Genomic DNA, 55,679 nt, shown 5'->3' with positions numbered 1-55,679 from the left:
ATCGCGCGCCGCCGGTACCACCACCGCCTCCTTCAGGCCGAAGGCGGTGACCAGCCCACGCTCAAGCCCCGCCTGCCGGGCCGAGCGCGCATCGATCCTGATCTTGACCAGCCCTTCGGAGCGCGCCGCCGCCAGCATGCGGATCACCTTGATCCGGCTGAGCCCCAGCGCCTCGGCGATCTGCTCCTGCGTCAGGCCCTCGACATAATAGAGCCAGGCGGCGCGGACCTTCGCCTCCGCCACCGGCATCTCGCCCTGGATCTGTCCTGCTCCGAATGCGTCTTCCACCACGACTCCCGACCGGATCGCCTCGCGGCGTCTGCCCAGCATCACCGCATCGCACCGTCCAAGGCAACCCGTTTGAACATCTGTGCGCTTGACAGGACGAATGACATGTTCTTTTGTTCTGAGATAAGAACATATGTCCTAGGGAGAGATATCGACGATGGCCGCGATCCAGCCGCAGCCGCCTTTGGGCGCGCCCGTCGCCGGCCTGTCCCTGGCCGAGGCGCTCGAATTGCGTGCCAGGGCCGGCAAACCGGTCCGCGTCGGCCTGATCGGCGCCGGCCAGATGGGCACCGATATCGTCGTCCAGATCTCCCAGATGACCGGCATCGAGATCGCCGCGGTTGCCGATATCGCGCCGGATCGCGTCGCCGAGGCTGCCGCGCTTGCCGGACGCAAGGGCGATGTCGACACTATCACCGACGAGGCCGGGCTCGATGCCAGCAGGCGCAAGGGCCGCATCGCCGCCACGACCTCGCTCGACCTGATCTGCCGCTCGCCCCATGTCGACGTCATCATCGACGCCACCGGCAACCCGGAAGCCGGTTCGCGCGTCGCGCTGACCGCCATCGCCGCGCGCAAGCATATCGTGATGATGAATGTCGAGGCCGACATCACCATCGGCTCCTATCTCGCGGTCGAGGCGGCCAAGGCCGGCGTGGTCTACACGCTCGGCGCGGGCGACGAGCCCGCCGCCGCGATGGAGCTGATCAATTTCGTCCGCGCCATGGGCTATCCGGTGGTCGCCGCCGGCAAGGGCAAGAACAACCCGTTCCGCATCGACGCCGTGCCGGCCGATTATGTCGAGGAAGCCACACGCCGGAACATGAACCCGCGCATGCTCGTCGAGTTCGTCGACGGCTCGAAGACGATGGTCGAGATGGTCGCCATCGCCAATGCCTGCGGCTTCGTGCCGGATATCCCCGGCATGCACGGCCCGGCCGCGCCGAAGGACGAGTTGCAGAACTATTTCTGCCCGAAGGAAGAGGGCGGCCTGCTTTCGCAGAAGGGCGTCGTCGATTTCTCGGTGGCCAAGGGTGTCGCGCCCGGCGTCTTCGCCGTCGCGGAGATGCGCCATCCCCGCGTCCGCGAGCGGATGAGCGACCTGCATCTGGGCCCCGGCCCGTACTACTCCTTCTTCCGGCCCTATCACCTGACGAGCCTCGAAGTGCCGCTTTCGGCCGCCGCCGCGACGATCTTCAACCAGAGCCATATGCGCCCGCTGCCGGTGCCGACCTCCGAGGTCGGCTGCGTCGCCAAGCGCGACCTCGCGGTGGGCGAGACGCTCGATGCCATCGGCGAATACGGCTATCGCGGCTTCGCTCTCTCCCGCGCCGATGCGCAGGCGCGCAAGGCCCTGCCGATCGGCCTCGCCCAGGGCGCGACCATGACGCGGCCCGTCCGCAAGGGCGAACTCATCACACTGGCCGACGCGACGCCCGACGAGCGCCTGAAGATCGTCGAGGTGCGCCGCGCCCAGGACGCGATGATCGCCGCGCTGACCTCCGGAGCCCAAGAATGAGCGCTGAACCCATGAGCGCTGACCTGAAGCCGAACCAGCGGCCCGAGCTCGCCGCGCTCGACGATGCGACGGTGGCGCAGGCACTGACCCGCATGCACCTGATCCGCAAGTTCGAGGAGGCGGCCGAGGCGAGCTATATGCGCGGCCTGATCCACGGCACAATGCATCTCTCGATCGGGCAGGAAGCCAGCGCCGTCGGCACGACGCTGCCGCTCGAAGCGCACGACTACATCCTCTCGACCCATCGCGGCCACGGTCACTGCATCGCCCGCGGCGCCGAGCCCAGGCTGATGTTCGCCGAGTTCTTCGGCAAGGAGACCGGCTACTGCAAGGGCCGCGGCGGCTCGATGCATATCGCCGATGTCGAGGGCGGCAATCTCGGCGCCAATGGCATCGTCGGCGGCGGCCTGCCGATCGCGGTCGGCGTCGGCATGAGCATCAAGGCGCAGAAGAACGGCCGGGTCTGCATGGTCTTCTTCGGCGACGGCGCCTCGAACGAGGGCGCCTTCCACGAGGCGCTCAACATGGCCTCGATCTGGAAGCTGCCGGTCGTCTTCGTCTGCGAGAACAACAAATACGGCATGTCGATGGATATCGGCCGCGCCATGGCAGTGGCGAACGTCGCCGACCGCGCGAGCGCCTACGGCATGCCCGGCCATTGCCTCGATGGTAACGACCTCGCCGGCGTCGCGGCCGTCGCCAAGGTCGCGATCGCGCGGGCCCGCTCCGGGGAAGGCCCCTCGCTGATCGAGTGCAAGACCTATCGCTGGCGCGGCCATTCCAAGAGCGACCGCAATCTCTACCGCTCCAAGGAAGAGATCGAGGAATGGCGCAACCAGGACCCGATCCGGCGGCTGGAGGACGAGCTCAAGGCGCATGACCGCTTCGACGCCGCCGCGCTGATGAAGCTCGAAGAAGACGCCCAGCGCGACATCGACGCCGCCGTTGAATTCGCCCGCGCCTGCCCGGACCCCGATCCGAAAGACCTGACCCGTGACGTCTATGCCCTCTGACACGCTCGAAGCCGTGAGCGAGATCCGCGAGCTCTCCTATGCCGAGGCCGTGCGCGAGGGGCTCGGTCAGGCGATGGAAGCCGACGAGCGCGTCTTCCTGTTCGGCGAGGATGTCGGCGTCTATGGCGGTGCCTTCGGCGTTTCCGGCGACCTCGTCCACCGCTTTGGCAAGGACCGCGTGATCGACACCCCGATCAGCGAGCTTGGCATCGCCGGCGCTGCGGTCGGCGCCGCGATCACAGGCATGCGCCCGGTGCTGGAAATCCAGTTCTCGGATTTCGTCACGCTCGCCATGGAGCAGCTCGTCAATCAGGCGGCCAAGATCCGCTTCATGTTCGGCGGCAAGGCGAGCGTGCCGATGGTGGTGCGCCTGCCCGGCGGCTCGGGCACGGGTGCGGCCGCCCAGCACAGCCAGAGTCTCGAAGCCTGGTTCGCCCATGTGCCGGGGCTGAAAGTCCTGCAGCCGAGCACGCCGCACGATGCCAAAGGCATGCTCCTCGCCGCGATCGACGATCCCAACCCCGTCCTGATCTTCGAGCACAAGCTGCTCTACAAGACCAAGGGCCACGTCCCGGCCGAGGCCTATCGCATCCCGATCGGCAAGGCCGCAATCCGCCGCGAGGGCACAGATGTGACCATCGTCGGCTCCTCGATCATGGCCCGCAAGGCGGAAGCCGCGGCCGAGCGGCTCGCCGCGGATGGCATCTCGGCCGAGGTCATCGACCTGCGCTCGATCCGCCCGATCGACTTCACCACGATCGCCGAGAGCGTACGCAAGACGCATCGCCTGCTGGTCGTCTACGAGGGCGTGAAGACCATGGGCATCGGCGCCGAGATCTCGGCGATGATCGCGGAGAGCGAGGTCTTCGACTTCTTGGATGCGCCGATCATCCGGCTCGGCGGCGCCGATGCGCCGATCCCCTACAATCCGGTCCTGGAGAAGGCGGCCGTCCCGCAGGAGGACGACATCGTCACCGCCGCCGCCAATCTCGTCCGCCGCGGGGAAGCCTGATGCCCATCGAGGTCATCCTTCCCAAGGTCGACATGGACATGGAGACGGGCACGATCGAGGCCTGGCATGTCAAGGAAGGCGATCTGGTCCGCCAGGGCGACACCATCTTCGAGATCGGCACCAACAAGGCCGTGATGGAGGTCGAGGCCCCCGCCACCGGCGCGATCCGGAACATCAAGGCCGAGACCGGCGTGCCGATCTCGGTCGGAACACCCGTTGCGTGGATCTACCTCGACGGTGAGGCCGCTACCACACCGTCCAAGCCGGCAGCCGCTACGGCTAGCGTGGCGGCTGCCACACCCGTTTCGAAGACCGAGGCCCCGGCCGCGCCGGTGACTGCGGTCGCACCGGCCTCGTCCGGCCTGCGCGCGACCCCGCTCGCCCGCCGCATCGCCCGCCAGAACGGCCTCGACCTCAAGATCGTGGCCGGCACCGGCCCGCGCGGGCGCATTGGCGAAGCCGACGTGAAGCGCCATCTGGAGCAGCGGCCGCGCTGCGCTCCGGCCCAGGAGACGCGTCCTGCGCCCGCTCCCTCGGCAAATGCCTCCGAAGGCCGCCTGCAGCCGTTCTCCGCCATCCGTCGCATCGTCGCGAATCGGCTCTCCGAGAGCATGCGCACCGCGCCGCATTTCTATCTGACATCCGAGATCGAGATGAGCGCCGCGCGAGACCTGCTCGGCCGCCTGGCCAAGCGGCACGAGCGCATCGGCGCGCCCAAGCCCAGCCTCACCGTGCTGATCGCCCGCGTCGCCGCCCACATCCTGCGCGATCATCCGGTCATCAATGCCTCCGCTGAGGGCGAGGCGACCCGCTTCCACGAGCGCATCGATATCGGCATCGCCATGGAGCGCGACGGCGACCTCGTCGTGCCCGTGCTGCGCAATGCCGGCGCCATGGACATGCCCGCCATGACCCGCGAATTCGCGAGGCTGCGAGACGGGATGGCCAAGCGCACGCTGACCCCGGCCGAGCTCGGCGGCGGCACCTTCACCATCTCCAATCTCGGCATGTACGGCGTCGACTCGTTCACGGCGATCATCAACCCGCCGCAGGGCGCGATCCTCGCGGTCGGCCGCACCGTCGACAAGCCGGTCGGGCGCGACGGAGAGATCGTGCTCCGGCCGATGGCGAACTTCACGCTGTCCTCGGACCATCGCATCGTCGATGGCGTCGCGGCGGCCCGTTTCATGGCCGATCTGCGCGAGGCCCTTGAAAACCCCGAGCTGCTTCTGTGAAGGAAGATGGTAGCCGGTCGCTGCATCGCGGATGACCGACCTGAGATGACAAACTGACACGAAGATCGACCGGCGCATCTGGCGTAAAGGTCGGCATCGCGACAACGGAGGAGATGAGAACATGACCCTGACACGACGCCGCTTCACGCGACACGGCCTGATGATGACCGCTGCCGCCGCCCTGCTTGCCGCCGCGCCCGCCTTCGCGCAGGCCCCCTCGGGCAAGCTCGTACTCTACACCTCGCAGCCGGAGAAGGACGCGACCCAGACCGTCGCCGCCTTCAAGAAGGCCTATCCCAATATCGAGGTCGATATCTTCCGCTCGGGCACGACCGAGGTGATGGGCAAGCTCGCCGCCGAGATCTCGGCCGGCCAGCCCGGCGCCGACGTCCTCCTGATCGCGGATGCCGCGAGCATGGAGATCCTGAAGTCCCAGAAGCAGCTCCTCGCCTATCCCGGCGCCAAGACCGACGGCTTCCAGCCCGGCTCCTTCGACGCCGAGAAGACCTATTTTGGCTCGAAGCTGATCACCACCGGCATCGCCTACAACACCGCCGCCAAGGAGAAGCCGACCTCCTGGACCGATCTCGACAAGCCCGCCTACAAGGGCCAGGTCGCGATGCCGAGCCCGCTCTATTCGGGCGCTGCCGCGATCATGCTCTCGACCATGACCGCCCGTCCCGATCTCGGCTGGAAACTGTTCGAGGGGCTGAAGGCCAACGAGGCCGTCGCGGTGCGCGGCAACGGCGCCGTGCTGAAATCCGTGGCCAGCGGCGAGAAATCCTACGGCGTCCTCGTCGACTTCATGGCCTATAACGCCAAGAAGCAGGGCTCGCCGATCGATTTCGTCTTCCCGACGGAGGGCGCGCCGGCCGTGACCGAGCCCGTCGCCATCATCAAGTCGACCAAGAACGAGGCCGCCGCCAAGGCCTTCGTCGATTTCATCCTCTCCGATGCCGGGCAGAAGCTCGCGCTCTGGATGGGCTATATCCCGGCCAAGCCCAGCATCGGCTCGCCGTCCTGGCTGCCGGAAGGCACCAAGATCAACGTCATGGCCTCCGACATCGCGGCCGTGGTGAAGGCGACCGAGGCCGACAAGGCCCGCTTCGCCACCATGTTCGGCAACTGAGCCCGGACGCGGTGCGCATGTCCCTCGCCGATCCCGCGACGCTGCGTACGCGCGTCGAGGAGACGGGCCTCCTCTGGGGGCTTGTCGGCCTCGTCGCGCTCCTGTCGCTATTGCCGATCGGGCGCCTGATCGTCGAGGGCCTCGCCCCCGGCGGCCAGCTCTCGGCGACGGCGCTCGGGAAGGTCATGGCGAGCCCGGCGACCTGGACGGCGACCTGGAACAGCCTCACCACCGCCATTGCCGGCACGATCCTCGCCACGCTGATTGGCGGCACGGTCGCGCTGCTGGCGACACTGACCGATATCCGCGCCCGCAACGCCTTCACCTTCTGCTTCGTCCTGCCATTGATGATCGCGCCGCAGGTCACGGCGCTGGCCTGGCTCCAGCTCTTCGGCCCGTCAAGCACGCTGCTGAAGCTCATCGGCATGGCGCCGCCGCTCGGCAGCCGCAATCCGCTCTATTCGCGCGAGGGCATCATCCTGCTGCTCGGGCTGCAATATGCGCCATTGGTCTTCCTGACATTGCGCGCGGGCCTGCGCGCCCTGCCAAAGGAGTTGATCGAGGCCGGCCTCGCCGCCGGCGCAAGCCCGCTGACCGTGCTGCGCACCGTCGTCCTGCCGCTGATGACGCCGCCGCTCGTCGCCGGCATCGCGCTCTGCTTCGTCTCCAGCCTCGGCAATTTCGGCATTCCTGCCTTCCTCGGCATTCCCGGCAACTTCCTCGTCCTGCCGACGCTGATCTACCAGCGTCTTTCGGGCCTCGGCCCCGGCGTGCTCTCCGAGGTCGCGATCCTCTCCCTGCTGATCGGCGTGATCGCGATGGCCGGCATCCTCCTGCAGGACCTGATGCTGCGTCGCCGCGACTTCCGGATCACCACGACCTCGAGCGCGGCGCGCCCCTTCGAGCTCGGCCGCTGGCGCCGCCCGGTCGAGATCGGGTTATGGGCCTTCGCGATCCTCGTGCTCGCCATGCCTTTCCTCGGCCTGCTCTCGACCTCGCTGATCCCCGCCTTCGGCGTTCCCCTCAATGCGAAGACCGCGACGCTCGCCAATTACGCCTATGTCCTGTTCGAGCACGCGGCCTCGAGGCGCGCCTTCGTCAATTCCTTCCTGATGTCGGCGGGCGCGGCGACCCTGATCGTGCTGATCTGCGTGCCGCTTGGCTATTTCATCGTCTGGAAGAAGTCCCGCGCCCTGCGCCTGCTCAATCTGGCGGCGGAGCTGCCCTATGCAATGCCCGGCGTCGTGCTCGCCATCGCCGCGATCCTGCTCTTCCTCAAGCCGCTGCCGGTGCTGAACGTCTCGCTCTACAACACGATCTGGATCATCGTCTTCGCCTATCTCGCCCGCTTCCTGGTGCTGGGCCTACGACCCGTCATCAGCGGCTATCTCCAGATCGACCGCACGCTGGAGGAGGCTGCGCAGATCGCCGGCGCCGGCCTGCCGCGCCGGCTCGTCACCATCATCTTCCCGCTGGTCGCGCCGGCCGCCGTCGCGGGCGCCCTGCTGGTCTTCCTCACCGCCTTCAACGAGCTCACCGTCTCGGCCCTGCTCTGGTCGTCCGGCGCGGAAACGCTCGGCGTCGTCGTCTTCTCCTTCGAGCAGGGCGGCGATTCAACCTATGCCTCGGCGCTCGCGGCCGTGACCGTCGTCGTCACGATCGGCCTGATGGCCTCCACCAGCCTCTTTGCCCAGAAACTGCCCCAGGGAGTCCTGCCGTGGCGCGACTGACCATCGACCGCGCGCAGAAGCGCTTCGGCTCCTATCTCGCGCTCGACGACGTCTCGATCGCGGTCGAGGATGGCGAGTTCCTGGCCGTGCTCGGCCCTTCCGGCTGCGGCAAGACCACGCTGCTGCGCCAGATCGCCGGTTTCGACAAGCTCGACGGCGGCCGGATCAGCATCGGCGACCGGCTCGTCTCCTCCGCCGAGACCCATATCCCGCCGGAGCATCGCAAGCTCGGCATCGTCTTCCAGTCCTACGCGCTCTGGCCGCATATGACGGTGGCGGAGAACGTCGCCTATGGCCTGACCGTCGCCGGCGTTCGCGACCCCGAACGGCCGAAGCGCGTCGCCGCCGCGCTCGATCTCGTCGGGTTGGACGGCTTTGCGGAACGCCGGCCGGGTCTGCTCTCCGGCGGTCAGCGCCAGCGCGTCGCGCTCGCCCGCTGCCTCGTCACCGAGCCCTCTCTGGTGCTGCTCGACGAGCCACTCGCCAATCTCGACGTCCATCTGCGCGCCTCGATGGAGGAGGAGTTCTCGCGCTTCCACGAGCGCACCGGCACGACCATGGTCTACATCACCCATGATCAGGCCGAGGCCATGGCGCTGGCCGACCGCATCGCCGTGATGGATCGCGGCCGCCTGCTCCAGCTCGCGACGCCCTCGCTGCTCTATCGCGAGCCCGCCAACGCGACTGTCGCTGGCTTCATCGGCGAAGGCATGGTGCTGCCTGCGACCATCCTTTCCACGCCGCAGGCAGGGCGCTGCAAGGCCAGCGTGCTCGGCGTCGAGGCCGTCGTGCGCTGCCGCCCCGATCAAGCCGTTACCGGGCAGGCAAAACTCTGCCTGCGCGCCCGCGATATCAGCATCGCGGCAACCGGGCAGGACGGCCTGCCGGCCACGGTCGAGCGCTTGTCCTATCAGGGCGGGTTCTTCCGCATGGAAGCGCGCCCCACTGGCAACCAGGACATCGTCCTGCATCTCGACGCGGCCGAACCCGCTCCCGCCCAACCCGGCGAGACGATCCGCATCGCCATCACCGACGGCTGGGTTATCCCGGAGAGCATCTCCCTGGACAAGGCTGCGTGAGACCAGCGGCATGAAACTGAGGATCCATGGCGGGATCGGCGAGAAGGGCCGGACCTGCATCGGTGTCGAGCACGGCGGGACGCGGCTCCTGCTCGATGTCGGCATCGATACCAGCGCGCGCGGAGCCGCCTATTACCCGGCGATCACGCGCGCCGAGCTCGAACGCATCGACGCGCTCATCGTCACCCACGCGCATGAGGACCATGTCGCGGCGCTGGGCTGGTGCCTCGCCAACGGCTTTTCCGGCCGCATCCTGATGACCGCCGAATCCGCGGCGGAGACGGACGCGACGCTGGCCGCGTACGCCACACCGCAAGAACGTTCGCTCGCCAAGGCGGCCACCGTCGAGATCGTCACCCACGGCGCGGATTTCGCCATCGGCCCGATCACGATCCGCACCGGCCGCAGCGGCCATGTCGTCGGCGGCATCTGGTGTCATTTGAGCGCGGGCGGGCGCAGCCTCGGCTATTGTGGCGATGTCGTACCGGCAAGCCCCGTCTTCGCCATGGACGCGCTGCCACCTTGCGATCTGCTGCTGGTCGATGCCTCCTATGGGGCCGACCGCATCCCCGCAGCCGAGCGCGGTACAGCCATCAAGCGTTGGCTCACAGCTCACCCGCAGGGCGCGGTTCTGCCGACACCGCTCTCCGGCCGCTCGGTCGAGCTGATCGGCCTGATCGACACGCCGATCGCGATCCACCCCTCGATGCGCGAGGCGCTGGCGCAGCAGATCGCCGCCTCCGCTTGGTTGAAGCCCGGTGCCGCCGATATTCTCTCGGCGCGCTTTGCCGAGGCCTTGCTCTGGGAGGAAGGCGAGCCACTCCCCGCTGCCGCCCTGCTCGTCGATGACGGCATGGGGCTCGCCGGCCCTTCCAAGGCCGCGCTGGCGCAAGCCCGCCGCGAACAGCATCCGGTCTTGCTGACCGGCGGCATCCCCAAGGGGAGTCCGGCCGATCTGATGCTGGCCGCGGGCGAGGCCGAGTGGCTGCGCTTCCCGACCCATCCGACATTGCCGGAGAACGTAGCAATCGCAGCGGCAAGTGGCGCGGGGCGCATCCTCGCCCATTCCTGCGATGCCGCGACCGCCGCCACGCTGGCGGCCGATATTCCCAAGCTGATGACGGGCCTCAAGCCCGGCGACACGATCGAGATCTGACCATGCGCATCCTCATCGCCAATGACGACGGCATCGACGCTCCCGGCATCGCCCTTCTGCGCAAGGCTGCTGCCCGCATTACGTCCGATATCTGGGTCGTCGCGCCCGAGCGGAAATGGACGGCGGCCAGCCATCACCTCTCCTTCGACAAGGAATTGACCCTCAGCCGGCGCGAAAGCCAGGTCTACGCGCTGAACGGCACCCCGGCCGATTGTGTCGTCGCTGCCATGACCGTGCTGTTCCGCGATGGCGGGCAGCCCGACCTCGTGCTCTCCGGCGTCAACGACGGGCGCAACGCCGCCGAGGACGCCGCCTATTCCGGCACGCTCTCGATCGCCCGCGAGGCGAGCTTCTGGAACCTGCCCGCCATCGGCTTTTCCCGGACCAAGGGCGGAACCTCCGAGGAGCACGATGTCGCGGCGCTTGCTGCCCTGATCGAGAATCTCTGGCGGGCACGCGCGCAATGGACCCGCGAAGGCACGTTCCTGAGCGTCAATCTGCCGAAGGAGTTGCCGGCGGAGGTGGCTCTCGCAGGCATCGGCCGCGACAAGATCGCAGGCGCGGCGGATATCGTCTCTGAAGAAGGCGAGAATATCGTCTGGCGCATCCGGCGCGGCCGTCCGCATACCAGCCGGCCGGGCGACGAGAACAGCCTGATCGATTCAGGCCGCATCGCCATCGTTCGCCATTGCTGGAGCGATGGTGCGCCGTTGGATGCGGGCTTCGCCGTCGAGCTCAACAACGCGCTGAAACAACCGGCTGACTGAGCAATCCACTCAGCCTTCCAGAAACTGCATCCGGTGCAAGCGAGCATAGGCGCCATCGCGCGCCAGTAATTCGTCATGGCTGCCGGTCTCGACGACCTTGCCCTCGTCCATGACCACGATCATGTCAGCCTCGCGGATCGTCGAGAGCCGATGCGCGATGACGATGGTCGTGCGCCCCTTCATCAGCGTCGCCAAAGCCTGCTGGACCAGTCGTTCGGATTCCGTGTCGAGCGCGCTGGTCGCCTCGTCGAGCAGCAGGATCGGCGCGTTCTTGAGGATGGCGCGCGCGATCGCGATGCGCTGGCGCTCGCCGCCCGAGAGCTTGTGGCCGCGCTCGCCAACCGGAGCATCGTAGCCGCCCGGCATCGCCATGATGAATTCATGCGCGGCCGCCGCCTTCGCCGCTGCGATAATCTCGTCTTGCGAGGCTTCCGGCCGACCGAAGGCGATATTCGCCCGCACGCTGTCGTCGAACAGCACGACATCCTGGCTGACGACGCCTACCTGCCGACGCAGGCTCCTCAGCGTGACGTTGCGCAGGTCCTGGCCGTCGATCTCGATACGGCCCTCGGTCGGGTCGTAGAGACGCGGCACCAGCGCGAGCAGCGTCGACTTGCCCGAACCTGAACGACCGACCAGCGCCATCGTCCTGCCGCCCTGCGCGACGAGGTCGATGCCCTCCAGCGCGCGCTGGTCCTCGCGATAGCGGAAACGGAGATGCCGGAAGGCGACCTCGCCGGCCCCGACCGCAAGCGGCTTCGCATCCGGCCGGTCGAGCACCTGCGGCTTCTCGTCCATCAGCGCGTAATAGCGCTTCAGTGACGCCCCGGCCTCCTGGACGATGGCATTGAGATTGCCGAGCGAGCGCATCGGCTGGGCCGCGAGCAGCAGCGCCGAGACATAGCCGGTGAAATCGCCGACCGTCGAATTGCCGGAGGTGATGCGCACGCCGATGGCGGCGAGCACGCCGGCAACGGCAAGGCCGCCACCGACCTCGAGCAGCGGGTCGAGCCGCCCGCGCGCATTGGCCGCTTTCATCTTGAGCGCCCGGATCGCCTCGAAGGCATTGGCGGCGCGGCCCTTCAGATAGGGTTCGAGCCGGTCGGTCTTGGCGACGCGCGCCCCCTGGAGGCTCTCGGTGACGAGATTGGCCATCAGGCCGGTCTGTTCCTGCTGGGAATTGGCCATCCGGCGTAGCTTGCGGCCGATCTTGCCGATCGGATGGGCGATCACCGGCGCGATCAGGAGCACGACCAGCGTCATCTGCCAGTCGATCCAGATCAGCGCGCCGACCAGCGCGATCGCGGTGACCACGTCGCGGATGGCGATATTGACGATGCGCGTCAGCGCTTCCTTGACGAAGGTGAAGTCCGTGGTGAAGCGCTGGGTGAGGGAGGCGGGATTCTCGCGCTGCAGTTGCGCGAGGTCGGCATCGATCAGATGGCCGTAGAGCGCCGTCTGCATGTTCGCCTCGATGCGGCTGACGACATTGTTGGTCATCACCGTCTGGGCGAGCAGCGAGAAGCCCTTGATCGCGGTCACGATCACCACGACGGTGGCGACCGCGTTGATGACGCCGATATCGTAGCCGATCGACTTCGAGACCAGCCGTTCCATGCGCCGGACGAAGCCCGTCGATTCGGCGGTGAGCGGGTCGGCAAAGGCGTCGAACGCCGCCTTGATCAGCAGCGGATAGAAGCTCGTCGTCACCGCGATGACCACGACGAGGCCGAGAATCATCAGCATCTGCGGGAGATAGGAGCTGATCTGCTCGCGCCAGACACGGGCAAAGAGCGCGAGGGTATCGTCGGTGACGCGGCCGATCTTCATGCCGGGGGCCTATCATGGCGGCCCGGCAAGCGCCACTGGCGCATGCCGGAACGCGAATGACGGGCCTTGCTACCGACACGAAGCTGTCTTCCCATGGCCACAACCGACTCAGGAGACTTCATGCCGCTTTCCCCGCCGGCCCAGCCCGGCCAGAGCTTCGCCGAGATCGAAACCCCCGCCCTCGTGCTCGATCTCGACGCGTTCGAGCGCAACCTCGTCGCCATGGCCGCTTTCACGCAGGCTCATGGCATCCGGCTCCGGCCCCACGCCAAGTCGCACAAGAGCCCGGAGATCGCGCTGCGCCAGATCGCCCATGGCGCGGTCGGGCAGTGCTGCCAGAAGGTCGGGGAAGCGGAGGTTCTGGTTGCCGGCGGCGTCGGCGACGTGCTGGTCACCAACGAGATCGTCGGCGCGGCCAAGCTCGATCGCCTTGCCCGGCTCGCCCGCAGCGCCAAGATCGGCCTCTGCGTCGATCATCCCGACGGCGTGCGCGAGGCGGCGGAGGCGGCGGCCCGCGACGACGTGACGCTCGATGTCTATGTCGAGATCGATGTCGGTGGCCGGCGCTGCGGCGCCGCCCCCGGCGAGGCCGCCGTCCGGTTGGCGGAAGCGATCGCGCGCTCCAACACCCTGCGTTTCGCCGGTATCCACGCCTATCACGGCTCCGCCCAGCACATGCGCTCGATCGACGAGCGCCGCGAGGCGATCGAGCGCGCCGGCCTCGCAGCCCGCAACACGGTCGAGCGGCTCAAGCATCACGGCCTGCCCTGCGAAATCGTCACCGGCGCCGGCACCGGCACGCATGAGCTGGAGACGCAATCCGGCATCTGGAACGAGATCCAGCCCGGCTCCTACATCTTCATGGACGCGGACTATGCCCGCAATCGGCAGGCCGACGGCACGCCCTTCCGCAGCTTCGAGCACGCGCTCTTCGTCCTCGCCGGCGTGATGAGCAAGCCGGTACCTGATCGCGCCGTCGTCGATGCGGGCCACAAGGCCGCGGCAGTCGATTCCGGCATGCCCGTGCCTTTCCGGCGCGACGGCGTGATCTACACCAAGCCCTCGGACGAGCACGGCGTGCTGACCGGCGACCCGGTCGCGGTGCCGCATCGCGGCGACCGCCTGCTGCTGATCCCCGGCCATTGCGACCCGACGGTCAACCTGCACGACTGGTATGTCTGCGTCCGCGGCCTGCACGGACCGGACGCCCATGTCGAAGCGCTCTGGCCGGTCGCGGCGCGCGGCGCCCTGACCTGAGCGGAGTATTCTTGCGGGGCTCGTCCTGAGGCCGGAACCTCAGGGCCGCCAGCCGGTCTCCTCGACCGGAGCGCTCTCGCGCTCCTCGGCCCGGCGGGCCTCCTCCACGATGGCGAAGAGCGCGCGCAGCGACGCATCGACGCCCTCGCCCGAAGCCGCCGAGAGAATGATCGGCATCCGCTTGGCCGCCCGTTTCAGGCGCGCGACCTGCTCCTTGAGCACCTCCGGCGTCAGTGCATCGACCTTGGAGAGCGCGACGATCTCCGGCTTCTCGGCCAGCCCCTCGCCATAGGCTTCCAGCTCCTCGCGCACGGTCTTGTAGGCCTTGCCGGCATGTTCGCTCGTGCCCTCGACCAGATGCAGCAGCACGCGGCAGCGCTCGATATGGCCGAGGAAGCGGTCGCCCAGGCCGTGGCCTTCATGCGCGCCCTCGATCAGGCCGGGGATATCGGCGAGCACCATCTCGCGCCCGTCGACGCGCACGACGCCGAGGCCGGGATGCAAGGTGGTGAAGGGATAATCGGCGATCTTGGGCTTCGCCGCCGTGACGGTAGCGAGGAAGGTCGACTTGCCGGCATTGGGCAATCCGACGAGGCCGGCATCGGCGATCAACTTCAGGCGCAGCCAGACCCAGCGCTCCTCGCCCGGCAGGCCGGGATTGGCATGGCGCGGCGCCTGGTTGGTCGCAGTCTTGAAATAGGCGTTGCCGAAGCCGCCATTGCCGCCCTTGCACAAAACGAAGCGCTGGCCGGGCTCGGTCAGGTCGGCAACCTTGGTCTCGCCGTCCTCGTCGAGGATCTCGGTGCCGGGCGGCACCTTGAGCACGATCGCCGGCGAATTCGCGCCATGACGGTCCTTGCCCATGCCGTGCTCGCCGGTCTTGGCCTTGAAGTGCTGCTGGAAGCGGAAATCGATCAGCGTGTTCAGGCCCTGCACGCATTCGACGACGATATCGCCGCCGCGCCCGCCGTCACCGCCATTCGGCCCGCCGAACTCGATGAACTTTTCGCGGCGGAAGGAGACGCAGCCGGCGCCGCCGTCACCCGCCTTCACATAGATCTTGGCTTGGTCGAGGAATTTCATGCTGTTTCACTAGTGATGAGCGAAGGAAAGGGCAATGGACCGGATCATGCCGCCTGCCGGAAAGCGCTCATCTCCTCGCGCAGCGCATCGGCGAAGCGCTGCGCCGCCAGCCCCGGGCGCGGCGCCATGATCAGCCCGACCGTCAGTTCGAACAGCGGCGGCAGTCCCTCGGCCGCGCCGAGGCGGCGCAGCGAGGGCGGCACGGCGCTTTCGGTGATCGCGGTGACGCAGAAGCCGCCTTCCACCGCCGAGAGCACGCCGGAGGTGTGCGAGCAGGAGAAGACGAGCCGATGCGCCTTCCCGGCGCTGTTCAGCGCCCCGAGGATGCGCGAGCGCGCCCGGCAGCCCTCAGAGAACAACGCGAGCGGCAGCGTCTCCTGCAGTTCCGGGCGATGGCCGCGTGCCGCGACCCAGATCATCGGCTCGCGCCGGAGCACCTCGCCCATCGGCCGGCTCGGATCCTGCGAGACCACCGCAAGGTCGAGCTCGCCGGCCTTGAGCGCCGGCTCGATCCGCTTCGAGAGATCGCAATGGACCTCGAGCTCGACCTTGGGGTGCTCGACCGCGAAGCGCGCGATCAACGGCCTGAGATAGGCGTCCATGTAATCGTCGGGCACGCCGATGCGCAGGCGCCCCGTCGGCGTCTCGCCTGCGAGATCGGCCAGCGCCTCGCGCTCGACCGCGAGCAGCCGCCGCGCATGGGCGATCAGCCGCTCGCCGGCATCGGTCGGCGTGACGCCACGGCGCGAGCGCTCCAGCAGCTTGTGGCCAAGCTGGCTTTCCAGATCCTGGATGCGCACCGAGATCGCCGACTGCGTCCGGCCGAGCCGGGCGCTCGCCGCGGTGAAGCCGCCGGTTTCCGCCACGGCCACCAGCATGCCGAGCGCGGCGAGGTCGAAATGAGCGGTCATGACGTGCCTCCTTGGGACGTGCGCGATCGATCGCTTTTAAGAATGGTTAAATCAGAATAATCCGTTTTTCCGATTGAAGGAAGCGGCCTATATCATTGGGCGAACGAAGCCGGGCAGACCGCGCCGTCGCGGCCTAAGCTGGCTTCCCCAATCGTCAGAAGACCCCATGTCCGCCCCTGCCATTCCCGTCCGGCCCGCATCGCCTGCGCTGGCCATGTTCATCGCGCTGCTCACCGGCGCCACCTGCATCGGCTTTTCCGGCATCTTCGTGCGCCTTGCCGATGTCGGCCCCGCCGCGGCCGGCTTCTGGCGCATGCTCTTCGCCGTTCCGGTCCTGATCGTCTGGACGGCGCTGGAGCAGCGCAAGCCCACGGGCGAAAAGATCGGGCGCGGCGCGTTCATCGTGATCGCGCTGGCCGGCCTGACGTTCGGCATCGACGTCACGCTCTATAACGCCGCGCTCGGCCATACGACGATCGCCAATGCCTCGCTGCTCGGCAATCTCTCGCCGGTCGGCGTCGTGCTCGGCGGCTGGCTTCTGCTCGGCGACAAGCCCTCACAGCGCATCCTCGGCGCGCTGATGCTCGCGGTCGCCGGCGCGATCCTGCTGGTGCTGCCGAAATTCACCGGCGCCGAGCAGGTCACCGGCAATCTCTTCGGCGACGGCCTCGCCGTCGGCGCAGCCCTGTCCTACGCCGCCTATATCCTGGCGGTGCGCCGTGCGCGTGACGGCGCCGGTGCCGGCTATGTCAGCCTCGTCTCCAGCGTCATCTGCGCCGTTTTCTGCCTCGTCGTGGCATTGATGCTGGGCGAGCAGGTCGTCCCGGCCAGCCTGCAGGGCTGGCTCGCGGTCGCAGCGCTCGGTCTCGTCTCGCATGCGCTCGGCCAGGGCCTGATCACGCTCTCGCTCGGCAGCTATGGCGCCGGCGCCGCCTCGCTGGTCATGGTCTGGCCGGCTCTGGTCAGCGTGCTCGCCGCCTGGGCGCTGTTCGGCGAGCAGCCGACCCCGGTTCAGGCCTTCGGCGGCGTCGCCATTCTCGCCGCCGTGCTGATGGTCCGGCGCGGCTGAGCCACCCCGTCAGGCCGCTGGCTTGACGCCATAGTGCAGGATCACGGTTCCGTTCTTGAGCGGGCGGGCCGCGATCAGCGCATAGTGGCGCTTCTCAGCGTTCGGCTTGAACAAGGGCGTCCCCCGCCCGATCGTGACCGGCGCGACCGCGATCATGACCTCGTCGACGAGCCCGGCCGCCAGCAGCGTCTCCGTCAGCTCGGCGCTGCCGAAGACATAGATGTCCTTGCCGGCCTTGGCTTTCCGGCGCGCGATCTCGCCGGTGATATCCGCTGTCACCGTGGTGTTGTTCCAGTCGGAGCCGGTCAGCTTGCCTGACGCCACGAGCTTCGGCAGGGCGTTCATGAAGCCCTTGACCTCGCCCTCCCCCTCGTCCGCATTCGTCGTCCAATAGGCCTTCATCCCTTCATAGGTGACGCGACCGAAGACGAGCAGCCCGGCCTTGTGGCCGAAATCGCTGCTCAGCTCGGAAAGCTCCTCGCCCCAGGCATCCTGGTGGAAGCCGAGATCCCACTTCTCCTTGCCCTCGAAGAAGCCTTCCAGCGTCATCAGATTCCAGACGATCACCTTGGCCATCGCATCCTCCTGATAGGTCCGGTCAAAACCAGTTTTGATTTGCAACTGGTTGATGAATAGCGAAACCGATCCTATATTGCAAGCGGTTTTGGAGACGAGCATGCGCGAGACCGGCCGTTCGGGCTGTCCGATCAATCTGACGCTGGAAATCCTGGGGGATCGCTGGAGCCTGATCGTGCTCCGCGACATCATGTTCGGCAACCGCCGGCATTTTCGCGAGATGCTGGCGAAATCGGACGAGGGCATCGCCTCGAACATCCTCGCCGACCGCCTGAAGCGCCTCGTCGAGAAGGGCCTGCTCTCGCGCCGCGACGATGCCAGCCACAAGCAGAAGGCGATCTACAGCCTGACCGAGATGGGCATCGCCCTCGTCCCGGTCTTCGCCGCGATGGGCGAATGGGGCCGACACTTCCTGCCGGCGACCGAGGAACTCTCGATCCGCGCCGAACTCCTCAGCGAAGGCGGCCCGGCGCTCTGGGAGCGCTTCATGCAGGAGCTGAGGCATCTCCATCTCGACGCCCCCAAGCCCGAGCAATCCGTGCTCGACGAGCTGACGCAGGCCTATCGAGGCGCGCTGGCGCGGCGGCAGGCTATGGCGGGGTGAAACCGGCCCCGACTTATCCCCGTATGCCGTAGCGGCATCACACTGAGGCTCCCGTCCAGGAGCCCCAGATGCCGATCCTCCATCGCCACAATGCCGATCGCGAGCTTCGCGTCGCCCGGCTTCGCCTGCTGCGATTACGCGACGAGCTTTGCCTGATCCGGCGCGATCATTGGCGCCGCAAGTACAACCCGGACCAGCCGCGCGTGCCCTCCGGCAATGCCGGTGGCGGGCAATGGACCAGCGGCGCGGGCGGAGGCGGCGGCTCCGCCGTAAACAACCCCGAGCTGCCGGGCTTTGGTTCAACCGACGCGGATACCGCCTGGTCCTTGCTCGGCGAAAGCTGGGGCGAGGACGGCTCGATCTTCGAGCAGACCGTCACGGACGGCGAGGGCACGACGATCCAGTCGGAATATGCCGCCTCGCGCGCCGCCGGTTTCGACGAACGCCAGACCGTCACCTTCGCCGATGGCAACGCGGTCAGTTTCGAAACGACCGGCAACGTCCAGTCGATCTATGACGGCGGCCGCGACGGCGACCTCATTGCCCGTACGACCTGGACCGCATCCGGGCCTGAGTCTGATGCGACAGTGCAGCCGGCCTTTGCGCCGCTGGTAGCCGCGCCAACTATTATCACCGGCGGCGCGATTCTGTTCGGCTGGATGTCGCCGCTCAATGGCATCGACGGCCAGCAAGCCGTCATGGGCTTCAATGCCCGCGACTATCAGCCGGGAGACGGCACGACCGGCAAGTTAGACCTCACCTATTCCGGGCGCATAACGGAAGAACAGGCTGAACTCGCTTGCCGACGTTTGCCCGATGTCAAGGAACTGGCCGATCGCGCCGCCAACGCCGCAGGCTCTCCTGACCTCTACCCGTCACGAACAGTTTATGGAACGGATGTCCACACGCGCTTCGCGCAATATGTCAAAGACCTGAACGACCTTAAATTCCAAGCTGAACGATCATTTCTCAAAGAACGCATGGAGGGCGTCAATAGCCAGCAGGTGCCCTATGGGTATCCGCGATCGATCCGTGTGGACGCCTATGAATACCGGGATGATGGCACACTTTGCGTCTACGATCTCAAAACCGGCAAGGCCGGTTTGTCCGACCGGCGCGCTGATATCCTGGCGAATGCCATAAAGTTGGGATTCGGTCCGGTTCGATGGATCATTGTCATGGAGGTAAGGCCGAGACAATGACGACCAAGAAGCAGATCAAGACGCTGTTCGACCAACTAATGGCTCGCAATGACGATCTAATCGTAAAAAATCATTACGTCTTCAAGGTGCCCTACCTCATGCTGAGGCCGATGTGCCATGTCTCCCGCTCCATCTCGATCGACCGCACGTCACGTGCCGATGATCCGAATTTTTTTTGGCATGTCGGGCATTGCTTCAGACCTTTCGGCTCGCTGGGAGGTCTCGCTGCCGAATGGTTCGTGCTGCCCCGCGGCAAGCCGAGCCGGTGGTCGGAAGCCGGTTTCATCGAAACGGCAGTCCAGGAGATCGAGACGAACATTCTGCCCATGCTGCGCCGTGTGCAGACCATCGAGGACATGTTTCGAATCGAGGGGGTGCCACGGTCTCATGAATATGACGGCTGGTTAAATCACCATGAGCCGTATCAGATTCAGATACTTGCAGCTTTGGGCCGCTTCGAGGAGGCCACGGCTATCTACGAGCGGATCAAGGATTGGCACCTGCGCATGACTTCATGGCCGCGCCCCGACTACGAGAAAGCTTCGGAACTTGGCGCGTTGATCGCCGATGGAGACCGTGCCGGAGTCGCCTCCCTTCTCCACGGGTGGGAAGACGACTTCGTCGCCCGCAACGGCCTCGAAGACATCTACGAACGCACACCCTTCCCGCTCGAACTCCAGCAGCAGCCCTGACGCCTCACTCCGCCGCCAGCCTTGGCGCGGCCGGCTTCGACATCGCTTCCGCCGTCGCGATCGCGGGGGCCGCGTGCTCGTCGATCGGCTCCCACTGGCTCTCGTCCTCGGCCTTGCCGAGGAAGCGGCCGAAGACCCAGCCGGTCGCCCGCGAGAGATCGTCCATCACCATGTAGAAGGACGGCACGAAGACCAGCGAGAGCACGGTCGAGACGATCAGGCCGCCGATCACCGCGATCGCCATCGGCGCGCGGAACTCGCCGCCGTCGCCGACGCCATAGGCCGAGGGCAGCATGCCCGCCGCCATCGCGATCGTGGTCATCAGGATCGGCCTTGCCCGCTTGCGGCCGGCCTCGATCAGCGCCGTGAAGCGGTCCTTGCCGCGCCCGACCTCCTCGACCGCGAAATCGACCAGCATGATCGCGTTCTTGGTCACGATGCCCATCAGCATCAGCAGGCCGATATAGACCGGCATCGAGACGGCATTGTTGGTCGCGAGCAGCGCGATCACCACGCCGCCGAAAGAAAGCGGCAGCGAGAGCAGGATCGTGATCGGCTGGAAGACCGAGCCGAACAGCAGGATCAGCACCGCCAGCACCAGCATCAGGCCGGTCGTCATCGCGGTGATGAAGCCCTGCACGACCTCGCCCTGGATCTCGGCATCGCCGGTCGCGGCGATCCAGACGCCATCCGGCAGGCCGACCTCCTTGACGATCTCCTGGAACTTGTCCTGGGCCGTGCCCAGCTCGAAGCCGCGCTTCAGGTCGGCGCCGATCTGGGCCCGGCGGACACGGTCATAACGGTCGATCGAGCTCGGCCCCTCGCCGAAGCCGATCTCGGCCACCGCCGTCAGCGGGATCGAGACGCCGGTCGCATTGGTCACGCGGAGCGCCGCGATATTGCGCATGTCGGTGCGGGCGGCCTCGTCGAGCTGGACGCGGATCGGCACCAGCCGGTCGCCCGCGTTGAACTTGGCGAGGTTCGGCCCGACATCGCCGATCGTGGCGACGCGCACCGCTTCCGAGATCGCCTCGGGCGTGACGCCGAGATTGGCGGCCTCCTCCAGCTTCGGCGTGACGCGCAGCTCCGGCCGGCTCAGCGAGCCCGCCGTCGCGACATTGAGATAGCCGTCGACCTGGCGCATCCGCGCCTCGATCTTCGCCACCGTCGCATCGAGCGCCTCGCCATCCTTGGACAGGATCGAGAAGGCCATCTCGCGCTCACCACGCTCGTTGACATACCAGGCGCGGACATCAGGCACGCTGGCGAGCTTCTCGGCGATCGTGACCTTCAGTTCCTTCTGGGCGATGTCGCGCTCGGCCTTGGGCTTGAGCAGGATGAAGACGGCGGCGCGGCGCACCTCGCGCTGGCCGGTTGGCGAGGCCCCGCCGAGCACGAAGACATCGCGCACCTCGGGGATCGTCTTCAGCACGTCGGCGAGCTTGTCGGTGGTGACGCGGGTGTCTTCCAGCGTCGAGCCCGGCGGCAATTCAACCGAAGCGACGACGCGCGAGGTGTCCTCGTCCGGGATGAAGCCGGTCGGCAGCATCTGCGTCGCCTGGATCGAGCCGACCAGGAACATGAAGCCGATGACCAGCGTCGCATAGGCCGTGTTGAACGGCATCGTCCGCCAGCGCCCGGTGCCGTCGAAGCGCGGGAAGAACGGCATGCGCCGCTTCTTCAGCGTGTTCTTGAGCAGACCGACATAGGCGCCCATGACCCAGCCGTCCTTGGGATCGGCATGGTCGACCGGCCGCATCAGATAGGCCGCCATCATCGGCGTGATCAGGCGTGCCACGAGCAGCGAGAACAGCACGGCGACCGCGACGGTCAGGCCGAACTGCCGGAAATACTGGCCTGCAACGCCGCCCATGAAGGAGACCGGCGCGAAGATCGCGACGATGGTCAGCGTGATCGCGATGACCGCGAGGCCGATCTCGTCGGCCGCCTCCATCGCAGCGCGATAGGGCGATTTGCCCATCTTCATGTGCCGGACGATGTTCTCGATCTCGACGATGGCGTCGTCGACGAGGATGCCGGTCACCAGCGTGATGCCGAGCAGGCTGACGAGGTTGAGCGAGAAGCCCATCAATTCCATCGCCCAGAAGGTGGGGATGGCCGAGAGCGGCAGCGCCACCGCCGTGATCAGCGTCGCCCGCCAGTTGCGCAGGAACAGGAAGACGACGACGACGGCGAGCGCCGCGCCTTCCAGCAGCGTCTCCATCGCCGCCTTGTAGTTGCCGTAGGTATAGGCGACGGCGTCGTCGATCGGCGTGATCTTGATGTCGGGGAAGCGCTTGTTCAGCTCCGCCACGCGCTGCGCCACGACATCCTTGACCGACAATTCGCTCGAGCCCTTCGAGCGGAACACCGCGAAGGTCACGACCGGGCTCTTGTTCAGGCGGCCGAAGGCGCGCGGCTCGGAATTGGAATCCTCGACGCGGCCGAGTTCCTTCAGGCGGACCTCGCGCCCGCCCGAGAGCGTGATCTTGGTCTCGGCCAGCTCGGCGACGGTGCGCGCGCCGGCGAGCGTCCGGATCGCCTGCTCCTGCCCGCCGACCTCACCGCGGCCACCGGCCAGATCGACATTGGTGGCGCGGATCTGGCGGTTGACCTCGCCCGCCGTGATGCCGAGCGCGAGCAGGCGGTCGGGATCGAGCGAGACACGGATCTCGCGGTCGACGCCGCCATAGCGCTCGACCCGGCCGACGCCCTTCAAACCCTGCAATTCGCGCGCGACGACATCGTCGACATGCCAGGAGAGCTGCTCCAGCGTCATGCCGGCCGAGGCCGCGCCATAGGTCAGGATCGACTGCCCCTCGACATCGATGCGTTGGATGATCGGCTCGTCGATGGTGCGCGGCAGGTCGGCGCGAATCTTGGCGATGGCGTCCTTGACGTCGTTGACCGCCCGGTCGGTGTTGGTCTCAAGCCGGAACTCGATCAGCGTCAGCGACTGGCCGTCGGTCAGCGTCGAGGTGACGTGCTTTACCCCGGTGATATTGGCGACCGTGTCCTCGACACGCTTGCTGACCTGGCTTTCGAGCTCGGCCGGCGCCGCGCCGGACTGCGTCACGGTGACCGAGACGAGCGGCACGTCGATATTCGGGAAGCGCGTGACCGGCAGCTTCGAGAAGGCGAGCAGCCCGAGCACGCAGAGCACGACGAAGAGCAGGATCGCCGGAACCGGCTTCCGGATCGACCAGGCGGAGAAATTGACGTTCATCGGGGCGTCCGTCAGTTCGTCGCGACAGGCGTGATGGTGTCGCCGTCGCGCACGAAAGTGCCCGCGCGCGCCACGACCGTCTCGCCCTCTGAAATGCCGGTCACGATCTCGGCGCGGCCATGGCCGACGAGCCCGAGCGTCACCGGCTTGGTCGTGACCTTGCCGTCCTTCACGGACTGAACGGTCGCGCCCGCGCGGTTATAGGTGATGGCCGAAAGCGGCAGAGTCACGGCACGCTTGCGGCCGGTCTCGATGACGCCACGCGCGAAGGAGCCGATCGCGACCGGGGGGTTGCCGTCGAGCGCGACGAGGACGCGGCCAAGCCGCGAGGCCTTGTCGACCTCCGGCATGATCAGGCGGATCGTGCCGGCGAGCGCGTCATTGGCGCCGGCCGGGGTCACGGCGACGCCCTGCCCGAGCTTGAGCTTGGGAAGCTCGACCTCGGCGACCTGCGCCTCCAGCTCGACCGCGCCATCGGCGATGATCCGGAACAGCGGGTCGGTCTGCGGCAGCATGCTCGCCATCGCGCCGAGCCGCGCCGTGCGCCGGCTGACGATACCGGCCCGCGGCGCCTTGATCTCGGTGCGCGCGAGCTTCACCGCGATATCCTTGCCCTGCGCCTGCGCCAGGGCGAGATCGGCGCTGGCGATCGCGAGAGCCTGACGGGCCGAGTTGGCCCGGGCCTCGCCGGAGCGCGCCGCCGCAGCGCGCTGGTCGAACATCTCGATGCTGGCATTGCCGCTCTCGCGCAGGGACTTGGTGCGGTCGAAGGCGTTGTTGGCCTGAACCAGATTGGCATCGGCCTCGGCGATCTGGGCCTTGGCCTGAGCGACCAGAGCCTCGGCGCGCGCGATCTGGGCGTCGTTCTGCACCTTCTGCACATCGAGCGTCACGCGGCTCAAGCGGGCCAGGACCTGCCCGCGTGCGACGTTGTCGCCCTCCTCCGCCAGCAATTCGACGATCGCGAGCCCATCGACCTCGGGCGCGACCAGGATCTCGTCGCGGGCGACGATCGAGCCGGAGACGACCACGCTCTGGACGATCTCGGTGGTCTGCGCCTGCGTCACCGTGACGGAGGGCCCGGCGGCCGCAGGCGCGGCCGAGGCAGCCGTCTGCGCCTGCAGCGGCAGCGGCGCGGCGAGCAGCGCGAGGGCGATCATCGCCTTGAGCGGAACGATCGAACGAAGGGACATCGAAGAGAATCCTGTTGCGGCCATCTGGCCGAGCGGAAATGGGGAGCGCCCGAAGGAAGCAGAGATCACGACTGCGTCTCCGTTTCGGGCAGGAGCATGGTCTGGGAGAGCTGGCGCATGCCGTCGAAGAGCGTGTCGGCCGCCGCCACGACGTCGAAATTCGGGTCCATAGCCCGCCGGCAGAAGAAGCCGTCCGCCATCATCGAGATCGCCATCAGAAAGCGGCCTTCGTCGAGGCGCGGCGGCAATTCGCCGTTGGCCTTGGCCTCGCGGATCGCGGCCGCCAAACCCTCGATCACGGTGCCCTCGATATCCGCGCACATCCGCGCCATGCCGGGATTGCGCGCGGCCTCGGCCCAGATCTGCACGGCGATCACCGCCTTCTCGCGCGGCTGATCCACGAGATGCTTGCGGCCAAGTGCCTCGAGCTGGTCGAGCAGCGAGCCGTTATTCGGACAGAGCTTGCCGAAATCCTCCGCGATCAGGCTGCGGTCGCGCTCGGTCATGCCCTCGATGATCGCGTCCTTCGAGGAGAAATAGCGGTAGAGATTGCCCGGGCTCATGCCCGCCTCGGCCGCGACATCCTGCATCGTCGCCGCATGGAAACCGGCGCGCGCGAAGACGCGCTCCGCCGCGTCGAGGATGCGGATATGCCGCTCCGACAGGACGGGCTCGGGCGACGAGGCGGGAACCACGGGTGACATTGGAACTCGAAACAATGAGAATGAATGTTCATTCTCATCTCAGATATGGCCGCCGACGTCAAGCTGAGCGCCCCTCACGACCCTTGTCGCGGCGATAAGCGGGCCGAAGATTGCCGGATGATTGCCGCATTCCGGCGCATAAATTGCTTGCTTCGTTCCGTCTGGAACCGCATGCTCGGGAGCGATCTGGCATGGCTTCGCGCGCCGTCTCTCCTGAACGTCACGCGCGAGCGAGTTTGAAGTCCGTGATGAACGACCACGCCTTCCCCTTGCGCCCGGCCGGCCGCACCCGCTCCCCCCTCACCGCCCGCAGGCCAAGGCCCGCACCGAAGCCGGTGCTGGTCGTGCTGCATCAGGAGCATTCGACACCGGGCCGCGTCGGCCGCCTGCTGCAGGCGCGCGGCCATGCGCTCGACATCCGCAAGCCGCGCTTCGGCGATCCGCTCCCGACGACCATGCGGGAGCATGCCGGCGCGGTGATCTTCGGCGGCCCGATGGGCGCGAACGATCCCGAGGACTTCATCAAGGCCGAGATCGACTGGATCGGCACCTGCCTGAAGGAGGATGCCGCCTTCCTCGGCATCTGCCTGGGCGCGCAGATGCTGGCGAAACATATGGGCGCGCGCGTCTATACCCATGGCGAGGGCCGCGCCGAGGTCGGCTATTACCCGCTCGCGGTCACCGATGCCGGCCACTCCCATGCCGCCACGGCCGGCTTCGCCTGGCCCGGCACGGTCTATCAATGGCATCGCGACGGCTTCGACTGCCCGAGCGGAGCGGAATGCCTCGCGACCGGCGGGGATTTCCCGGTGCAGGCCATCCGCGCCGGCTCCAAGGCCTATGGCGTCCAGTTCCACCCGGAGGTGACGCCGGCGATGATGTATCGCTGGTCGGTGCGCGGCTATGAGCGCACGCTGATGCCGGGCGCCCAGCTCGGCCACACCCATATCCCCGGCTGGTTCCAGCACGACCCGGCGATCCGGCTCTGGCTCGACGCCTTCCTCGACCACTGGCTGAAGGAGCCGGCGGAAGCCGGAACAGCATCGCCTTGACCCGTACAGCTCTCGTTCTCGGCGCCGGCATGGTCGGCGTCTCCTGCGCGCTCGCGCTCCAGAAACGCGGCATCGCGGTCACCCTGATCGACCGCAAGGCGCCGGGCCGCGAAACCTCCTACGGCAATGCCGGCGTGCTCGCGGCCTCCTCGATCGTCCCGCTCAACAACCCCGCGCTCTACGCCAAGATCACCGGCTATCTCGGCAACCGCCATCCCGCGCTCAATTTGAGCTGGACCCGCGCCTTCGCCCGGCCGGGCTGGCTGCTGCGCTTCCTCTGGGAGGCGCGGCCCTCGCAGGCAAAGGCTCGCATCACTGCACTGCAAGCGCTGACGGCAAGCACGGTCGAGCGCCACCGTGCCCTGATGGCCGAGGCCGGCGTCTCGCATCGCCTGCGCGAGACCGGCACGCTCAAGCTCTGGCGCAGCGAGGCCGGCCATGACGCCGCCCGGGCCGAGCATGATTTCCTAGAGAGACACGGCATCGAATCGCAGGTTCTCGACCGGCAGGGCATTTCCGGCATCGAGCCCGGTCTGAACCCGATTTTCCCGGCCGGGCTCCTGATCCCCTGCGTCGGCTCGGTCGATTCCCCCGGCGCCGTCACCGAAGCCTATGCGGCGCTCTTCGTCCAGCGCGGCGGCAGGATCGAGCAGGCCGCGATCACCGGGCTCGCCCGCAGCGGCACCGGCTGGCGTGCGACAACCGCTTCGGGCAGCTTCGAGGCCGATATCGCGGTCGTCGCCCTCGGCCCCTGGAGTGCTGACCTGCTGAAGCCGCTCGGGATCGATCCGAAGCTTGATGTCGAACGCGGCTATCACCGCCATCTCAAGCCGGAAGCCGGCGCCGGCCTGTCGCGGCCGATCTACGATGTCGACGGTGCCTATTACATGGCGCCGATGGAGCAGGGTTTTCGCGTCACCAGCGGCGTCGACCTCTCCTTCCGCGACGCGCCGGACGAGCATCGCCAGATCGACGGCGCGACGGCGGCCGCGCGCGAAGCCTTCCCGCTCGGCGAGGTCGTCGGCGAAACCTGGCGCGGCGCGCGTCCGACCTTGCCGGATTCCCTGCCGATGATCGGCGAGGCGCCCCGCAACCCCGGTCTCTGGCTCGCCTTCGGCAACCAGCATATCGGCTTCTCAACCGGCCCAATCACAGGCGAGATGATCGCGGCCATGGTCTGCGGGGAAAAGCCGCCGATTGATCCGACGCCCTTCCGGCCAGGACGCTATATCCGCTGACAACCGCTGTCTTCCCGCACGCGCTGCGGCACGAAGTGCTGCTGCGCAGATGCGGGACTGTCCTCAGGAAAAGGCGCCTCTTCAACGAAAAAGGCGCGCCCTCAAGCGAGAACGCGCCCATATCGGAAAACGGTCCCGTGTCTGCGCCGCGGCATTGCATGCCGCAGCGCGCACGGGATGACACCCTGCATCAGACCTGACGCGCTACCATCATCTTCTTGACCTCGGCGATCGCCTTGGCCGGGTTCAACCCCTTCGGGCAGGCATTCGCGCAGTTCATGATCGTGTGGCAGCGATAGAGCCGGAAGGGGTCTTCCAAATTGTCCAGACGCTCGCCGGTCGCCTCGTCGCGGCTGTCGATCAGCCAGCGATAGGCCTGGAGCAGCGCGGCCGGGCCGAGATAGCGGTCACCGTTCCACCAGTAGCTCGGGCAGGAGGTCGAGCAGCAGGCGCAGAGGATGCACTCGTAGAGCCCGTCGAGCTTCTCGCGGTCGTCCTTGGCCTGGCGCCACTCCTTCTCGGGAGCCGGCGTCGTCGTCTGCAGCCAGGGCTCGATCGAGGCATGCTGGGCGTAGAAGCGCGTCAGGTCCGGCACGAGGTCCTTGACGACAGGCATATGCGGCAGCGGGTAGATCGCGACCTTACCCGAGTTCTTGCCGGTGCCGCCGCACTCATCGATGCCGGTGGTGCAAGCCAGACCGTTCTTGCCGTCCATGTTCATGGCGCAGGAACCGCAGATGCCTTCGCGGCAGGAGCGGCGGAAGGTCAGCGTCGGGTCGACCTTGTTCTTGATCCAGATCAGCGCGTCGAGGACCATCGGCCCGCAATCGTCACGGTCGACATAATAGGTGTCGGTGCGCGGATTCTCGGTGTCGTCCGGGCTCCAGCGATAGACTTTGAACTCGGTCAGCTTCTTAGCACCAGCCGGCTTCGGCCAGGCCTTGCCCTCGACGAGGCGGGAGTTCTTCGGGAGATTAAATTCAGCCATCGGAGTCCCTCAGTACACCCGTGCCTTGGGCTTGATGTACTCGATGTCGTTGGACATCGTGTAAGTGTGCACCGGCCGGTCATCGAGCGTGATCGTGCGCTTCTCGTCGTCGATCCAGGCGAGCGTGTGCTTCATCCAGTCCTTGTCGTCGCGGTTCGGATAGTCCTCGCGGGCATGCGCGCCGCGGCTTTCCGGACGGTTCAGCGCCGAGTCCATGGTGACGACCGCCTGGGTGATCAGGTTGTCGAATTCCAGGGTCTCGATCAGGTCGGAGTTCCAGATCAGCGAGCGGTCCTTGGTGCCGATATCGGTGATGCCGTTCCAGACCTCGTGGATGAGCTTGTGGCCCTCTTCCAGCGTGTCGCCCTCACGATAGACGGCGCAGTTGTTCTGCATCGTCCGCTGCATGCGGTCGCGCAGCACTGCGGTCGGCGTGCCGCCGGCAGCGTTGCGGTACTTGTCGAGACGGGTCAGCGCGAGGTCGGAAGAACCCTTCGGCAGCTCGGGCTGCTTCTCGCCCGCCGTCACCGTGTCGGCGCAGCGCAGGCCGGCCGCGCGGCCGAACACCACGAGGTCGATCAGCGAGTTGGAGCCGAGGCGGTTGGCGCCGTGGACGGAGACGCAGGCCGCCTCGCCGATCGCCATCAGGCCGGGAACCACCGTGTCCGGATCGCCGCCGACCTTGGTCAGCACTTCCCCGTGATAGTTCGTGGGGATGCCGCCCATGTTGTAGTGCACGGTCGGCAGCACCGGAATCGGCTCGCGGGTCACGTCGACGCCGGCGAAGATCTTGGCGCTCTCCGAGATGCCGGGCAGGCGCTCGTGGAGGATCTTCGGATCGAGATGGTCGAGATGCAGGTAGATGTGGTCCTTGTCCTTGCCGACACCGCGGCCGGCCCGGATCTCCATCGTCATCGAGCGCGAGACGACGTCGCGCGAGGCGAGGTCCTTGGCCGAGGGGGCATAGCGTTCCATGAAGCGCTCGCCCTCGGAATTGGTGAGATAGCCGCCTTCGCCGCGCGCGCCCTCGGTGATCAGGCAGCCCGAGCCGTAGATGCCGGTCGGGTGGAACTGCACGAACTCCATGTCCTGCATCGGCAGGCCGGCGCGCAGCACCATGCCGCCGCCGTCGCCGGTGCAGGTATGGGCCGAGGTCGCCGAGAAATAGGCGCGGCCATAGCCGCCGGTCGCAAGAATCGTCTGCTGCGAACGGAAGCGGTGCAGCGTGCCGTCATCGAGCTTGAGCGCGATCACGCCGCGGCAATGGCCGTCCTCGTCCATGATCAGGTCGATGGCGAAATACTCGATGAAGAACTCGGTATTGTAGCGCAGCGCCTGACCGTAGAGCGTGTGCAGCATGGCGTGGCCGGTGCGGTCGGCCGCGGCGCAGGTGCGCTGGGCCGGCGGGCCCTCGCCGAATTCGGTGGTCATACCGCCGAAGGGGCGCTGGTAGATGCGGCCGTCCTCGGTGCGCGAGAAGGGCACGCCCCAGTGCTCGAGCTCGTAGACGGCGGCCGGCGCGTTGCGCACGAGATATTCGATGGCGTCCTGGTCGCCGAGCCAGTCCGACCCCTTCACGGTGTCGTACATGTGCCACTGCCAGGTGTCCTTGCCCATGTTGCCGAGCGAGGCGGCGACGCCGCCCTGCGCCGCGACGGTGTGCGAGCGCGTCGGGAACACCTTGGTGATGCAGGCGGTGCGCAGGCCTGCCTGCGAGCAGCCGACCGTGGCGCGCAGGCCCGCGCCGCCGGCGCCGACGACGACGACGTCGAAGGTGTGGTCGGTGATCGGATAGGCGGTGCCGGTATAGGCCGGAACCGGGCGGGACTTGGTGATCGCCATCGGATCAGCCTCCAAAAGACAGCTTCAGCACCGCGTAGACGCTTGCCGCGCCGACGACGATGGCGAAGAAGGTGTTGCCCATCACGGCGAGGACCTTCAGCCCTTCGTTCGTGACGTAGTCCTCGATGATGACCTGCATGCCCAGCCGCATGTGGATGCAGGCCGAGAGGATGAAGAGCAGCATCAGGATCGCGACGCAGGGGTTCGACAACAGCGCGACCGCGCCCGGATAGGGCCGGCCGACCAGCGCGATGACGATGCCGATGAAGATCACCGTCAGGATCAGGTTCGAGACGGCGGTGACGCGCTGCAGCCAGAAATGGCCGGTGCCGGACTTGGCGGAACCGAGGCCGCGGACGCGGCCGAGCGGGGTTCGCATCGAGGAATTGGACAGCATGGCGGGGCTCCTCAGCGCAGGACCAGGGCGACGATCCAGACCAGGACCGTCAGGCTCACCGAGGCGACGAGCGTGAACTTCGCCATGTTCATCCGGGTTTCGGGCTCATAGCCCTTGCCCATGTCCCAGACGAAATGCCTCAAGCCCCCGCACATGTGGTGGATCAGCGAGAAGCTGTAGAGGAAGAGCACGAGCCGGCCGAGGAAAGAGCCGGCGATGGCCTGGGCTGTGTCGAAGGCAGCCGGGCCGGAGGCGGCGGCGACCAGCCAGGCGGCGATCAGCACCGTGCCGAGATAGAGCCCCGTGCCGGTGACGCGATGGGCGACGGACATCGCCATCGTCCAGGACCAGCGATAGATCTGCAGGTGGGGCGAAAGCGGACGAGCCGCGGGCTTGACCTCGGCCAATATCATTCTCCGATCAAGCGGCCCGCTCAGAACGCGCGGACCCATTTGGGATCATTCTAGAGTGACTGGTTCTCTAACGAAACCGTTCCGGCGCTGCAATGCGGCAGGCGCAGAACGAAGTTACAGATTCTGAAAATCGTCATTTCCTTACGAAAAGCTTACCGCGGCAGCAGCGCCCAGTAGTCGAAATCGAGAATCACGCTGGAATCGTACTGATCGCCGGCCTTCAACGGGAAATCCGCGCAAGGTCGATTCTTGGTCGCGACCAGCCTGAGCCGCAATGCGCCGACATCGCTGCGGCCGGGAATCTCGGCGCTGCCCAGCACCTCGCTCCAGGCATAGACCGTGTCCCCGGCGAAGAGCGGCGCGACATGGCGCCCGCCATTGATCGCCGCGATGTGGAAGGCATTGCCCAGCCCGTTGAAGGAGAGCGCCCGCGCCAGGCTGATGACATGGCCGCCATAGATCAGGCGCTTGCCAAAGCGGGTCCCTTGCGCCGCATGCGCATCGAAATGCACCCGTGCCGTGTTCTGGTAGAGTCTTGTCGCGAGCTGATGCTCGGCTTCTTCGACGGTCATGCCGTCGACATGGTCGATTCGCTCGCCAACGGCATAATCGCTCCAGCGGAAGGGCGAGCCGGCCAGCGCATCATCATAGGCCGCAAGCTCGATCCGGGGGCAGCCCTCGCCGAGCTGCTCCGGCAGCACGGCCTTGGCCAATTCCGGCACCTGCTCGGCATGGGCTGGCGTGCCGGGCTCGCGCTTGCGCACCAGAACCCAGCGCGCATAGCTCAGCACGATCTCGCCACGCTGGTTGCGACCGATCGAGCGGACATAGACGATGCCGGCATCGCCCGCCGAGGTCTGCTTCAGCCCGATCACCTCGGAGGTCGTCGCGAGCGTATCGCCCGGATAGACCGGCTTGAGAAAGCGCCCATCGGCATAGCCGAGATTGGCGACGGCATTCAGCGAGACATCCGGCACCGTCTTGCCGAAGACGATGTGGAAGACGAGCAGGTCGTCGATCGGCGCCGTGGGATAGCCGATCGCACCAGCGAAGGCGTCCGAGGACTGCACCGCGAAGCGCGAGCCGTAGAGCGCCGAATAGAGCGCCGCATCCCCGGCCCGCACCGTGCGCGGCGTCGCATGGACGATGCTGTCGCCGAGGTGGAAATCCTCGAAGAAACGGCCGGAATTCGTCTTAGGGCTAGAGCCGGGCATGCATCGCCTCCTGATCGCAAGCGAGTTTGCGTTGCAACCAAGGGCCGCGTCCAGCCCCGCGAAAGCCGAAGCCGGTCAGCCGACGATCGCAGCGAGCTTCGTCAGGTCGACATTGGCGCCGCAGACGAGAACGCCGAGCCGCTCGCCCTTGGCGGGCTTGTAGGCCCCGCAGAGCAGCGCGCCCAAGGCCGCAGCCCCACCGGGCTCGACCGCAAGGCGGAAATCGCGCCAGAGCACGCCCTGCGCCTCGGTGATCGCCGCGTCCGGCACCAGCGCGACATGGTCGACGCTGTCCCGGGTCACGTCATAGACGAGCTGGCCGACATTGCGGGCGCCCAGCGAATCCGCCGCGACCGACGCGACCTTGACCTCGACAGGCCCCTTCGCATCGAACGCGGCCTGCAAAGCACGCGAGCCTTCCGGTTCGACGCCCACGACCTTGACCTTGCTCCCGGCGAACCAGCTGGCGATGCCCGAGATCAGGCCACCGCCGCCGACCGCGACGAGCACGGTATCGAGATCGGGCTCCTGAAGCTCCCATTCGCGGCCGAGCGTGCCCTGTCCGGCGATGGTCTCCACCGCCGCGAAGGGATGGATCTTGAGCGCGCCGGTCTCGGTCACGAAACGGTCGCAGGCCGCCTGGGCATCGTCATATTGCGCGCCACCGACCACGACATCGGCACCGAAGCGCTTGATCGCCTCGATCTTGGCGGCCGGCGAAATCTCGGGCACGAAGATCGTCGCCTTCACGCCGCGCTTCATCGCGGCATAGGCCACGGCCGCGCCGTGATTGCCGCCCGACGCAGCCGAGACACCGGAAGCCGGCACCGGCAGCGAGAGCAGGTTGTTGAAGGCGCCGCGCGTCTTGAACGAGCCGGCATGCTGGAGGCATTCGAGCTTGAACGAGACATCCGCCTCGGAACCGAAAGCGCCGGTGCCCAGGCGGATCACGGGCGTGACCCTGGCATGGCCGGCGATGCGCCCTGCCGCTTCCTCGATCATCGGACGGGTGACGGGGCGTGCGCTCATGACGATATCCTGCTCAGGCTCGGACACTGGACGAAACGTCCAGATCGCAATCGGAAGCCCGTGGCTATCGCGTCCCGGCGGATCGGGGAAGGGCCGCCCGCGCCCGGCGGCAATGTGCCGGGCGACGACCAGCGCCGCCAATGCGTCGAGCAGGTCATCGGCCGCGGCTCCGCGCGGCGGGCGGGAGTTCGCCGCATCTGCTGCAATACCGGCCGCCATAAGGAGACTCCGGCGCTCGGTCAGCCCCTCCGGATTGACCACGCCCTTGATCTTCTTGGGATGGTTCAGCGGCGCGTGCCGCATCGTGCGGAAGGCCAACTCGGGATGGATCTCGAAGACGCGCTCGCGCAAACTTGGCTCGGAGCGCAGCAGACCGTCGATCTCCCGAATCTTCGGAAACAGGTGAAAACCCTGCTTGGAGACCTTGCGCGGCGGATCGGAAGCCGCGAGCGCCAGCGCGCAGGCCTCCCGATAATCGGTCGCCTCGACCGCCCGGCGCGCAGGAATGGAGAAAACCGAGGATTGCCTGTCGCCGAGCAGAGCGCGCACCGCCTGCTCCGGGCCGCGTCCAGAGCCTTGTACCCGATCCGGCAGACCGATCGGCATGTCGACCGCGACGAGATCGGGCACGACCTCGCCCGCGAAGAGATCGGCGAAACGCGGCACCACGCGGATCAGCGGCGCGTCCGCTCCCTCAGTGGAAGCGATGGCGGCGATCCATCCGCCCTTGCAGCCATCGATGCCGGCAAGCCACGCCATTCCCGTTTCCTCCGCCTTTCGCAGCGCTGGTATTGCAGCTGCGTTGGTCTACTGTGCGGCGCAACACAAGCCGGCCCGTGTCAGGAGAGACCATGAGCACGATACGCCCCCGCCGCAGCGCCCTTTATATGCCGGGCTCGAACGCCCGCGCGCTCGAAAAGGCCCGCGAGATCGCGGCCGATATCCTGATCCTCGACCTCGAGGACGCCGTCGCACCCGACGCCAAGGCCACCGCGCGCGAGCAGGTCTGCGCTGCCGTGAAGGCCGGCGGCTATGGAAGGCGCGAGCTGGTGATCCGCGTCAACGGCGTCGGCACGCCCTGGTTCGCTGAGGATCTTGCTGCCGCCGCCGAGGCGAAGCCGCAGGCGATCCTGATCCCGAAGGTCTCGGCACCGGAGACGTTGCACGAGGTTGGCACCCAGCTGAACGGCCTCTGGGCCGATCCCGCCATCGCGGTCTGGGCGATGATCGAGACCCCTCTCGCGATCCTCGATGTCGAGCGCATCGCCCGCGCCGCCCGCGATCCCGTGGCGCGGCTCGCCTGCTTCGTCATGGGGACTAACGATCTCGCCAAGGAAACCCGCGTCCGCTTCGTGCCCGGCCGCGCCCCGATGCTGCCCTGGTTGACCAGCGCGCTGCTGGCCGCTCGCGCCCATGGCATCGACATTCTCGACGGCGTCTACAACGACATCAAGGACGAGGCCGGCTTCCTCGCCGAATGCGAGCAGGGCCGCGATCTCGGCTTCGATGGCCGCACCCTGATCCATCCCTCGCAGGTCGCCGTCGCCAATACGGTCTTTGCGCCCGACGAGACCGAACTGAGCAAAGCCCGCGCCGTCATCGCCGCCTTCGACCTGCCGGAAAATGCCGGCAAGGGCGCGATCCAGCTCGACGGCCGCATGGTCGAATTGCTCCATGCCGAGATGGCGCGCCGCACGGTCGCGCTGGCGGAAGCGATCGCGGCCTGAAACGAAGAAGGGCCGCGCTCGGCGCGGCCCTTCATGACTTCAAGGCGGAAAGGGCTCAGCCCTTCTTCGCGGCCTTCGCGCGCTCGATTCCTTCGACGATCAGCTTCTTGGCATGGGCGGCATCGCCCCAGCCCTTGAGCTTGACCCACTTGCCGGGCTCGAGATCCTTGTAGTGCTCGAAGAAGTGCTGGATCTGGTCGAGCGTGATCTTCGGCAGGTCGGTGTAGTTATGGACGTTCTCGTAGCGCTTGGTCAGCTTCGGCACCGGCACGGCGAGGATTTTCTCGTCGCCGCCAGCCTCGTCCTCCATCAACATCACGCCGATGGGACGCACCGCGATATAGGAGCCCGGCACCAGTGGGCGCGTATTGGCGACGAGAACGTCGCAGGGATCGCCGTCTTCCGAGAGCGTATGCGGGATGAAACCGTAGTTTCCGGGATAACGCATCGGCGTGTAGAGGAAGCGGTCGACGAAGAGCGTGCCGGCCTCCTTGTCCATCTCGTACTTGATCGGCTCGCCCCCGATCGCCACTTCGATCAGGACATTGACTTCTTCGGGCGGGTTCTTGCCGATGGAGATGGCGTCGATGCGCATGCTGGAACCTGTCGCTTGGGAATTTCGCCGGGCCTTATGCAAGTTCGCGGCGAAAACGCCAAGCCCTTCCGTCGTGCTTGGTCACCAGACGATTTGCGTAGGCGTCTCTGCGCTGCTATCGGGCGCCCCATGAAAAGCTGCGAGATCAGGCCGTGCTGAGCCGCCTGCGCCCCGACGAAGAGCGCTATGCCCGCCGCATGGCCCGCATCGCCCGCTGGGACCGGCCGATCGAGGGCCGCGGCCAGCGCCTGCGCGCCTGGGCCAACATGCTGCTGGTCGACCACGGCATCTTCCGTCTCGCCTATCTCAACGCGCATCGCGTCACGCCGCGGCTCTGGCGTTCGGCCCAGCCGGCACCGGGCCAGATCGCGGCCTTCGCTCGCAAGGGCGTCAAGACTATCGTCAACCTGCGTGGCGGACGCGAGCACGGCTCCTGGCCGCTCCAGAAGGAGGCCTGCGAGCGCCACGGCATCAAGCTCGTCGATTTCGTGCTGCGCTCGCGCGGCGCGCCGGATCGCGAGACCATCCTCGGCGCCAAGGCCTTCTTCGAGAGCCTCGACGAACCCGCGCTGGTCCATTGCAAGTCGGGCGCCGACCGGGCCGGCTTCTTCTCGGCGCTCTATCTGCTGGTCCATGAAGGGCGCCCGCTCGACGAGGCCATGCGCCAGCTATCGCTGCGCTATGGCCATTTCCGCTTCGCCAAGACCGGCATCCTCGACGCCTTCTTCGAGGCCTATCGCCGCGAGGGCGAGGCCAAGGGCATCGCCTTCCTGGATTGGGTCGCCACGATCTACGACCCCGAGCGGCTGGAGCGCGAGTTCAAGCCGGGCCTGTTCTCGTCGCTCGTCGCCGACAAGCTGATCCGGCGGGAATAGCGCTCTATCGCGCCGCGCCCGAGGCGGCGAGACCGTCGGACGACGCCTCGACGGGGTCGTCGAGATGCAGCCAGATGAAGATGGCATGCGCCAGCGTCCGCAGGATCGAGATGGCGCCGATCGTCAGCAGCAGCTCCGGCGACAGCGCAGCGAACCACAGCATGGCCGCCACGATCGCGCCAAGGGCGACGGCGTTGATCGCAACCTGCCAGAAGGGCTGGCGCGACAGCGTCGCCACTTCCTGCAGCGGCGCCAGCACCGCGATACCGATATAAAACGCCGACAGCAGCGCGACGACCTCGCCCAGGTCCTGCCACTGCGTCCCGACCAGCCAGTTATCGGCCACCAAGGCCACGACGGCGATAGCGCTGAACAGCACGACCGCGCCGCCGATGAGGCCAAGAGTCATGATCCGCGCCCAGAAGCGCCGGCGCGGCCCGGCTTGGGCGCGCATGCGATTCAGCACCAGCGGGATCGACACTGTCCCGAACATCTGCGTCGGCATGTCCAGCAGCCGCATCGACAGGGCGATCTGGGCCGCGAGCACGATGTTGCTGGCATAAGGCAGGGCAAGGAGGGGGGCCACCGCGAAACCATAGGCGAGCAGGGCCGCAGGCAGCAGCGCGCGCGGCGCATCCCGCCAGCGGATCGCCGCTTCCGCGAGGCTGCGCCACGACCACAGCATCGGCTGAACCAGCGCGATCACGGAAGCCCGTCTGCGCCGCAGCAGATAGGCGGCCGCCAGGACATGCCCGAGCGCGTCGGCCATGAACAGGGTCAACGCCTTCGGCCCGAAGATCGCGATCAGGGCGAGCATGATGGCGGGCTGGACCATCGCCTGGACGACATTGCTGTTGCCGATGGCGCGGAAATCGCCCTCCGCCGTGGCCTCGGACCAGAGCAGGCGCAGCAGCGAGCGCGCGGCAAGCGACACCAGGAAGAAGAAGGCGACCGCCGGCGCGATCCAGCCCGTGGCGACGAGGCCGACGAGCACGATCGCAGTGGCCGCGAGGAAAGCCGCGCCGACGGCTGCGGCGAGCCGGAAGGCGAGGCCGAGCTGGGCTCGATCGCTGTTCCGGAAGAACACGGCCTCCAGCCGCAGGAGCGCGGCGATCGAGACGAAGTTCGCAGCCGAGGAAAAGACCGCAAAGGCGGCGAAGACAAAGGGCGGGCAAAGAGCAGCCGCGATGATCAGGCCCCAGACCGAGATCAGCCTCGCCTGAATGAAACGCAGGCCCAGCAGGATCGCAGAGCTCAAATTCGAGCGCAGGGCCGGAACCCGCCTCGCCACGAACCTGCGGCCGGCCGCGAAGGTCAGCGCCGGGCGTCCATACGGCAGGTGGGCCCGCTCCATGGTGACGTGCGCGGCCATGTCGACTCCCATCGCGGAACCGTCGGGCAGCCTGTCGTGGGCCATCTCAGCCCCGCCGCCCTGGAGGTCCCGGTCGCGAGGCGTGTTCATGGCCGACAGGCCTTCAGCCGCGAAGGCTGCGCCCGCATGGTTAACGAATGATGAATCCCGCTCATGGCCAGTGATCAATACCCGCATCGCGCGGCTTGCGCCACGCGATGCATGAGCCGCACCATCTCGGTTTTTTTGGGGCTCAGGCGAAGGTCCTCTTGAGCGCCTCGAACCGCGCCAGCTGGTCGGCCAGCAGTTCGCGCGCGGCATCGCGCCGCACGAAGACCTTGAACATCACCTCGCCGGAGCCGTTGAAGAACTGCACCGAGCAGGCGCGCCGGCCTTGCGCCGTCGAGCGGTCGACCAGATAGATCGCTCGGCAGTTCTCGGCCTTGATGTGCCCGCCGATCGGGCTGTCACCATGGATATTGTAATAGCCATGGCCGAAGCTGCCGACCGGCAGCGATCCCTCGCATTCCAGCACGATGTCGGGCGTGTGCATCAGGAAGAGCACCGTGCCCCAGGTGGCGAGCTCCTTCCAGACATCCTCGAAGCGCTCGGGCGCCACGAGCTGGCGCTGCGCCGCGGGGAGAAGCTCGAGCACGGCGCGCGTCGAGATCCTCGCTTCGCGCGCGATCGCTTCGATCAGGCCATCCGGCTTGGCGGCGAGCAGGGAGCGCGCATGCTCGATCGGAGCCTGCGCGATGGTGTCGGCGGTCGTCATTGGCTTAAGGCCTCACTCGGCGGCCTGGCGGGGCAGATGCGGATTGCTCTCGCTCAGCACGGTCTCGAAGCCCTCGAACTCGGGATGTCCGAGATACATCGGCTTCGGACGCGGCTGGCCGGCACTGCGATGCGACTCGCGGAACTGCTCGGACTTGGTCCAGGCCGTGAAGTCCTCCTTCGAGGCCCAGCTCGTATGGGAGGAGTAGAGGGTGTGATCCTCCTTCTCCGGCCCCTTCAGCAGGTGGAAGGAGAGGAAGCCCGGCATCTCGTCGAGCCGGCTCTTGCGCGAGGACCAGACCGTCTCGAAGGCGGCTTCCTCGCCCTTGACGACCTTGAAGCGATTCATGGCGATGAACATCGAAAAACCCTGCATCTGACGCGCCGGAGAACGGCGGAAACGAACGATACCGCCGAAGCGGGCGGGCAATCGCAATCCCGGTCAACCGTCTCTGTCGAAGAGGGCTCGGCCGGAACATGCGCACGACCGACAACCGGCCGCCCGGCGCGGTCGCTGCCGAGAAGGTCGGCGACGCGTTGCGTTGCCCTTGACCCCTTGTAGTAAAGGCTAATATCAGCGTCAATAATATCGCAAAGAGATCTTTGTTTTGAATAATTAAAAACAAGGATCTACTTTGAATGGAATCATTTTAAACTGACTGCGGCCTTCTTGCTTGAGCACTCGCAGCGGGAAAGCATCCGTCTGCGCCTGAATGGAGTTGCGATATGTCTGGCTCGCGCATCACCGAAGCGCATCGCGGCCTCCGGCAGCCGAACCGCCGCACCTTCACGGCGGCTCTCGCCTGGGGTGCGTTCGGCCTCGGCCTCTCGCGCGCCCTGCCGATGGCGGCGCTGGCCCAGACACCGGATCGCATCGTCGTCGCCGGCGGCGTCATCACCGAAGTGATCTACGCGCTCGGCCTGCAGGACCGCATCGTCGGCGTCGACTCGACCAGCCAGTTTCCGCCGGAAGCGCTGAAGCAGAAGGCCAATGTCGGTTATGTCCGCGCGCTCTCGGCCGAGGGCGTCCTCTCGCTGAAGCCCACGCTGATCATGCTGATCGACGGCGCCGGCCCGCCGGACGCAGTGTCGTTGCTGAACGAATCCGGCGTAAAGATCGCCCGCATCAATGATGGCCTGACTCCCGAAGGCGTAAGCTCCAAGATCGCAGCGATCGGCGCAGCGATCGGCGCCGGGGCTCCGGCCGAGCGTCTGGCCGCGCAGACCAAGGCCCGTTTCGACGAACTCGCGACGCTGCGTGCCGGCATCGCCAAGAAGAAGCGCATCCTCTTCCTGCTCTCCCTGCAGAACGGCCGCGCCATGGTCGGCGGCCGCAACAGCTCGGCCGACGGCATCATCAACCTCGCTGGCGGCATCAATGTCGCCGACGCCATCGAGGGCTACAAGCCGATGACCGACGAGGCTATCGCCGCTGCGGCCCCCGACATGGTGCTGATGATGCGCAACAGCAGCGCCCATAACACCACGCCGGACGAGCTCTTCGCGATGCCCGCCTTCTCCCAGACGCCCGCCGCGACCGGCAAGCGGCTGGTCCATATGGACGGGCTCTACCTGCTCGGCTTCGGCCCGCGCACGCCGATGGCCGCGCGCGACCTGATGGCCGCGATCTATCCGGAAGCCGCCATCCCGCCGCTCAAGACCGCCGCCGCCCCGTGACCCTCGCGGCACCGTCCCCGACCGTGGCCACGACAACCCTGACGACGCTGATCGCGGGCCGGCGCCGCACCGGCCTGCTCGCCGTTGCCGGGCTCACGCTGGCCTGTCTGCTCCTGACCATCGTCGCCATCGGCCAGGGGGCGATCCCAATCGCCCCAGGCCGCGTCGCCGAAATCCTGATGGCACGCCTGACAGGGGACACGAGCCTGCTCGAAGGGCGCGACGTGCTCGTCGTGCTCAACATCCGCTTGCCGCGCGTGCTTCTCGGCCTCCTTGTCGGCGCGGGCCTCGCCGTATCCGGTGCGTTGATGCAGGGCCTGTTCCGCAATCCGCTCGCCGATCCCGGCCTCGTCGGCGTGTCCAGCGGCGCCGGCCTCGCAGCGGCTGCCACGATCGTCCTCGGCGACCGTTTCCTCGCCGGCACCATGATGAAGCTGCCCTTCGCCGCTCTTCCCATCGGGGCCTTCTGCGGGGGCCTGGTCACGACGCTCGCGCTCTATCTGATCTCGACCCGCGGCGGCCGGACTTCCGTCGCGACCATGCTGCTTGCGGGTGTCGCGCTCGGCGCCATGGCGGGCGCTCTCACCGGCCTGCTCTCCTTCATCTCGGACGACCGGCAGTTGCGCGATCTGACCTTCTGGTCGCTGGGCAGCCTCGGCGGCGCGAGCTGGACGAAGCTCTCCGTGGTCGCGCCGATCATCCTGCCGCTGCTCCTGCTGATGCCGCTGCTGGCGCGCGGCCTGAACGGGCTGATGCTTGGAGAAGCTGAAGCCTATCATCTCGGCATCCCCGTCCAGCGCATCAAGGCGCTGGCGATCCTGCTGGTCGCGCTTGCCGTCGGCGCCAGCGTCGCCTCGGCCGGCATGGTCGGCTTCGTCGGCATCGTCGTGCCGCACCTGATCCGGCTTTCGGTCGGCCCGGATCACCGTCTGTTGCTGCCACTCTCGGCGCTCGGCGGAGCGATGCTGCTGGTCGGCGCCGATATCGTCGCCCGTCTCATCGTCGTCCCGGCGGAGCTGCCGATCGGCATCGTCACCGCTACGATCGGCGCGCCCTTCTTCCTCTGGCTACTGCTGCGCCGCACGAGCCTGATCGATGTCTGAATCGAACCCGATCCTCTCCGGCCATGGCGTCAGCTTTCTCGCGAGCGGACGCAAGCTCGTGGCCAATGCCGACCTACAACTGGCCGGCGGCACGACCACGATCCTGATCGGCCCCAACGGCGCCGGCAAATCGACCCTGCTCAAGCTCCTGACCGGCGAGATCAAGCCGGCCGTCGGCGAGATCCGCATCGCCGGTGAGCCGCTCAGAGCAATCCCCGCCTGGCGCCTCGCCTGCCTGCGCTCGGTCATGGCCCAGCATGCCCGCCTCGTCTTCCCCTTCAGCGTCTACGAGGTCGCGAGCCTCGGCGTCGACGGCATCGGCCGCGCGCTTACGCGCCAGCGGCGCGAGGCTATCGTCGCCGAAAGCCTTGCCGCCGCCGGCGTCATCGACCTCGCCGGCCGGCGCTATCAGACGCTCTCCGGCGGCGAACAGCAGCGCGTGCAGTTCGCCCGGGTGCTCTGCCAGCTCGAAGCCGGCCGCAGCATCGCCGAGCGGCAGGTGCTCTTCCTCGACGAGCCGATCGCCAGCCTCGATCTCTGCCACCAGCTCGCCCTGCTCGACATGGCCCGCAGCATCGCTGCTCGCGGCGTTGCGGTCCTGATCGTGCTGCACGATCTCAACCTCGCGGTGACCTATGCGGACCATCTCGTCGTGATGGATCAGGGCCACATCATCGCGCAGGGTCCCCCCGCGAAGACCCTGGACGACGCCCTGCTGCGCCAGGTCTTCAAGGTCGACCTCACGTTGAGCCGCGCACCCGCCCCCGGCCTGCCCTTCCTGCTGCCGCAGCAGCATCGCGCCCGGCCGGCGGCCTAAAGCGCTGGTTCATCGGCGATTCATCCTGAATCGCCCCTTCACCATATCGCTCAACCCCCGCTTCACGGCTACGGCGCCACAACTCCCGCCAATTTCCAGCGGGAGTTCCGACCATGCTCAGACATGTCGCCCTTGCCATCATCGCCCTGTCGGCTGCCAGCGCGGCCGCACCGCCGGTACAGGCGCGCGAGATCGTCGGAATGCGCGACGGGCGCTTCGACCCCGGCACCATCGTGATCCGCACCGGCGAGAGGAAACTCTACTTCGTCACCGCGCCCGGCGAGGCGATCCGCTATACCGTGGCCGTCGGCAAGGCCGGCAAGCAGTGGCGCGGCGTCAAATATGTCGAGGAATTGCAGGTCGATCCGGCCTGGAGCCCGCCGGCCGAGGTCAGGCGCGACAATCCCCGCCTGCCCGACGTCATCCCCGGCGGCTCGCCCCGCAACCCGATGGGCGCACGCGTCATCGGGCTCGGCCCGACCGGGCAATACGCCATCCACGGCACCAACATGCCGAACACGATCGGCACCGCGGCGTCCTATGGCTGCTTCCGCATGCACAACCAGGACGTGATCGACCTCTATGCCCGCGTACGGATGGGCACGCCGGTCGTCGTCCTGCCCTGATACGTCAGAGTGCCACGGCCGAAGGCATCGCCCGGCCGGCGAAGAACGCTTCGAGATTCCCCAGCAGCGTGCGCAGCTGGGCTTTCTTGGCATCCTGCGAGCTCGCGGCGATATGCGGCGTCAGCACGACGTTGTCGAGCTTGCGCAGGCGCTCAGGCACATGCGGCTCGGCCGCGAAGACGTCGAGCGCCGCACCGGCGATCCGATTCTGTTCGAGAGCATCGCAGAGCGCTTCCTCGTCGATGACGAGGCCGCGCGAGATGTTCACGACATGGCCCTCCGGCCCGAGCGCGTCGAGGACAGCCTCGTTGACGGCATTGCGCGTCTCGGCGCTCGCCCGGACGGCGATCATGAGCACATCCGCCCATTCGGCGAGGCCGAGCAGGCTGTCGTGGAAGCGATAGCCCAATTCCGGCTTGGGCGAACGGCTGTGATATCCGACCTCCATCTCGAAGGCCGCTGCCCGGCTCGCGATGCGGCTGCCGATGGCCCCGAGCCCGTAGATGCCGATCTTCCGGCCGGCAAGGTCCGGTGTGTTGGCCACCGGCTCGATCCCCCGGCGATTCCATAGGCCTTCCCGGACGAACCGATCACCTCGCCCGATCCCGCGCATGGAACAGAGCATCAGGCCGACAGCAAACTCCGCGACGCTGCGCGCATTGGCATCGGCGGCATTGCAAAGCTTGATGCCCCGCGCCTTGGCTGCGGCGGCATCGACCCCTTCGATGCCGGTGCCGTAGCAGGCGACCAGCTCGAGCTTCGGCAAGGCGGCCATCAGTTCATCGTCGGTCCGGAGCCCACCATAGGTCACCAGCGCGCGGGCTTCTCGCGCCTCAGCGAGGATGCTCGCAGCATCGCCGCCATCGACCGGCCCGATCACCGTGTAGCTTTGCTTCAGGCTCGCAATCGCATCGTCGGCAAGACGCGGAATCATCAGGATCGTCGGCTTCATCAGGGTGCTCCGGGAGATGCTGCATCGCAGCACCGCATCGGCGCCGGCTCAACCCATGCTGATGTTGGCCCGGCCATCCGCGCCATGCATTCCCCGCCTTCTACCAAAGATTGGGCGAAGGGGTTCCAAAATCTGGAAATCACCTGCGTTGCCCTCTCGCCCCCTGTGAAGAACCGCGTTAACCTCCGCCCGCGACACGTAACCACCCGTACGCTCGTGCGGGTCAGGAAGGGGCTACCAGATGGATCATCTTGCCGACGTGAAGAAGTTCGCCAAGAAGCCGCTCAACGAAGCGGCCTTTGCCGGCATGTCGAAATCCTACGCGCTTGTGATGAGCAAACCCGACACCCGCTACGTCGCCTGCTCCGATCCGGCGGAACTCGATCGCGTCCGCGAGAATTTCCTGAAGAAGAAGCTCGGCCTGAAGTCCGGTGACCTCGACGGCTCCGTCAAGGCGATCTGCGAGCACATGAAGGCCGACAAGACCAAATCCCGCCTGACCTTCTACTATCTCCTGGCCGAGCATCACGGAAAGCTCGATCTCTTCGTCAAGAAGTAAGACCTTGGCCCGGCAAACGGCCGGGCGATTTCCCCAAGACAGGGCGATACGGGAGGCCGGCGGCAAGCCGGCCATAGGCCTGTTCAGGCGCGATAGAGGTCTGCGCGCGTCAGCGGCAGGCCGGACGGTCCCTTACGCCGCTTCGAGACCAGCGTCTGGTTGACCAGCGCCCCGCCGCGCTCGAAGGCGAGCGAACAGCCCGCGAGATAGAGCGCCCACATCCGCGTCCGCTCCGGGCCGATCTCCGCCTCGGCCTTGGCCTTGTTGGCCTCCAGCCGCTCCCACCACAGCCGCGTCGTGCGCTGGTAGTGCTCGCGCCAGCCCTCGACATCATGGACCTCGAAGCCGTGGCGCTCGAGATTGGCGATCGACATGCCCAAATGGTCGAGCTCCCCGCCGGGGAAGATGTAGCGCACCAGCGCGCGATACTCCGCCGGCATCTTGTTGAAGGCCTTCTCGGTCTTCTTGGCGCGGCGCGAGATCGTGTGATGCAGATAAAGGCCGCGTGGCCTGAGCAGCCGGTTCACCGCCTAGAAATAGGAGGGATGGTTGCGGATGCCGACATGCTCGAACATGCCGATCGAGGAGACCTTGTCGAACTCCCCCTCCATCTGGGTGAAATCCTTGAGATGGAGCGTGACCTTGCCTTGAAGCCCGAGCCTCTCGACCTTCTCGCGCGCCAGGGCAAGCTGTTCCTCGGCCAGCGTCACGCCGTGGGCCTCGACGCCGTAATAGCGGGCGGCATGGCAGACCAGCGCGCCCCAGCCGCAGCCGATATCGAGGAAGCGATCTCCCGGCTGCAGGCGCAGCTTGCGGCAGATCATGTCGAGCTTGTCGCGCTGGGCGCGTTCGAGATCGCCGTGATCCTCGGTGAAATAGGCACAGGTGTAGACCATCTCCTCGTCGAGGAAGAGCCGGTAGAAATCGTTCGAGACGTCGTAGTGATAGGCGATATTGGCCTTGTTGGTGGCCGGCGCGCCGTCGCGAGCGATCTCGTCGCCCTTGCGATGGCTGACGGCGGCCTCGGCCGTGCCGGGCGCGAACAAGAAGCGCCTGACGACATCGAACACGGCGCTCTTGGGGATGTTGCGCGCGAGCTTGCCGACCTTGCCCTCCGGCCGCGCCGTGGCGAGATCGAAGATCGAACCGTTCAGGATCGCGATCCGATCGGCGACATGCAGGTTGAGCAGCGTGTCGAGCTTCGGCTTGCGGATCAGTGCCGCCATGACGCCGGCATCGGCGATGCCGATGGCGAGCCCGTCCGTCGGCCAGGAGGCCGGAACCATGCTGCCGTCCCAGAGCCGGAAGCCGAGCTTCAGACCGAGCTTCTCATGCGCCTCGACGAGAAGGCGGCGCAGGGCCGCGAGGCGCTTGTCATTGCTGTCCATGGAGAAGTCCGCTGCTATCCGGCTACTATTTGGACGCTGGGCCGCCAATTGACAATGTTCCGAGGCCCAACGTCAGAAATCGCTGGCGATGCCCTTCACTTCCCAATCGTCGTAGCGCACCGGCTCCAGCCCGCCGCGCCCGTTGACCTCGCGCTGCGTGGCGACCTCCTTGGCATGGGCGTCGATCGCGGCGCGCCGTGCCGTCGCTTCCGCCAATGCGCGCTGCGCAGCGGGGGACAAAACCTTGGCTTCCGAAGCATCTGCCGGCCTGTCCTGATCGATCTTCTCGGGCATATCGGCGCGTTTCCTTGCAGGATTCTCTTGCAGGATCGGGATTGTCCTCACCACATAGGACACGACGCCCGCAGATGCGAGGGCTTGCGCCGACACGCGCTTGAGAAGGGGTTTCGATGAATTACGTTCGCACCGGCCTATTGATGGCGGGCCTGACGGCGCTGTTCGGCGCGGTCGGCTATCTGCTCGGCGGCGGGGGCGGCATGTTGATGGCGCTCGGCTTTGCCGCCGTGACCAATCTCTTCAGCTACTGGAATTCCGACCGGATGGCGCTGGCGGCCCATAACGCCCAGGAGGTCGATGAGCGCAGCGCGCCCGAGCTCTACGGCATGGTGCGCGATCTCGCCGCCCGCGCCAACATGCCGATGCCACGCGTCTACCTGATCCAGGAGGACCAGCCCAACGCCTTCGCCACCGGCCGCAACCCGCAGAACGCGGCGGTGGCGGCGACCACCGGCATCCTGCGCACGCTGACTTATGAGGAACTGGCCGGCGTGATGGCGCACGAGCTGGCGCATATCAAGAATCACGACACGCTGACCATGACGATCACCGCGACCTTCGCCGGTGCGATCTCCTCGCTCGTCACCTTCGGCATGTTCTTCGGTTCGCGCGACAACCGCCCGAACTTCATCGTCCAGATCCTGCTCTCGATCCTCGCGCCGATGGCAGCCGCCCTGATCCAGATGGCGATTTCGCGCTCGCGCGAGTACGAGGCCGACAAGCTCGGCGGCCAGATCTGCGGCAATCCGGTCTGGCTGGCCGATGCGCTCGCCAAGATTGCGGCCGGGGTCCAGCACATCCCGAGCGAGACAGCCGAGGCCAAGCCTGCTACGGCGCACATGTTCATCATCAATCCCCTGACCGGCGGCGGCATGGATAATCTGTTCTCGACACATCCCGACACCGGCAATCGCATCGCCGCCCTGATGGAGCAGGCGCGCGCGCTGGGCATCGGCCGCGGCAATGCCGGCGCAGGCTTCACCGCCCAGGCCAGCGACAGCCCGTGGAGCAATTCTCCGCGCCAGCCGGGCCCGTGGGGCTGAGATGGCCGCTCAACCCTCCTCACGCCGCCCGACCCAGCCGGAAGCAGCACCGCAGCTCGACGATGCACCGGGCCTGCCGGCCCGCCGGCTCGCGGCTGCCGTCATCGACGAGGTCCTGCGTGCCCGCGTCGCTCTCGACGAGACCCTGGAGCGGATGCTGCCGGAATCCGGTCTCGACGCCGCCGATGCGAGCCTCGCCCGCGCCATTGCGGTGACGGCCTTCCGCCGCCTCGGCACGATCCAGCAGGCCATCGACGCACGCCTCGACAGGGGCAGCCCGCGCAAATCCGGCCCGTTCGAGCCGATCGTGACGGCCGCTGCCGCCCAGATTCTCTTCCTCGACGTGCCCGATCACGCGGCGGTCGACATCGCCATCCGCCACCTGCATGAGGACCCACGCTCGGCCCGCTATGCCGCGCTCGGCAATGCCGTGCTGCGCCGCCTCGCCCGCGAGCGCGACGCGGTGCTTGCGGAAGCCCGGGCGGAAGTCTTCGGCGACACGCCCGACTGGCTGGTCGAAAGCTGGTGCACGGCCTATGGCGAGGACACCGCCGCCGCCATAGCGCAGAGCCATCGCGAGGAACCGCCGCTCGACCTCAGCTTCAAGGCCGATCCTACCGGCTGGGCCGAAAAGCTCGACGGCATCGCCCTGCCGATCGGCTCGGTGCGCCTGCGCGAGCGCCAGGCCATCGCCGGCCTGCCCGGCTTCGACGAGGGCGACTGGTGGGTGCAGGATGCCGCTGCAGCCCTGCCGGTGAAGCTGCTTGCGCCAAAGACAGGCGAACGCATCGCCGATCTCTGCGCCGCACCCGGCGGCAAGACCGCCCAGATCGCCGCCACCGGTGCCAATGTCACTGCGCTCGACCGTTCCGGCCCGCGCCTGCGCCGTCTCAAGGCCAATCTCGCCCGGCTCGGCCTCTCCGCCGAAGTGGTCACCGCCGATGCCGCGAGCTGGAAAGCAGAACCTTTCGATGCCGTGCTGCTCGACGCCCCCTGCAGCGCGACCGGCACGATCCGCCGCCATCCCGACGTCGCCTGGACCAAGCTTCCCGAGGATCGCGACCGGCTCGCCGCCCTGCAGGCGCGCCTGTTCGATGCCGCCGCCGCGCTGACGAAGCCGGGCGGGCGCCTCGTCTACTGCACCTGCTCGCTCGAGCCGCAGGAAGGCGAGGAGCAGACTGCCGCCTTCCTTGCCCGCAATCCCCAGTTTCGTCGCGAACCCGTCCGACCGGAGGAAATCGGCGGTTTGGCCGAGGCAATCGACGGTAACGGTGATATCCGCACCTTGCCGCACCAGTTGCAGGGCGAAACTCCGCGTCTTTCAGGATGGGCAGGATTTTACGCAACCCGCCTGATCAGGCTATGACGGAACCGGGATTCGCGCGGCGCGCCGCCGCGCCCGGGCACGGAGTCGACGGGGGATTTGAGCGGGTGGGCTGAACGACGGGGGTTGGCCCAGGCCGCGATCGGACGGGCGGCGCGGCGGACCCGTGGCCAGTTCGTCGGCGCGACCCGCAAGCTCTGGCCCTTCGGCCGCAGCGGCGCAACCCGCCTGCTCTTCGCCCCGCACGACCTGCGCACCGCCGACCCGACCACGGCCAGCGACTTTTACGCAGGCTACTATGCCTTCGCCGGACGGATGCTACGCAGCCACGGCGAATCGCCCTTCGACGCCTCGCCGCCAAGCGAGGCCTGGGCCGAAGCGCTCTACGGCTTCGGCTGGCTGCGCCATATGCGCGCCGCCGACACCGCCATCGCCCGCGCCAATGCCCGCAGCCTCGTCGAGGATTTCATCACCCGGCGCCGGGATAGGCACGACATCGCTCGCCGACCGGCCGTGATGGCGCGCCGGCTGATCGCCTTCCTGTCGCATTCGCCCTTGCTGCTGGAAGGTGCCGACCACGTCTTCTACGAGCGCTATCTGCGCCATATCTCCCAACTCACCGACCGGTTGAGCCTGGCTCTGGCCGGCGCCGTCGAAGGCGCCGACCGCCTGAACGGCCTGATCGCCATCGCCTTCGCCGCGATCTGCCTCGACGGGCAGGACGCCCGCCGCCGCCGGATCGAGGCTTTGCTCACCGAGGAACTCGATGAGCAGATCCTGCCCGATGGTGGCCATCTCTCGCGCAACCCGCGCCTGCTGATCGAATTCCTGCTCGACCTCCTGCCGCTGCGCGAGACCTTCGCCGCCCGCGGGCTGGAGCCGCCGCGCGGAGTGCTGACCGCGATCGAGCGGATGATGCCGCATTTACGCCTGTTCCGGCACGGTGACGGTGCGCTCGCTCTGTTCAACGGCATGGGCACGACCCCGCCGGACCTGATGGCGACGCTCGCCGCCTATGACGATGCCCGCGGCCGCCCGACCGAGCACGCCGCCTATTCCGGCTACAGCCGCCTTGCCGCCGAGCGCAGCATCGTCGTCGCGGATGCCGGCGCCCCGCCGCGCGGCGCCTATTCGGTGGAGACCCATGCCGGCTGTCTCGCCTTCGAATTCTCCAGCGGCGCCCAGCGCATCATCGTCAATTGCGGCGCCAGCCGCTTCGGCCCGCCCGAGCTGAAGCTCGCCGCGCGCAGCACGGCCGCCCATTCCACCCTCGTCCTCGACGATCGCTCCAGCGCGAATTTCGGGATGGTGCTCGGCGAGATGCGTGTCGTCTCCGGGCCCCGCGATGTCCGCGTCGCCCGTCAGGATGGTGCGGATGGCGCCGAATGGGTCGCGAGCCATGACGGCTATCGCCGCAGCCTCGGAGCCACCCATACCCGCCGCCTGACGCTCGCTCGCGATGGCGCAGCGCTGGCGGGCGAGGACGAGGTCGCCCTGACCGGCACGCGCACGGAACTCGCAGCCGCCCTGCGCTTCCACCTGCACCCCAATGTCCGCGCAAGCCTCGTCCGCGACGGCAGCGGCGCGCTGCTCGCGCTCGCTTCCGGCGAGGTCTGGAGCTTCGAGGCCGGCGGGCTGACCATCGCGATCGAGGAGAGCCTGTTCCTGGCTTCATCCGATGGGCGCCGGCGCACCGAGCAGCTCGTCGTCGCCTTCGATGCGGTCGCGACGCCGCGTGTCACCTGGCGCCTCAGCCGCATCAGTGCCGCCAATCCCCGCGCCGGCAAGACCGTCGCCGCCGCGATCGCGGAGCGCGAGGCCGGGGAACCCGCACCCGGCGCGTGACAGTTCTGCGACGGCGGCTTTTGCCTTTTGCAGCGCAGCATGATAGCCCGCGCGCGTCTGCCGAAACTGCCTTCCTGCAATCAAAGCCGGACCTGATCCCGATGCCGAATGAGCTTCGCCGCGTCGAACGCGCGCTCCTTTCCGTTTCCGACAAGACGGGGCTGATCGATTTCGCGCGCGCCCTCCACAAGCTCGGCATCGCGCTGGTCTCGACCGGCGGCACCGCCAAGGCGATCGCCGATGCCGGCCTGCCGGTCTCGGACGTCTCCGATCTCACCGGCTTTCCCGAGATGATGGACGGCCGGGTCAAGACGCTGCACCCGAAGGTCCATGGCGGCCTGCTCGCCATCCGCTCGCATCCCGAGCACCAGGCGTCGATGCTCGGCCATGGCATCCAGCCGATCGACCTGCTCGTCGTGAACCTCTACCCGTTCGAGGCGACGGTCGCCGCCGGCAAGGGCTATGACGACTGCATCGAGAACATCGATATCGGCGGCCCCGCCATGATCCGCGCCGCCGCGAAGAACCATCACGACGTCGCCGTCGTGGTCGAGCCGGCCGATTACCCCTCCGTCCTCGCCGATCTCGAGGCCCAGAAGGGCGCAACCACGCTGACGCTGCGCCGCAAGCTCGCCCAGAAGGCCTATGCCCGCACGGCGGCCTATGACGCGGCGATCTCGAACTGGTTCGCGGGTGAGCTCGGCGACACCGCCCCGGCCTTCCGCGCCCTTGGCGGCGCCCTCGCCGAAACGATGCGCTATGGCGAGAACCCGCACCAATGGGCCGCCTTCTACCGCACCCCGGAGAACCGCCCGGGTGTCTCGACCGCCCGTCAGGTCCAGGGCAAGCAGCTCTCCTACAACAATATCAACGACACCGATGCCGCGTTCGAATGCGTCGCGGAGTTCGTGCCCGAGGCCTCGGCGGCCTGCGTCATCGTCAAGCACGCCAACCCCTGCGGCGTCGCCGCTGGCGGCTCGCTGCTCGAAGCCTATGAGCGCGCGCTGGCCTGCGATCCCGTCTCGGCCTTCGGCGGCATCGTCGCCTTGAACCGCAAGCTCGACGCCGCCGCAGCGAAGAAGATCGTCGAGATATTCACCGAGGTCATCATCGCCCCGGATGCCGACGAGGAAGCGATCGCCATGATCGCCGCCAAGAAGAACCTGCGCCTGCTGCTGACCGGCGGTCTGCCGGATGTCCGCGCCCCCGGCCTGTCGCTGCGCACCGTCTCCGGCGGCTTCCTCGCCCAATCGCGCGACAACGCCGTCGTCGACGATATGGAGCTCAAGGTCGTGACCAAGCGCCAGCCGAGCGAGCGCGAGCTCGCCGACCTGCGCTTCGCCTTCCGCGTCGCCAAGCACGTCAAGTCGAACGCTATCGTCTATGCCAAGCACCTCGCCACCGTCGGCATCGGCGCCGGCCAGATGAGCCGCGTCGATTCCTCGCGCATCGCCGCCTGGAAGGCTGCCGAGGCTGCGAAAGCGGCCGGCGTGGCTGAGAGCCTCGCCAAGGGCTCGGTCGTGGCGTCGGACGCATTCTTCCCCTTCGCCGACGGCCTGCTCGCGGCGGCGGAAGCCGGCGCCACCGCCGTGATCCAGCCGGGCGGCTCGATGCGCGACGACGAGGTGATCAAGGCCGCCGACGAGGCCGGCCTCGCCATGGTCTTCACCGGGCACCGCCACTTCCGCCATTGACGGCGGCACGGGCCGCGGGACACCCTCGCTGACGGGCTGCGCGCGAAAGCGCGCGGCGGGGACAGGGGTCTGCATGGCGAAAGCTCACAAACCCGGCACGCTGCTCAGGGAGCGCGTCGAACACCAGCATGCGAGAGTCTCTTACGTCGAGCTGTTCTTCGACCTAGTCTTCGTCTTCGCGATCACCCAGATTTCGCACACGCTGCTGGAGCATTTCAGCCCGCTCGGCGTCGCGCAGGCCGCGTTCCTGCTCGCCGCCGTCTGGTGGATCTGGATCTACACGAGCTGGGTGACGAACTGGCTCGATCCCGAGCGCCCGCCGGTCCGGATTCTGCTCTTCGTCCTGATGCTGCTCGGGCTGGCGATGTCCTGCTCCCTGCCGCAGGCCTTCGGCTCCGGGGGCCTCATCTTCGCCGGCGCCTATGTCGCGGCCCAGCTCATCCGCTCGCTCTTCGCGATGGCGAGCCTGAAAGATTCCTCCCCCGCGAACTACCGCAACTTCCAGCGCATCAGCATCTGGCTCTCGATCTCCGCCGTGTTCTGGATCGCCGGCGGCCTGAGCGAAGGTAACCTGCGCTTCGGCCTCTGGCTCATCGCGCTCGGCATCGAATATGCTGGCCCGGCCCTCGGCTTTCGCGTCTTGCGCCTCGGCCGCTCGGAGACGACCGACTGGAATGTCGAGGGCGGCCATCTCTCCGAGCGCTGTGCGCTCTTCATCATCATCGCGCTCGGCGAGTCGATCCTGATCACCGGGGCCACCGCGGCAAAGCTGCCGGTCACGGCCGCCAATCTGGCAGCCTTCCTGAATTCCTTCCTGAGCTCGATCGCGATGTGGTGGATCTATTTCCATATCGGCGCCGAGCGGGCGAGCCACCATATCGCCCACTCCGACGATCCCGGCCGGATCGCCCGGATCGCCTATACTTATCTGCATGTCCTGCTGGTCGCCGGCATCATCCTCGTCGCCGTCGGCGACGAACTGGTGATCGCCCATCCCGGCGGCCATACCGACGCGAAGACGGCGATCGCCGTGCTCGCCGGCCCCGCCTTCTACCTGCTCGGCAATCTCCTGTTCAAACGGGTCACGGCCGGCTGGTATCCCCTCTCCCATCTCGTCGGCCTCGGCCTGCTCGCTGTGCTCACGCCGGCCTGGACAGTGCTGCCGCCCCTGGGCTTCAGCCTGGCGGCGACCGCGATCCTGATCCTGGTCGCGGCCTGGGAAGCGATCTCGCTGCGGCCGAAGGAGGCCTGATCCATGCATACCATCAAGGTCATCGGCATCGGCTTCGCCCTGCTCGGCATCCTGCTCGTCCTGGCGCCGCGCCTCTCTGTCTCGGCCGGGCGGCCAATCCCCTTTGCCGTGAAGCTTTTCCTGCCGCTCTGGTTCGCAGGCGCCCTGATCAATCTCTGGATCGGCGTCGCCCGGGCGGGCTATACCGTGATGGAGGAAGCGCCGATCTTCCTCGTCGTCTTCGGCGTGCCGGCGATCGCCAGCCTGCTGATCCTGTGGCTCACCTCCCGAATTGCCCGATGAGCTTCGAATCCGTCCGCGCCTTCTTCGCCGACCACGCCCCCGATATCGCGGTCATCGTCACCGAGGAGAGCAGCGCCACCGTGCCGCTCGCCGCGGCCGCCCATGGCGTCGCGCCGGGCCAGATCGCCAAGACGCTCTCCTTGCGCATAGGTGACGAGGTCGTCCTGGTCGTCACCCGCGGCGACGCAAGGCTCGACAACAGGAAGGCCAAGGTAGCGCTCGGCGGCAAGCCGCGCATGCTGGGCCAGGAAGAGGTCGAGGCCCTGACCGGCCACCCCGTCGGCGGCGTCTGCCCCTTCGGGCTCGCGACGCCGCTCAAGGTCTACTGTGACGTCTCGCTGAAAGCCTTCGACACCGTCGTGCCCGCCGCCGGCTCGACCCATAGCGCGCTGCGCATCGCGCCGGAGCGCATGGCCGAACTGACCAGGGCCGAATGGGTCGATACCTGCCAGGAAGCGGCGGAGGAGGCCGCGGCCGCCAAGTAGGGCTCAGCCCTTTGTCCGCGCGATCAGTTCCATGGCGGCGGCGGGATTGCGCACCTTGTCGCCGCTGATGACATAGAGAAAGACGTCGCGTGTCTCGGCCGTGGCCGCCGGCCCGACCGTCTCCAGGCCATCCGGCACGCCGCCCTTGGCCCAGTCTTGCGCGGCCTTGGTCCAGCGACCGAGGCCCGCCTCGGAATAGCCCTTCGGCTCGATTTCCTTCGTCCCCATGATCCGCGCATAGACGAAGGGCGCCGTCACGTCGGCGATCTGCGTGTAATCCGCATCCGCCGAAGTGATCGCCGCGACACCGTATTCACGCAGCAGCGCGATGAAATCCGGAGAGCGGAAGCTGTCATGGCGCACCTCGACGGCATGGCGCAGCGCGATCCCGTCCAGCTCCTTCGGCAGCAGCTTGAGGAAGGCCCCGAAATCGGCGGGGTCGAATTGTTTCGTCGGCATGAACTGCCAGTTGATCGGCCCAAGCTTGTGCTTGAGCTCGGTCAGCCCGCTGGTCAGGAATTTCTCGACCGAAGGCCCGGCTTCCGCCAGCACGCGCCGGTTCGTGCAGAAGCGTGAGCCCTTCAGCGCGAAGACGAAATCATCAGGCGTCTCTTCGCGCCATCTGGCGAAGCTGTCCGGCTTCTGCGAACCGTAATAGGTGCCGTTGATCTCGATCGAGGTCAGCTTGCTCGCGGCATATTCCAGCTCGCGCTTCTGCGGCAGCCCATCCGGATAGAACGCCCCGCGCCAGGGCTCGAACACCCATCCCCCGATGCCGATATGGATCTTGCCTGCTTCGCGGGTCATGAGGTGCTCCGTTCTTCCATGCCGATACTGGCGCAGATAGCTGGTCAAGCGCCACCCGCTTTCGGCTTTCGGGGACGCTAGTCCCAACGACGACAGGCGGGTGTCAGGAGAACCGGCGGGCAATCCGATGGACGCCCCATGCCGTGACGCCATAATGGGTTGCACTCTTCCTCACGTTGCAGCGGAAATTTCCGATAAAACCGGAAATGGTAGACGTGAACCGCCACATCGGAGCTCGGCTTCGGCTCCTGCGCGGCAAGTTGGGGCTCTCCCTGAAGAAGGTTGGTACGTGGCTGGATGTCAGCCATCAGCAGATCAGCAATTACGAAGACGGTGCGCATCGGCTGTCCGCCGACGCACTTTTCGTTCTCTCGCGGGAAATGAATGTCGATCCGGGCTTGTTCTTCGAAGGCCTATTCGGATCTCACTCGAAGCACGGTCTCGCCGACCCTGGAGCAGCTGATTATCTTGCGGAGCTTTCATCGTTTCCGGAAAGCTCACGATTGGATGAAGCCTTCGCCCGAATCCGTTCGAGACAGCAGCGTTTGCTCGCCGTCCGGCTCGTCGAAACGGTTGCTGAGACCGGAGCTGATGGCGCGCGCAGGGAACAATCCGGTAGGTCACAGCCTGATTGACGAGTCCTTTGAACGTCGAAAGCCCCCGGTCATTTCTGACGCGAGGGCTTTTCATTATGCGGTTATTTTGGTTGCGGGGGCCAGATTTGAACTGACGACCTTCAGGTTATGAGCCTGACGAGC

At 67.1% G+C, this 55,679-nt stretch carries 53 protein-coding genes and 1 pseudogene (1 of these 54 running past the window's edge); 32 read left to right on the top strand and 22 right to left on the bottom strand.

What is annotated here, in order from left to right; translation table 11 throughout:
• Positions 1-288: the start of a sugar-binding transcriptional regulator gene (locus NUV79_RS13075; protein WP_257733517.1), read on the bottom strand. Its footprint begins 732 nt before the window's first position; 288 of the gene's 1,020 nt are visible here — the first part of the coding sequence; it begins with the start codon at positions 286-288; the stop codon falls past the left edge of the window.
• A gap of 157 nt (positions 289-445) precedes the next feature.
• On the opposite strand from NUV79_RS13075, the gene NUV79_RS13070 reads away from it, so the two are divergent.
• The 9 genes from NUV79_RS13070 to surE all read left to right on the top strand — a co-directional run bounded on the left by NUV79_RS13070 (position 446) and on the right by surE (position 10,928).
• Positions 446-1,807: an NAD(P)H-dependent oxidoreductase gene (locus NUV79_RS13070; RefSeq protein WP_308218202.1), complete on the top strand. Its 1,362-nt coding sequence runs from the start codon at positions 446-448 to the stop codon at positions 1,805-1,807.
• Positions 1,804-2,820, top strand: a complete 1,017-nt coding sequence (locus NUV79_RS13065; RefSeq protein WP_374679269.1) for a thiamine pyrophosphate-dependent dehydrogenase E1 component subunit alpha — start codon at positions 1,804-1,806, stop codon at positions 2,818-2,820. The genes NUV79_RS13070 and NUV79_RS13065 overlap by 4 nt, the downstream gene beginning before the upstream one ends.
• Positions 2,810-3,832, top strand: coding sequence for an alpha-ketoacid dehydrogenase subunit beta (locus tag NUV79_RS13060; protein WP_257733516.1), 1,023 nt, complete (start codon positions 2,810-2,812; stop codon positions 3,830-3,832). Before NUV79_RS13065 ends, NUV79_RS13060 begins: the two co-directional genes overlap by 11 nt.
• Entirely contained in the window at positions 3,832-5,067 is a 1,236-nt protein-coding gene (locus NUV79_RS13055; RefSeq protein ID WP_257733515.1) for a dihydrolipoamide acetyltransferase family protein, read from the top strand. The genes NUV79_RS13060 and NUV79_RS13055 overlap by 1 nt, the downstream gene beginning before the upstream one ends.
• Before the next feature lie 121 nt (positions 5,068-5,188).
• Positions 5,189-6,196, top strand: coding sequence for an ABC transporter substrate-binding protein (locus tag NUV79_RS13050; protein ID WP_374679268.1), 1,008 nt, complete (start codon positions 5,189-5,191; stop codon positions 6,194-6,196).
• Positions 6,197-6,213: 17 nt separating this feature from the next.
• On the top strand, positions 6,214-7,926 hold the full coding sequence (locus NUV79_RS13045) for an ABC transporter permease (RefSeq protein ID WP_257733514.1): 1,713 nt from the start codon (positions 6,214-6,216) through the stop codon (positions 7,924-7,926).
• Positions 7,914-9,005, top strand: a complete 1,092-nt coding sequence (locus NUV79_RS13040; protein WP_257733513.1) for an ABC transporter ATP-binding protein — start codon at positions 7,914-7,916, stop codon at positions 9,003-9,005. Before NUV79_RS13045 ends, NUV79_RS13040 begins: the two co-directional genes overlap by 13 nt.
• 10 nt (positions 9,006-9,015) lie before the next feature.
• Positions 9,016-10,161 (top strand): MBL fold metallo-hydrolase, encoded by a 1,146-nt coding sequence (locus tag NUV79_RS13035; protein ID WP_257733512.1) that lies wholly within the window; start codon positions 9,016-9,018, stop codon positions 10,159-10,161.
• A 2-nt stretch (positions 10,162-10,163) separates the two neighbouring features.
• Positions 10,164-10,928: a 5'/3'-nucleotidase SurE gene (gene surE / locus NUV79_RS13030; protein WP_257733511.1), complete on the top strand. Its 765-nt coding sequence runs from the start codon at positions 10,164-10,166 to the stop codon at positions 10,926-10,928.
• A 9-nt stretch (positions 10,929-10,937) separates the two neighbouring features.
• Here the strand turns inward: surE and NUV79_RS13025 are convergent, their stop codons facing one another.
• A complete protein-coding gene (locus tag NUV79_RS13025; protein WP_257733510.1) occupies positions 10,938-12,758 on the bottom strand; it encodes an ABC transporter ATP-binding protein in 1,821 nt (606 codons plus the stop codon).
• Positions 12,759-12,878: 120 nt separating this feature from the next.
• Between NUV79_RS13025 and NUV79_RS13020 the strand changes: the two genes are divergently transcribed.
• Positions 12,879-14,015 (top strand): DSD1 family PLP-dependent enzyme, encoded by a 1,137-nt coding sequence (locus NUV79_RS13020; RefSeq protein ID WP_257733509.1) that lies wholly within the window; start codon positions 12,879-12,881, stop codon positions 14,013-14,015.
• Positions 14,016-14,054: 39 nt separating this feature from the next.
• Here the strand turns inward: NUV79_RS13020 and obgE are convergent, their stop codons facing one another.
• Positions 14,055-15,098 carry a GTPase ObgE gene (gene obgE / locus NUV79_RS13015; protein WP_257733508.1) on the bottom strand — a complete coding sequence of 348 codons (1,044 nt, stop codon included), beginning with the start codon at positions 15,096-15,098 and terminating at the stop codon, positions 14,055-14,057.
• A 44-nt stretch (positions 15,099-15,142) separates the two neighbouring features.
• Positions 15,143-16,009: a LysR family transcriptional regulator gene (locus NUV79_RS13010; protein WP_257733507.1), complete on the bottom strand. Its 867-nt coding sequence runs from the start codon at positions 16,007-16,009 to the stop codon at positions 15,143-15,145.
• Between the two features lie 166 nt (positions 16,010-16,175).
• On the opposite strand from NUV79_RS13010, the gene NUV79_RS13005 reads away from it, so the two are divergent.
• The gene (locus NUV79_RS13005; RefSeq protein WP_257733506.1) at positions 16,176-17,078 is read left to right on the top strand and encodes a DMT family transporter; all 903 of its coding nucleotides are present in this window, start codon (positions 16,176-16,178) and stop codon (positions 17,076-17,078) included.
• A 9-nt stretch (positions 17,079-17,087) separates the two neighbouring features.
• On the opposite strand, the gene NUV79_RS13000 is transcribed toward NUV79_RS13005, so the two are convergent.
• On the bottom strand, positions 17,088-17,654 hold the full coding sequence (locus tag NUV79_RS13000; RefSeq protein WP_257733505.1) for a dihydrofolate reductase family protein: 567 nt from the start codon (positions 17,652-17,654) through the stop codon (positions 17,088-17,090).
• Between the two features lie 100 nt (positions 17,655-17,754).
• Between NUV79_RS13000 and NUV79_RS12995 the strand changes: the two genes are divergently transcribed.
• The 3 genes from NUV79_RS12995 to NUV79_RS12985 all read left to right on the top strand — a co-directional run bounded on the left by NUV79_RS12995 (position 17,755) and on the right by NUV79_RS12985 (position 20,152).
• The gene (locus NUV79_RS12995; RefSeq protein WP_257733504.1) at positions 17,755-18,258 is read left to right on the top strand and encodes a winged helix-turn-helix transcriptional regulator; all 504 of its coding nucleotides are present in this window, start codon (positions 17,755-17,757) and stop codon (positions 18,256-18,258) included.
• A gap of 68 nt (positions 18,259-18,326) precedes the next feature.
• Entirely contained in the window at positions 18,327-19,460 is a 1,134-nt protein-coding gene (locus NUV79_RS12990; protein WP_257733503.1) for a hypothetical protein, read from the top strand.
• Positions 19,457-20,152, top strand: a complete 696-nt coding sequence (locus tag NUV79_RS12985; protein WP_257733502.1) for a hypothetical protein — start codon at positions 19,457-19,459, stop codon at positions 20,150-20,152. Before NUV79_RS12990 ends, NUV79_RS12985 begins: the two co-directional genes overlap by 4 nt.
• 4 nt (positions 20,153-20,156) lie before the next feature.
• Here the strand turns inward: NUV79_RS12985 and NUV79_RS12980 are convergent, their stop codons facing one another.
• The 3 genes from NUV79_RS12980 to NUV79_RS12970 form a co-directional block, all read right to left on the bottom strand.
• Complete coding sequence (locus tag NUV79_RS12980; RefSeq protein WP_257733501.1) at positions 20,157-23,378, bottom strand: efflux RND transporter permease subunit; 3,222 nt, start codon at positions 23,376-23,378, stop codon at positions 20,157-20,159.
• 11 nt (positions 23,379-23,389) lie between these two features.
• Positions 23,390-24,571 (bottom strand): efflux RND transporter periplasmic adaptor subunit, encoded by a 1,182-nt coding sequence (locus NUV79_RS12975; protein ID WP_257733500.1) that lies wholly within the window; start codon positions 24,569-24,571, stop codon positions 23,390-23,392.
• A gap of 65 nt (positions 24,572-24,636) precedes the next feature.
• Positions 24,637-25,275: a TetR/AcrR family transcriptional regulator gene (locus NUV79_RS12970; RefSeq protein ID WP_257733499.1), complete on the bottom strand. Its 639-nt coding sequence runs from the start codon at positions 25,273-25,275 to the stop codon at positions 24,637-24,639.
• A 24-nt stretch (positions 25,276-25,299) separates the two neighbouring features.
• Between NUV79_RS12970 and NUV79_RS12965 the strand changes: the two genes are divergently transcribed.
• Genes NUV79_RS12965 through NUV79_RS12955 form a run of 3 tightly spaced genes read left to right on the top strand, consistent with a single transcriptional unit; the run spans position 25,300 to position 27,565 of the window.
• Positions 25,300-25,515: a hypothetical protein gene (locus NUV79_RS12965; protein WP_257733498.1), complete on the top strand. Its 216-nt coding sequence runs from the start codon at positions 25,300-25,302 to the stop codon at positions 25,513-25,515.
• Between the two features lie 8 nt (positions 25,516-25,523).
• Positions 25,524-26,327: a glutamine amidotransferase gene (locus NUV79_RS12960; protein ID WP_257733497.1), complete on the top strand. Its 804-nt coding sequence runs from the start codon at positions 25,524-25,526 to the stop codon at positions 26,325-26,327.
• On the top strand, positions 26,324-27,565 hold the full coding sequence (locus tag NUV79_RS12955; RefSeq protein WP_257733496.1) for an NAD(P)/FAD-dependent oxidoreductase: 1,242 nt from the start codon (positions 26,324-26,326) through the stop codon (positions 27,563-27,565). Before NUV79_RS12960 ends, NUV79_RS12955 begins: the two co-directional genes overlap by 4 nt.
• Positions 27,566-27,755: 190 nt before the next feature.
• Here the strand turns inward: NUV79_RS12955 and NUV79_RS12950 are convergent, their stop codons facing one another.
• The 6 genes from NUV79_RS12950 to NUV79_RS25280 all read right to left on the bottom strand — a co-directional run bounded on the left by NUV79_RS12950 (position 27,756) and on the right by NUV79_RS25280 (position 34,207).
• Positions 27,756-28,553 carry a succinate dehydrogenase iron-sulfur subunit gene (locus NUV79_RS12950; RefSeq protein WP_257733495.1) on the bottom strand — a complete coding sequence of 266 codons (798 nt, stop codon included), beginning with the start codon at positions 28,551-28,553 and terminating at the stop codon, positions 27,756-27,758.
• Positions 28,554-28,562: 9 nt separating this feature from the next.
• Entirely contained in the window at positions 28,563-30,395 is a 1,833-nt protein-coding gene (gene sdhA, locus NUV79_RS12945; RefSeq protein ID WP_257733494.1) for a succinate dehydrogenase flavoprotein subunit, read from the bottom strand.
• A 4-nt stretch (positions 30,396-30,399) separates the two neighbouring features.
• Entirely contained in the window at positions 30,400-30,792 is a 393-nt protein-coding gene (gene sdhD, locus NUV79_RS12940; protein ID WP_257733493.1) for a succinate dehydrogenase, hydrophobic membrane anchor protein, read from the bottom strand.
• 11 nt (positions 30,793-30,803) lie between these two features.
• On the bottom strand, positions 30,804-31,205 hold the full coding sequence (sdhC, locus tag NUV79_RS12935) for a succinate dehydrogenase, cytochrome b556 subunit (RefSeq protein WP_257733492.1): 402 nt from the start codon (positions 31,203-31,205) through the stop codon (positions 30,804-30,806).
• A gap of 152 nt (positions 31,206-31,357) precedes the next feature.
• Positions 31,358-32,419, bottom strand: coding sequence for a MaoC family dehydratase (locus tag NUV79_RS12930; RefSeq protein ID WP_257733491.1), 1,062 nt, complete (start codon positions 32,417-32,419; stop codon positions 31,358-31,360).
• A 75-nt stretch (positions 32,420-32,494) separates the two neighbouring features.
• Positions 32,495-34,207: a serine/threonine dehydratase gene (locus NUV79_RS25280; RefSeq protein ID WP_308218201.1), complete on the bottom strand. Its 1,713-nt coding sequence runs from the start codon at positions 34,205-34,207 to the stop codon at positions 32,495-32,497.
• Positions 34,208-34,299: 92 nt separating this feature from the next.
• On the opposite strand from NUV79_RS25280, the gene NUV79_RS12915 reads away from it, so the two are divergent.
• Entirely contained in the window at positions 34,300-35,175 is an 876-nt protein-coding gene (locus NUV79_RS12915) for an HpcH/HpaI aldolase/citrate lyase family protein (RefSeq protein ID WP_257733490.1), read from the top strand.
• 55 nt (positions 35,176-35,230) lie between these two features.
• Here the strand turns inward: NUV79_RS12915 and ppa are convergent, their stop codons facing one another.
• Entirely contained in the window at positions 35,231-35,770 is a 540-nt protein-coding gene (gene ppa / locus NUV79_RS12910) for an inorganic diphosphatase (protein ID WP_257733489.1), read from the bottom strand.
• A gap of 152 nt (positions 35,771-35,922) precedes the next feature.
• Here ppa and NUV79_RS12905 point away from each other — a divergent pair, with 152 nt between their 5' ends.
• Positions 35,923-36,645 (top strand): fused DSP-PTPase phosphatase/NAD kinase-like protein, encoded by a 723-nt coding sequence (locus NUV79_RS12905; RefSeq protein WP_257733488.1) that lies wholly within the window; start codon positions 35,923-35,925, stop codon positions 36,643-36,645.
• A gap of 4 nt (positions 36,646-36,649) precedes the next feature.
• Here the strand turns inward: NUV79_RS12905 and NUV79_RS12900 are convergent, their stop codons facing one another.
• The 3 genes from NUV79_RS12900 to hmuQ all read right to left on the bottom strand — a co-directional run bounded on the left by NUV79_RS12900 (position 36,650) and on the right by hmuQ (position 39,131).
• Positions 36,650-38,017, bottom strand: a complete 1,368-nt coding sequence (locus NUV79_RS12900) for a hypothetical protein (RefSeq protein WP_257733487.1) — start codon at positions 38,015-38,017, stop codon at positions 36,650-36,652.
• A gap of 232 nt (positions 38,018-38,249) precedes the next feature.
• Positions 38,250-38,771 carry a heme utilization cystosolic carrier protein HutX gene (hutX, locus tag NUV79_RS12895; RefSeq protein WP_257733486.1) on the bottom strand — a complete coding sequence of 174 codons (522 nt, stop codon included), beginning with the start codon at positions 38,769-38,771 and terminating at the stop codon, positions 38,250-38,252.
• Between the two features lie 12 nt (positions 38,772-38,783).
• Positions 38,784-39,131: a heme-degrading protein HmuQ gene (gene hmuQ, locus NUV79_RS12890; RefSeq protein WP_257733639.1), complete on the bottom strand. Its 348-nt coding sequence runs from the start codon at positions 39,129-39,131 to the stop codon at positions 38,784-38,786.
• Between the two features lie 365 nt (positions 39,132-39,496).
• Between hmuQ and NUV79_RS12885 the strand changes: the two genes are divergently transcribed.
• From NUV79_RS12885 to NUV79_RS12870, 4 genes are all read left to right on the top strand, one after another.
• Entirely contained in the window at positions 39,497-40,447 is a 951-nt protein-coding gene (locus NUV79_RS12885; protein WP_257733485.1) for a heme/hemin ABC transporter substrate-binding protein, read from the top strand.
• Between the two features lie 23 nt (positions 40,448-40,470).
• Positions 40,471-41,550, top strand: a complete 1,080-nt coding sequence (locus NUV79_RS12880; protein ID WP_374679267.1) for a FecCD family ABC transporter permease — start codon at positions 40,471-40,473, stop codon at positions 41,548-41,550.
• Positions 41,543-42,367, top strand: coding sequence for a heme ABC transporter ATP-binding protein (locus NUV79_RS12875; protein WP_257733484.1), 825 nt, complete (start codon positions 41,543-41,545; stop codon positions 42,365-42,367). Before NUV79_RS12880 ends, NUV79_RS12875 begins: the two co-directional genes overlap by 8 nt.
• Positions 42,368-42,480: 113 nt before the next feature.
• Positions 42,481-42,993, top strand: a complete 513-nt coding sequence (locus NUV79_RS12870; RefSeq protein ID WP_257733483.1) for a L,D-transpeptidase — start codon at positions 42,481-42,483, stop codon at positions 42,991-42,993.
• A 4-nt stretch (positions 42,994-42,997) separates the two neighbouring features.
• Here the strand turns inward: NUV79_RS12870 and NUV79_RS12865 are convergent, their stop codons facing one another.
• The gene (locus tag NUV79_RS12865) at positions 42,998-43,945 is read right to left on the bottom strand and encodes a 2-hydroxyacid dehydrogenase (RefSeq protein ID WP_257733482.1); all 948 of its coding nucleotides are present in this window, start codon (positions 43,943-43,945) and stop codon (positions 42,998-43,000) included.
• A gap of 241 nt (positions 43,946-44,186) precedes the next feature.
• On the opposite strand from NUV79_RS12865, the gene NUV79_RS12860 reads away from it, so the two are divergent.
• Positions 44,187-44,504, top strand: a complete 318-nt coding sequence (locus NUV79_RS12860; protein WP_047574507.1) for a DUF2853 family protein — start codon at positions 44,187-44,189, stop codon at positions 44,502-44,504.
• An 83-nt stretch (positions 44,505-44,587) separates the two neighbouring features.
• Here NUV79_RS12860 and NUV79_RS12855 read toward each other — a convergent pair.
• Together NUV79_RS12855 and NUV79_RS12850 are read right to left on the bottom strand one after the other, a co-directional pair.
• A pseudogene (locus NUV79_RS12855) lies at positions 44,588-45,730 on the bottom strand (class I SAM-dependent methyltransferase).
• 234 nt (positions 45,731-45,964) lie between these two features.
• Positions 45,965-46,186 carry a DUF1674 domain-containing protein gene (locus tag NUV79_RS12850; RefSeq protein ID WP_257733481.1) on the bottom strand — a complete coding sequence of 74 codons (222 nt, stop codon included), beginning with the start codon at positions 46,184-46,186 and terminating at the stop codon, positions 45,965-45,967.
• 116 nt (positions 46,187-46,302) lie between these two features.
• On the opposite strand from NUV79_RS12850, the gene htpX reads away from it, so the two are divergent.
• From htpX to NUV79_RS12815, 7 genes are all read left to right on the top strand, one after another.
• A complete protein-coding gene (gene htpX / locus NUV79_RS12845) occupies positions 46,303-47,232 on the top strand; it encodes a zinc metalloprotease HtpX (RefSeq protein WP_257733480.1) in 930 nt (309 codons plus the stop codon).
• Position 47,233: 1 nt separating this feature from the next.
• Positions 47,234-48,598 carry an RsmB/NOP family class I SAM-dependent RNA methyltransferase gene (locus tag NUV79_RS12840; protein WP_257733479.1) on the top strand — a complete coding sequence of 455 codons (1,365 nt, stop codon included), beginning with the start codon at positions 47,234-47,236 and terminating at the stop codon, positions 48,596-48,598.
• A gap of 84 nt (positions 48,599-48,682) precedes the next feature.
• Positions 48,683-50,401 carry a heparinase II/III family protein gene (locus NUV79_RS12835; protein WP_257733478.1) on the top strand — a complete coding sequence of 573 codons (1,719 nt, stop codon included), beginning with the start codon at positions 48,683-48,685 and terminating at the stop codon, positions 50,399-50,401.
• Positions 50,402-50,502: 101 nt separating this feature from the next.
• Positions 50,503-52,095: a bifunctional phosphoribosylaminoimidazolecarboxamide formyltransferase/IMP cyclohydrolase gene (gene purH / locus NUV79_RS12830; RefSeq protein ID WP_257733477.1), complete on the top strand. Its 1,593-nt coding sequence runs from the start codon at positions 50,503-50,505 to the stop codon at positions 52,093-52,095.
• A 73-nt stretch (positions 52,096-52,168) separates the two neighbouring features.
• Positions 52,169-53,347, top strand: a complete 1,179-nt coding sequence (locus NUV79_RS12825) for a low temperature requirement protein A (RefSeq protein ID WP_257733476.1) — start codon at positions 52,169-52,171, stop codon at positions 53,345-53,347.
• Between the two features lie 3 nt (positions 53,348-53,350).
• Entirely contained in the window at positions 53,351-53,629 is a 279-nt protein-coding gene (locus NUV79_RS12820; RefSeq protein WP_257733475.1) for a hypothetical protein, read from the top strand.
• A complete protein-coding gene (locus tag NUV79_RS12815) occupies positions 53,626-54,114 on the top strand; it encodes a YbaK/EbsC family protein (protein ID WP_257733474.1) in 489 nt (162 codons plus the stop codon). Before NUV79_RS12820 ends, NUV79_RS12815 begins: the two co-directional genes overlap by 4 nt.
• A gap of 3 nt (positions 54,115-54,117) precedes the next feature.
• On the opposite strand, the gene NUV79_RS12810 is transcribed toward NUV79_RS12815, so the two are convergent.
• Positions 54,118-54,921, bottom strand: coding sequence for a DUF72 domain-containing protein (locus NUV79_RS12810; RefSeq protein ID WP_257733473.1), 804 nt, complete (start codon positions 54,919-54,921; stop codon positions 54,118-54,120).
• 215 nt (positions 54,922-55,136) lie between these two features.
• Here NUV79_RS12810 and NUV79_RS12805 point away from each other — a divergent pair, with 215 nt between their 5' ends.
• Positions 55,137-55,556 (top strand): helix-turn-helix domain-containing protein, encoded by a 420-nt coding sequence (locus NUV79_RS12805; protein WP_257733472.1) that lies wholly within the window; start codon positions 55,137-55,139, stop codon positions 55,554-55,556.
• The last annotated feature ends 123 nt before the right edge of the window (positions 55,557-55,679 follow it).

The sequence above is a fragment of the Allobosea sp. 47.2.35 genome, assembly GCF_024655635.1.
GTDB lineage: Bacteria > Pseudomonadota > Alphaproteobacteria > Rhizobiales > Beijerinckiaceae > Allobosea.
Note: the sequence above shows the minus strand (reverse complement) of the source record. Positions and strands in the feature narration are given on the sequence as shown.

Excerpts from the sequence above, each read along its gene's own strand:
- NUV79_RS13020 (WP_257733509.1), top strand. The coding sequence starts at position 12,879 with ATGCCGCTTTCCCCGCCGGCCCAGCCCGGCCAGAGCTTCGCCGAGATC.
- obgE (WP_257733508.1), bottom strand. The coding sequence starts at position 15,098 with ATGAAATTCCTCGACCAAGCCAAGATCTATGTGAAGGCGGGTGACGGC.
- sdhC (WP_257733492.1), bottom strand. The coding sequence starts at position 31,205 with ATGATATTGGCCGAGGTCAAGCCCGCGGCTCGTCCGCTTTCGCCCCAC.
- NUV79_RS13050 (WP_374679268.1), top strand. The coding sequence starts at position 5,189 with ATGACCCTGACACGACGCCGCTTCACGCGACACGGCCTGATGATGACC.
- NUV79_RS13065 (WP_374679269.1), top strand. The coding sequence starts at position 1,804 with ATGAGCGCTGAACCCATGAGCGCTGACCTGAAGCCGAACCAGCGGCCC.
- purH (WP_257733477.1), top strand. The coding sequence starts at position 50,503 with ATGCCGAATGAGCTTCGCCGCGTCGAACGCGCGCTCCTTTCCGTTTCC.
- NUV79_RS12950 (WP_257733495.1), bottom strand. The coding sequence starts at position 28,553 with ATGGCTGAATTTAATCTCCCGAAGAACTCCCGCCTCGTCGAGGGCAAG.
- NUV79_RS12980 (WP_257733501.1), bottom strand. The coding sequence starts at position 23,378 with ATGAACGTCAATTTCTCCGCCTGGTCGATCCGGAAGCCGGTTCCGGCG.
- htpX (WP_257733480.1), top strand. The coding sequence starts at position 46,303 with ATGAATTACGTTCGCACCGGCCTATTGATGGCGGGCCTGACGGCGCTG.
- NUV79_RS12900 (WP_257733487.1), bottom strand. The coding sequence starts at position 38,017 with ATGGCCGCGCACGTCACCATGGAGCGGGCCCACCTGCCGTATGGACGC.
- NUV79_RS12965 (WP_257733498.1), top strand. The coding sequence starts at position 25,300 with ATGTTCATTCTCATCTCAGATATGGCCGCCGACGTCAAGCTGAGCGCC.
- NUV79_RS12810 (WP_257733473.1), bottom strand. The coding sequence starts at position 54,921 with ATGACCCGCGAAGCAGGCAAGATCCATATCGGCATCGGGGGATGGGTG.
- NUV79_RS12875 (WP_257733484.1), top strand. The coding sequence starts at position 41,543 with ATGTCTGAATCGAACCCGATCCTCTCCGGCCATGGCGTCAGCTTTCTC.
- sdhD (WP_257733493.1), bottom strand. The coding sequence starts at position 30,792 with ATGCTGTCCAATTCCTCGATGCGAACCCCGCTCGGCCGCGTCCGCGGC.
- NUV79_RS12850 (WP_257733481.1), bottom strand. The coding sequence starts at position 46,186 with ATGCCCGAGAAGATCGATCAGGACAGGCCGGCAGATGCTTCGGAAGCC.
- NUV79_RS12915 (WP_257733490.1), top strand. The coding sequence starts at position 34,300 with ATGAGCACGATACGCCCCCGCCGCAGCGCCCTTTATATGCCGGGCTCG.
- NUV79_RS12960 (WP_257733497.1), top strand. The coding sequence starts at position 25,524 with ATGAACGACCACGCCTTCCCCTTGCGCCCGGCCGGCCGCACCCGCTCC.
- NUV79_RS12840 (WP_257733479.1), top strand. The coding sequence starts at position 47,234 with ATGGCCGCTCAACCCTCCTCACGCCGCCCGACCCAGCCGGAAGCAGCA.
- NUV79_RS13005 (WP_257733506.1), top strand. The coding sequence starts at position 16,176 with ATGTCCGCCCCTGCCATTCCCGTCCGGCCCGCATCGCCTGCGCTGGCC.
- hmuQ (WP_257733639.1), bottom strand. The coding sequence starts at position 39,131 with ATGTTCATCGCCATGAATCGCTTCAAGGTCGTCAAGGGCGAGGAAGCC.
- NUV79_RS12975 (WP_257733500.1), bottom strand. The coding sequence starts at position 24,571 with ATGTCCCTTCGTTCGATCGTTCCGCTCAAGGCGATGATCGCCCTCGCG.
- ppa (WP_257733489.1), bottom strand. The coding sequence starts at position 35,770 with ATGCGCATCGACGCCATCTCCATCGGCAAGAACCCGCCCGAAGAAGTC.
- NUV79_RS13035 (WP_257733512.1), top strand. The coding sequence starts at position 9,016 with ATGAAACTGAGGATCCATGGCGGGATCGGCGAGAAGGGCCGGACCTGC.
- NUV79_RS13025 (WP_257733510.1), bottom strand. The coding sequence starts at position 12,758 with ATGAAGATCGGCCGCGTCACCGACGATACCCTCGCGCTCTTTGCCCGT.
- NUV79_RS12970 (WP_257733499.1), bottom strand. The coding sequence starts at position 25,275 with ATGTCACCCGTGGTTCCCGCCTCGTCGCCCGAGCCCGTCCTGTCGGAG.
- NUV79_RS12815 (WP_257733474.1), top strand. The coding sequence starts at position 53,626 with ATGAGCTTCGAATCCGTCCGCGCCTTCTTCGCCGACCACGCCCCCGAT.
- NUV79_RS13010 (WP_257733507.1), bottom strand. The coding sequence starts at position 16,009 with ATGACCGCTCATTTCGACCTCGCCGCGCTCGGCATGCTGGTGGCCGTG.
- NUV79_RS12990 (WP_257733503.1), top strand. The coding sequence starts at position 18,327 with ATGCCGATCCTCCATCGCCACAATGCCGATCGCGAGCTTCGCGTCGCC.
- NUV79_RS12865 (WP_257733482.1), bottom strand. The coding sequence starts at position 43,945 with ATGAAGCCGACGATCCTGATGATTCCGCGTCTTGCCGACGATGCGATT.
- NUV79_RS12825 (WP_257733476.1), top strand. The coding sequence starts at position 52,169 with ATGGCGAAAGCTCACAAACCCGGCACGCTGCTCAGGGAGCGCGTCGAA.
- surE (WP_257733511.1), top strand. The coding sequence starts at position 10,164 with ATGCGCATCCTCATCGCCAATGACGACGGCATCGACGCTCCCGGCATC.
- NUV79_RS12885 (WP_257733485.1), top strand. The coding sequence starts at position 39,497 with ATGTCTGGCTCGCGCATCACCGAAGCGCATCGCGGCCTCCGGCAGCCG.
- NUV79_RS12930 (WP_257733491.1), bottom strand. The coding sequence starts at position 32,419 with ATGCCCGGCTCTAGCCCTAAGACGAATTCCGGCCGTTTCTTCGAGGAT.
- hutX (WP_257733486.1), bottom strand. The coding sequence starts at position 38,771 with ATGACGACCGCCGACACCATCGCGCAGGCTCCGATCGAGCATGCGCGC.
- NUV79_RS13070 (WP_308218202.1), top strand. The coding sequence starts at position 446 with ATGGCCGCGATCCAGCCGCAGCCGCCTTTGGGCGCGCCCGTCGCCGGC.
- NUV79_RS13060 (WP_257733516.1), top strand. The coding sequence starts at position 2,810 with ATGCCCTCTGACACGCTCGAAGCCGTGAGCGAGATCCGCGAGCTCTCC.
- NUV79_RS12820 (WP_257733475.1), top strand. The coding sequence starts at position 53,351 with ATGCATACCATCAAGGTCATCGGCATCGGCTTCGCCCTGCTCGGCATC.
- sdhA (WP_257733494.1), bottom strand. The coding sequence starts at position 30,395 with ATGGCGATCACCAAGTCCCGCCCGGTTCCGGCCTATACCGGCACCGCC.
- NUV79_RS12870 (WP_257733483.1), top strand. The coding sequence starts at position 42,481 with ATGCTCAGACATGTCGCCCTTGCCATCATCGCCCTGTCGGCTGCCAGC.
- NUV79_RS12995 (WP_257733504.1), top strand. The coding sequence starts at position 17,755 with ATGCGCGAGACCGGCCGTTCGGGCTGTCCGATCAATCTGACGCTGGAA.
- NUV79_RS13055 (WP_257733515.1), top strand. The coding sequence starts at position 3,832 with ATGCCCATCGAGGTCATCCTTCCCAAGGTCGACATGGACATGGAGACG.
- NUV79_RS13000 (WP_257733505.1), bottom strand. The coding sequence starts at position 17,654 with ATGGCCAAGGTGATCGTCTGGAATCTGATGACGCTGGAAGGCTTCTTC.
- NUV79_RS12985 (WP_257733502.1), top strand. The coding sequence starts at position 19,457 with ATGACGACCAAGAAGCAGATCAAGACGCTGTTCGACCAACTAATGGCT.
- NUV79_RS25280 (WP_308218201.1), bottom strand. The coding sequence starts at position 34,207 with ATGGCGTGGCTTGCCGGCATCGATGGCTGCAAGGGCGGATGGATCGCC.
- NUV79_RS13045 (WP_257733514.1), top strand. The coding sequence starts at position 6,214 with ATGTCCCTCGCCGATCCCGCGACGCTGCGTACGCGCGTCGAGGAGACG.
- NUV79_RS12860 (WP_047574507.1), top strand. The coding sequence starts at position 44,187 with ATGGATCATCTTGCCGACGTGAAGAAGTTCGCCAAGAAGCCGCTCAAC.